The organism is Dyadobacter sp. (genome assembly GCF_017744695.1).
Taxonomy (GTDB): Bacteria; Bacteroidota; Bacteroidia; order Cytophagales; family Spirosomataceae; genus Dyadobacter.
On sequence record NZ_JAGIAS010000006.1, the window covers coordinates 173,015 to 228,609 of the forward strand.

General features: G+C 47.4%; 67 protein-coding genes (2 of these 67 running past the window's edge). 52 read left to right on the plus strand and 15 right to left on the minus strand.

The genetic code is table 11. The features are described from left to right. The 4 genes from J7619_RS21385 to J7619_RS21400 form a co-directional block, all read right to left on the minus strand. Positions 1-114: the 5' end (the start) of a TPM domain-containing protein gene (locus tag J7619_RS21385; RefSeq protein WP_291203461.1), read on the minus strand. Its footprint begins 330 nt before the window's first position; 114 of the gene's 444 nt are visible here — the first part of the coding sequence; its start codon is at positions 112-114; its stop codon lies off the left edge, out of view. Positions 115-179: 65 nt separating this feature from the next. Beyond that, the gene (locus tag J7619_RS21390) at positions 180-761 is read right to left on the minus strand and encodes a LemA family protein (protein ID WP_291203464.1); all 582 of its coding nucleotides are present in this window, start codon (positions 759-761) and stop codon (positions 180-182) included. Between the two features lie 147 nt (positions 762-908). Then, a complete protein-coding gene (locus tag J7619_RS21395) occupies positions 909-2,099 on the minus strand; it encodes a deoxyribodipyrimidine photo-lyase (protein ID WP_291203467.1) in 1,191 nt (396 codons plus the stop codon). Between the two features lie 135 nt (positions 2,100-2,234). Continuing rightward, complete coding sequence (locus J7619_RS21400) at positions 2,235-4,178, minus strand: OmpA family protein (RefSeq protein ID WP_291203470.1); 1,944 nt, start codon at positions 4,176-4,178, stop codon at positions 2,235-2,237. A 515-nt stretch (positions 4,179-4,693) separates the two neighbouring features. Between J7619_RS21400 and rpsL the strand changes: the two genes are divergently transcribed. The 34 genes from rpsL to carA all read left to right on the plus strand — a co-directional run bounded on the left by rpsL (position 4,694) and on the right by carA (position 25,144). After that, positions 4,694-5,107, plus strand: a complete 414-nt coding sequence (gene rpsL, locus J7619_RS21405; RefSeq protein WP_026350530.1) for a 30S ribosomal protein S12 — start codon at positions 4,694-4,696, stop codon at positions 5,105-5,107. 120 nt (positions 5,108-5,227) lie between these two features. Further along, on the plus strand, positions 5,228-5,695 hold the full coding sequence (gene rpsG, locus J7619_RS21410; protein WP_090152008.1) for a 30S ribosomal protein S7: 468 nt from the start codon (positions 5,228-5,230) through the stop codon (positions 5,693-5,695). 228 nt (positions 5,696-5,923) lie between these two features. Next, positions 5,924-8,044 (plus strand): elongation factor G, encoded by a 2,121-nt coding sequence (fusA, locus tag J7619_RS21415; protein WP_291203475.1) that lies wholly within the window; start codon positions 5,924-5,926, stop codon positions 8,042-8,044. A 134-nt stretch (positions 8,045-8,178) separates the two neighbouring features. After that, complete coding sequence (gene rpsJ, locus J7619_RS21420; protein WP_015813787.1) at positions 8,179-8,484, plus strand: 30S ribosomal protein S10; 306 nt, start codon at positions 8,179-8,181, stop codon at positions 8,482-8,484. A gap of 282 nt (positions 8,485-8,766) precedes the next feature. Then, complete coding sequence (rplC, locus tag J7619_RS21425; protein ID WP_015813788.1) at positions 8,767-9,387, plus strand: 50S ribosomal protein L3; 621 nt, start codon at positions 8,767-8,769, stop codon at positions 9,385-9,387. 5 nt (positions 9,388-9,392) lie between these two features. Further along, positions 9,393-10,022: a 50S ribosomal protein L4 gene (gene rplD / locus J7619_RS21430; protein ID WP_106594289.1), complete on the plus strand. Its 630-nt coding sequence runs from the start codon at positions 9,393-9,395 to the stop codon at positions 10,020-10,022. 2 nt (positions 10,023-10,024) lie between these two features. Continuing rightward, the gene (rplW, locus tag J7619_RS21435) at positions 10,025-10,312 is read left to right on the plus strand and encodes a 50S ribosomal protein L23 (RefSeq protein WP_015813790.1); all 288 of its coding nucleotides are present in this window, start codon (positions 10,025-10,027) and stop codon (positions 10,310-10,312) included. 37 nt (positions 10,313-10,349) lie between these two features. Beyond that, a complete protein-coding gene (rplB, locus tag J7619_RS21440) occupies positions 10,350-11,177 on the plus strand; it encodes a 50S ribosomal protein L2 (protein ID WP_090152019.1) in 828 nt (275 codons plus the stop codon). 7 nt (positions 11,178-11,184) lie between these two features. After that, complete coding sequence (rpsS, locus tag J7619_RS21445; protein WP_015813792.1) at positions 11,185-11,463, plus strand: 30S ribosomal protein S19; 279 nt, start codon at positions 11,185-11,187, stop codon at positions 11,461-11,463. Between the two features lie 50 nt (positions 11,464-11,513). Next, positions 11,514-11,888 carry a 50S ribosomal protein L22 gene (gene rplV, locus J7619_RS21450; protein ID WP_015813793.1) on the plus strand — a complete coding sequence of 125 codons (375 nt, stop codon included), beginning with the start codon at positions 11,514-11,516 and terminating at the stop codon, positions 11,886-11,888. 19 nt (positions 11,889-11,907) lie between these two features. Beyond that, positions 11,908-12,732, plus strand: coding sequence for a 30S ribosomal protein S3 (gene rpsC, locus J7619_RS21455; protein WP_019941739.1), 825 nt, complete (start codon positions 11,908-11,910; stop codon positions 12,730-12,732). Positions 12,733-12,776: 44 nt separating this feature from the next. Further along, positions 12,777-13,205, plus strand: a complete 429-nt coding sequence (gene rplP / locus J7619_RS21460; protein WP_019941740.1) for a 50S ribosomal protein L16 — start codon at positions 12,777-12,779, stop codon at positions 13,203-13,205. Positions 13,206-13,244: 39 nt separating this feature from the next. Further along, positions 13,245-13,439 carry a 50S ribosomal protein L29 gene (gene rpmC, locus J7619_RS21465; RefSeq protein ID WP_015813796.1) on the plus strand — a complete coding sequence of 65 codons (195 nt, stop codon included), beginning with the start codon at positions 13,245-13,247 and terminating at the stop codon, positions 13,437-13,439. 14 nt (positions 13,440-13,453) lie between these two features. Continuing rightward, positions 13,454-13,717: a 30S ribosomal protein S17 gene (gene rpsQ, locus J7619_RS21470; protein WP_015813797.1), complete on the plus strand. Its 264-nt coding sequence runs from the start codon at positions 13,454-13,456 to the stop codon at positions 13,715-13,717. Between the two features lie 2 nt (positions 13,718-13,719). Beyond that, entirely contained in the window at positions 13,720-14,088 is a 369-nt protein-coding gene (rplN, locus tag J7619_RS21475) for a 50S ribosomal protein L14 (protein WP_015813798.1), read from the plus strand. Between the two features lie 42 nt (positions 14,089-14,130). Then, positions 14,131-14,472, plus strand: a complete 342-nt coding sequence (gene rplX, locus J7619_RS21480; protein ID WP_223401956.1) for a 50S ribosomal protein L24 — start codon at positions 14,131-14,133, stop codon at positions 14,470-14,472. Between the two features lie 74 nt (positions 14,473-14,546). Beyond that, a complete protein-coding gene (gene rplE, locus J7619_RS21485; protein ID WP_019941743.1) occupies positions 14,547-15,101 on the plus strand; it encodes a 50S ribosomal protein L5 in 555 nt (184 codons plus the stop codon). 29 nt (positions 15,102-15,130) lie between these two features. Beyond that, positions 15,131-15,400: a 30S ribosomal protein S14 gene (gene rpsN, locus J7619_RS21490; protein ID WP_015813801.1), complete on the plus strand. Its 270-nt coding sequence runs from the start codon at positions 15,131-15,133 to the stop codon at positions 15,398-15,400. A gap of 77 nt (positions 15,401-15,477) precedes the next feature. Then, the gene (gene rpsH / locus J7619_RS21495; protein WP_026350532.1) at positions 15,478-15,876 is read left to right on the plus strand and encodes a 30S ribosomal protein S8; all 399 of its coding nucleotides are present in this window, start codon (positions 15,478-15,480) and stop codon (positions 15,874-15,876) included. A gap of 21 nt (positions 15,877-15,897) precedes the next feature. Then, complete coding sequence (gene rplF, locus J7619_RS21500) at positions 15,898-16,455, plus strand: 50S ribosomal protein L6 (protein WP_015813803.1); 558 nt, start codon at positions 15,898-15,900, stop codon at positions 16,453-16,455. A gap of 47 nt (positions 16,456-16,502) precedes the next feature. Next, positions 16,503-16,856 (plus strand): 50S ribosomal protein L18, encoded by a 354-nt coding sequence (gene rplR, locus J7619_RS21505; protein ID WP_291203486.1) that lies wholly within the window; start codon positions 16,503-16,505, stop codon positions 16,854-16,856. Positions 16,857-16,870: 14 nt separating this feature from the next. Further along, a complete protein-coding gene (rpsE, locus tag J7619_RS21510; RefSeq protein ID WP_015813805.1) occupies positions 16,871-17,386 on the plus strand; it encodes a 30S ribosomal protein S5 in 516 nt (171 codons plus the stop codon). Between the two features lie 33 nt (positions 17,387-17,419). After that, complete coding sequence (rpmD, locus tag J7619_RS21515; protein WP_015813806.1) at positions 17,420-17,599, plus strand: 50S ribosomal protein L30; 180 nt, start codon at positions 17,420-17,422, stop codon at positions 17,597-17,599. Positions 17,600-17,611: 12 nt separating this feature from the next. Further along, positions 17,612-18,058: a 50S ribosomal protein L15 gene (rplO, locus tag J7619_RS21520; RefSeq protein WP_291203491.1), complete on the plus strand. Its 447-nt coding sequence runs from the start codon at positions 17,612-17,614 to the stop codon at positions 18,056-18,058. Positions 18,059-18,118: 60 nt separating this feature from the next. Beyond that, entirely contained in the window at positions 18,119-19,432 is a 1,314-nt protein-coding gene (gene secY, locus J7619_RS21525) for a preprotein translocase subunit SecY (protein WP_291203494.1), read from the plus strand. A 1-nt stretch (position 19,433) separates the two neighbouring features. Further along, complete coding sequence (gene map, locus J7619_RS21530; RefSeq protein ID WP_291203497.1) at positions 19,434-20,231, plus strand: type I methionyl aminopeptidase; 798 nt, start codon at positions 19,434-19,436, stop codon at positions 20,229-20,231. A gap of 12 nt (positions 20,232-20,243) precedes the next feature. Next, the gene (gene infA, locus J7619_RS21535) at positions 20,244-20,462 is read left to right on the plus strand and encodes a translation initiation factor IF-1 (RefSeq protein ID WP_015813810.1); all 219 of its coding nucleotides are present in this window, start codon (positions 20,244-20,246) and stop codon (positions 20,460-20,462) included. Between the two features lie 39 nt (positions 20,463-20,501). Then, entirely contained in the window at positions 20,502-20,618 is a 117-nt protein-coding gene (ykgO, locus tag J7619_RS21540) for a type B 50S ribosomal protein L36 (RefSeq protein ID WP_015813811.1), read from the plus strand. 5 nt (positions 20,619-20,623) lie between these two features. Continuing rightward, on the plus strand, positions 20,624-21,001 hold the full coding sequence (gene rpsM / locus J7619_RS21545) for a 30S ribosomal protein S13 (RefSeq protein WP_090152054.1): 378 nt from the start codon (positions 20,624-20,626) through the stop codon (positions 20,999-21,001). A 42-nt stretch (positions 21,002-21,043) separates the two neighbouring features. After that, a complete protein-coding gene (rpsK, locus tag J7619_RS21550; RefSeq protein WP_015813813.1) occupies positions 21,044-21,439 on the plus strand; it encodes a 30S ribosomal protein S11 in 396 nt (131 codons plus the stop codon). 90 nt (positions 21,440-21,529) lie between these two features. After that, a complete protein-coding gene (rpsD, locus tag J7619_RS21555) occupies positions 21,530-22,135 on the plus strand; it encodes a 30S ribosomal protein S4 (protein WP_106594295.1) in 606 nt (201 codons plus the stop codon). A gap of 134 nt (positions 22,136-22,269) precedes the next feature. Beyond that, positions 22,270-23,259 (plus strand): DNA-directed RNA polymerase subunit alpha, encoded by a 990-nt coding sequence (locus J7619_RS21560; RefSeq protein ID WP_019941751.1) that lies wholly within the window; start codon positions 22,270-22,272, stop codon positions 23,257-23,259. A 72-nt stretch (positions 23,260-23,331) separates the two neighbouring features. Beyond that, a complete protein-coding gene (rplQ, locus tag J7619_RS21565; protein ID WP_291203503.1) occupies positions 23,332-23,883 on the plus strand; it encodes a 50S ribosomal protein L17 in 552 nt (183 codons plus the stop codon). A gap of 151 nt (positions 23,884-24,034) precedes the next feature. After that, complete coding sequence (gene carA, locus J7619_RS21570) at positions 24,035-25,144, plus strand: glutamine-hydrolyzing carbamoyl-phosphate synthase small subunit (RefSeq protein ID WP_291203506.1); 1,110 nt, start codon at positions 24,035-24,037, stop codon at positions 25,142-25,144. Between the two features lie 54 nt (positions 25,145-25,198). On the opposite strand, the gene J7619_RS21575 is transcribed toward carA, so the two are convergent. Further along, a complete protein-coding gene (locus tag J7619_RS21575) occupies positions 25,199-25,900 on the minus strand; it encodes a rhodanese-like domain-containing protein (protein ID WP_291203509.1) in 702 nt (233 codons plus the stop codon). Between the two features lie 128 nt (positions 25,901-26,028). On the opposite strand from J7619_RS21575, the gene eno reads away from it, so the two are divergent. The 5 genes from eno (at position 26,029) to J7619_RS21600 (ending at position 31,203) form a co-directional block, all read left to right on the plus strand. Beyond that, positions 26,029-27,300, plus strand: coding sequence for a phosphopyruvate hydratase (gene eno / locus J7619_RS21580; protein WP_223401970.1), 1,272 nt, complete (start codon positions 26,029-26,031; stop codon positions 27,298-27,300). 60 nt (positions 27,301-27,360) lie between these two features. Continuing rightward, a complete protein-coding gene (locus tag J7619_RS21585; protein ID WP_291203514.1) occupies positions 27,361-27,693 on the plus strand; it encodes a septum formation initiator family protein in 333 nt (110 codons plus the stop codon). Positions 27,694-27,733: 40 nt separating this feature from the next. Then, positions 27,734-29,266 carry a 2,3-bisphosphoglycerate-independent phosphoglycerate mutase gene (gene gpmI / locus J7619_RS21590; RefSeq protein ID WP_291203517.1) on the plus strand — a complete coding sequence of 511 codons (1,533 nt, stop codon included), beginning with the start codon at positions 27,734-27,736 and terminating at the stop codon, positions 29,264-29,266. 77 nt (positions 29,267-29,343) lie between these two features. Further along, positions 29,344-29,919: a hypothetical protein gene (locus J7619_RS21595; protein ID WP_291203520.1), complete on the plus strand. Its 576-nt coding sequence runs from the start codon at positions 29,344-29,346 to the stop codon at positions 29,917-29,919. Between the two features lie 330 nt (positions 29,920-30,249). Next, complete coding sequence (locus J7619_RS21600; RefSeq protein ID WP_223401977.1) at positions 30,250-31,203, plus strand: hypothetical protein; 954 nt, start codon at positions 30,250-30,252, stop codon at positions 31,201-31,203. Between the two features lie 63 nt (positions 31,204-31,266). On the opposite strand, the gene J7619_RS21605 is transcribed toward J7619_RS21600, so the two are convergent. The 4 genes from J7619_RS21605 to J7619_RS21620 all read right to left on the minus strand — a co-directional run bounded on the left by J7619_RS21605 (position 31,267) and on the right by J7619_RS21620 (position 34,905). Then, positions 31,267-32,160, minus strand: a complete 894-nt coding sequence (locus J7619_RS21605; RefSeq protein ID WP_291203525.1) for a polyphosphate kinase 2 family protein — start codon at positions 32,158-32,160, stop codon at positions 31,267-31,269. A gap of 31 nt (positions 32,161-32,191) precedes the next feature. Next, positions 32,192-32,767, minus strand: a complete 576-nt coding sequence (gene rdgB / locus J7619_RS21610) for an RdgB/HAM1 family non-canonical purine NTP pyrophosphatase (RefSeq protein WP_291203527.1) — start codon at positions 32,765-32,767, stop codon at positions 32,192-32,194. Positions 32,768-32,911: 144 nt separating this feature from the next. Beyond that, complete coding sequence (locus J7619_RS21615; RefSeq protein ID WP_291203529.1) at positions 32,912-33,823, minus strand: FKBP-type peptidyl-prolyl cis-trans isomerase; 912 nt, start codon at positions 33,821-33,823, stop codon at positions 32,912-32,914. Positions 33,824-33,870: 47 nt separating this feature from the next. Then, on the minus strand, positions 33,871-34,905 hold the full coding sequence (locus J7619_RS21620) for a bifunctional oligoribonuclease/PAP phosphatase NrnA (RefSeq protein WP_291203531.1): 1,035 nt from the start codon (positions 34,903-34,905) through the stop codon (positions 33,871-33,873). A gap of 205 nt (positions 34,906-35,110) precedes the next feature. On the opposite strand from J7619_RS21620, the gene J7619_RS21625 reads away from it, so the two are divergent. Further along, positions 35,111-35,530: a nucleoside-diphosphate kinase gene (locus tag J7619_RS21625; protein WP_291203533.1), complete on the plus strand. Its 420-nt coding sequence runs from the start codon at positions 35,111-35,113 to the stop codon at positions 35,528-35,530. A gap of 77 nt (positions 35,531-35,607) precedes the next feature. On the opposite strand, the gene J7619_RS21630 is transcribed toward J7619_RS21625, so the two are convergent. Further along, entirely contained in the window at positions 35,608-36,117 is a 510-nt protein-coding gene (locus J7619_RS21630; RefSeq protein WP_291203536.1) for a fasciclin domain-containing protein, read from the minus strand. A gap of 95 nt (positions 36,118-36,212) precedes the next feature. On the opposite strand from J7619_RS21630, the gene J7619_RS21635 reads away from it, so the two are divergent. The 10 genes from J7619_RS21635 (at position 36,213) to J7619_RS21680 (ending at position 48,989) form a co-directional block, all read left to right on the plus strand. Then, complete coding sequence (locus J7619_RS21635) at positions 36,213-36,848, plus strand: DUF1080 domain-containing protein (protein ID WP_291203539.1); 636 nt, start codon at positions 36,213-36,215, stop codon at positions 36,846-36,848. 129 nt (positions 36,849-36,977) lie between these two features. Further along, complete coding sequence (locus tag J7619_RS21640; RefSeq protein WP_291203542.1) at positions 36,978-39,137, plus strand: TonB-dependent receptor; 2,160 nt, start codon at positions 36,978-36,980, stop codon at positions 39,135-39,137. A 37-nt stretch (positions 39,138-39,174) separates the two neighbouring features. Continuing rightward, positions 39,175-39,831, plus strand: coding sequence for a hypothetical protein (locus tag J7619_RS21645; RefSeq protein WP_291203545.1), 657 nt, complete (start codon positions 39,175-39,177; stop codon positions 39,829-39,831). A 25-nt stretch (positions 39,832-39,856) separates the two neighbouring features. Then, positions 39,857-41,305 carry a histidine kinase gene (locus J7619_RS21650; protein WP_291203548.1) on the plus strand — a complete coding sequence of 483 codons (1,449 nt, stop codon included), beginning with the start codon at positions 39,857-39,859 and terminating at the stop codon, positions 41,303-41,305. After that, positions 41,289-42,071, plus strand: coding sequence for a LytTR family DNA-binding domain-containing protein (locus J7619_RS21655; RefSeq protein WP_291203551.1), 783 nt, complete (start codon positions 41,289-41,291; stop codon positions 42,069-42,071). Before J7619_RS21650 ends, J7619_RS21655 begins: the two co-directional genes overlap by 17 nt. 317 nt (positions 42,072-42,388) lie before the next feature. Continuing rightward, positions 42,389-43,141 (plus strand): isoprenyl transferase, encoded by a 753-nt coding sequence (locus J7619_RS21660; RefSeq protein WP_291203553.1) that lies wholly within the window; start codon positions 42,389-42,391, stop codon positions 43,139-43,141. A 6-nt stretch (positions 43,142-43,147) separates the two neighbouring features. After that, positions 43,148-45,745 (plus strand): outer membrane protein assembly factor BamA, encoded by a 2,598-nt coding sequence (bamA, locus tag J7619_RS21665; RefSeq protein WP_291203556.1) that lies wholly within the window; start codon positions 43,148-43,150, stop codon positions 45,743-45,745. A 54-nt stretch (positions 45,746-45,799) separates the two neighbouring features. Further along, a complete protein-coding gene (locus J7619_RS21670) occupies positions 45,800-46,453 on the plus strand; it encodes an OmpH family outer membrane protein (RefSeq protein ID WP_291203559.1) in 654 nt (217 codons plus the stop codon). An 11-nt stretch (positions 46,454-46,464) separates the two neighbouring features. After that, complete coding sequence (locus tag J7619_RS21675) at positions 46,465-47,109, plus strand: OmpH family outer membrane protein (protein ID WP_291203562.1); 645 nt, start codon at positions 46,465-46,467, stop codon at positions 47,107-47,109. Positions 47,110-47,387: 278 nt separating this feature from the next. After that, complete coding sequence (locus tag J7619_RS21680) at positions 47,388-48,989, plus strand: hypothetical protein (RefSeq protein ID WP_291203565.1); 1,602 nt, start codon at positions 47,388-47,390, stop codon at positions 48,987-48,989. 76 nt (positions 48,990-49,065) lie between these two features. Here the strand turns inward: J7619_RS21680 and J7619_RS21685 are convergent, their stop codons facing one another. Next, positions 49,066-49,827, minus strand: coding sequence for a lipoprotein signal peptidase (locus J7619_RS21685; protein ID WP_291203568.1), 762 nt, complete (start codon positions 49,825-49,827; stop codon positions 49,066-49,068). Between the two features lie 51 nt (positions 49,828-49,878). After that, positions 49,879-51,081, minus strand: a complete 1,203-nt coding sequence (locus tag J7619_RS21690) for a proline dehydrogenase family protein (protein WP_291203570.1) — start codon at positions 51,079-51,081, stop codon at positions 49,879-49,881. Between the two features lie 188 nt (positions 51,082-51,269). On the opposite strand from J7619_RS21690, the gene J7619_RS21695 reads away from it, so the two are divergent. Next, complete coding sequence (locus tag J7619_RS21695; RefSeq protein WP_291203573.1) at positions 51,270-52,364, plus strand: chorismate mutase; 1,095 nt, start codon at positions 51,270-51,272, stop codon at positions 52,362-52,364. 71 nt (positions 52,365-52,435) lie between these two features. On the opposite strand, the gene J7619_RS21700 is transcribed toward J7619_RS21695, so the two are convergent. Both J7619_RS21700 and J7619_RS21705 read right to left on the minus strand, forming a co-directional pair. Next, on the minus strand, positions 52,436-53,077 hold the full coding sequence (locus J7619_RS21700; RefSeq protein WP_291203576.1) for a GDSL-type esterase/lipase family protein: 642 nt from the start codon (positions 53,075-53,077) through the stop codon (positions 52,436-52,438). Continuing rightward, entirely contained in the window at positions 53,074-53,679 is a 606-nt protein-coding gene (locus J7619_RS21705; protein ID WP_291203579.1) for a thymidine kinase, read from the minus strand. The genes J7619_RS21700 and J7619_RS21705 overlap by 4 nt, the downstream gene beginning before the upstream one ends. A 103-nt stretch (positions 53,680-53,782) precedes the next feature. On the opposite strand from J7619_RS21705, the gene J7619_RS21710 reads away from it, so the two are divergent. Beyond that, positions 53,783-54,907: a hypothetical protein gene (locus J7619_RS21710; protein WP_291203582.1), complete on the plus strand. Its 1,125-nt coding sequence runs from the start codon at positions 53,783-53,785 to the stop codon at positions 54,905-54,907. A 58-nt stretch (positions 54,908-54,965) separates the two neighbouring features. Here the strand turns inward: J7619_RS21710 and J7619_RS21715 are convergent, their stop codons facing one another. After that, positions 54,966-55,595, minus strand: the 3' portion of a protein-coding gene (locus J7619_RS21715; RefSeq protein ID WP_291203585.1) for a hydroxymethylglutaryl-CoA lyase. The gene runs 216 nt beyond the window's last position; only the last 630 of its 846 coding nucleotides appear in the window; its start codon lies beyond the right edge, outside the window; the stop codon is at positions 54,966-54,968.

Sequence of the window (55,595 nt, forward strand, 5' to 3'; positions counted from 1 at the left end):
TTTCTTCTCGATATGCACTTTCACTTCCCCGGAAGTCTGTTTTTCTGCTTCCTGAATTGCCTCAATAATGTATTGCTGCTCCTCGTCGGTGAAAAATAGGGATTCGGTTGCCATGGGGCGGGTTGATACGGATGGAAGAAAAACATTGCGCCGGACTTGAAATGGCCCGGCGCTAAAAATTAGAATTGTACGGTAGGCGCTTTTTCTGAACCCGGTGCGGCTGTGAAGTAGCCTTTCTGGGAGAAACCGAACACCCCGGCGAAGAGGTTGGTCGGGAAGGTGCGCACTTCCTGGTTATAGTCCTTCACCACCGTGTTGAACTTGCCACGTTCCACGGTAATGCGGTTTTCGGTGCCTTCGAGCTGGGCTTGCAGTTCGAGGAAGTTCTGGTTGGCTTTCAGTTGCGGATATTGTTCAACCGAAACAAGCAGGCGGGACAACGAACCGCTCAACTGATCCTGTGCCGCCTGGAACTTGGCGATGTTTTCAGGGGTAAGCTGATCGGCATTGATCGTGGTTTGCGTCGCTTTGCTACGCGCTTCGATCACGGCTGTCAATGTGCTTTTTTCGAAATCGGCAGCACCTTTAACGGTGTTCACCAGGTTAGGAATAAGGTCGGCGCGGCGCTGGTACTGGCTTTCCACTCCGGCCCACGATTCCTTCACGACCTCATCTTTCTGTACGAGGCCATTATATTTACCGCAGCCAACAAATCCTAGAATCAGAACAACGACGATAACTGCAATGAGTCCTTTTGACATTTTAATATTCAGTTTAGAGTTATTGAATGTGGTTCAAAGTTGACCAAAGCTAGCAAAATCTTTAAGAAAAACTACATAACCGGTTCCCTGAGCCAATATTGCCCTCATAGAGCGGGATGGCGGGTTTTTAAGTAAAAATCAAGTAAATTAACCTTCTCCGACACCTGCTATGTTATTCCAGCGGCCCCAGTTGACGGACGCTTCGTAGTCCAGCAGCAGGCTTTCAAAGAACATCGCACCCCACGTCCAGTTAATGTCCAGACCATCGACGAGGTATCTCGCGGCCGACTCGCGTTCCGAGGCCGTAATGAAACCGGTAGTATTTAGCTTCCGGATAATATCATTTATTGTCTGGTCTTCGGTTTCTCCTTTCGTCCATTTTTCAAATGCAGCATTGTCATTCTTCCAGCGGCGATTGAAATGATGTTTTACACCACTCGGTTTGAACATCCGCGGGCCGAACCGGAGCAATGTCCAATGCAGGAACTCTCTTCTGAGCAAGTTAGTGATAATGGCATCTTCCGTTACGGCGTGCGACTGGGCTGTTTTTACGCTACGATAAATATAGGATGCCGATATGCAGCCCAGCGATAACCAGTCGGAAAGCCGGGTGTCGGTAAGGGGCTCTGCGGATGTGTAGGTAATGTCCTTTTTAACATATTGCTCCACATATTCTTTCAAAACAGCCAATGCATGCGTTTCTCCGCCAGTTGACACACCGGAGGCTTTCGAGGGTATTTCATTTGGGTCGATCCCGAGTTCCGGCAAGCCGGGAATGGCGCCTGCTTCGAAATCGGCCGGCAATGTGATCGTTTCCGGCGTCGGAAACTGGTCTTTTATTTTCAGATCGTTGCTTAGCAGCCGTTCAAATTCGGGAAAGCCGGACGGTAGCTTGGATACGGGAAATGGCAAGTCGGTTGCACTGATTATCGTATCCATCCAAAAGAGCTTAATGTCTACGTTCGCCGTTTTGAGATTTTTACTTAATGAAGATTCAATGCGGGTTTCCTGGGGTGCTATTTCCTTACTTGTGTAGACGTAATCGGCATTGTAATCTTCGGCCAGTTTGGCAACGATCTCTTCGGGCTTACCTGTGCGGATGAGCAGGTCGCCGCCTTTTTGCCGGATATTTTCGCGAAGTTCGGCAACGGATTCAATCAGAAACCTAGCTCGTAATGCGCCCGTTCTGCGGAAGCCGAGTTTTGTTTTTTCGAATTGACGGGGATCAAAAACATATACGGGGATAATTTCGTCGGCGGAACCGGCGGCAGCGGAAAGTGCCTGGTTGTCCTTTAACCTCAAATCATTCCTGAACCAATAGATGATGCGACGGGCCATTAATACAAACTGATAAGTACTCTTTGGGAAATATTAAGATATGCAAGTATACGAAAAATGAATCGGGCAAATAATAGGAAAAAGCCCGCTGCGAAATCGATCGGTTCGCAGCGGGCTTTCCTATGGCTGGTTAAATCAATAGCTCAGGATTGTGAATTCAGTACGACGGTTGCGTTGGTGTTCTTCCTCTGTTTTGGCATTAGGGATAATAAGCTCCCGTTCGCCGTATCCCTTGGCTTCCATTCGCTCCGCTGCGATGCCTTTGGAGTTCAGATACGCCACGGCCGACTCCGCGCGGTTTTGCGAGAGGGTCATGTTATAGGCGTCGGTTGCGCGCGCATCCGTATGTGAGCTCAGTTCGATTGTCATCGTCGGGTTGTCTTTCAGGATTTGAACAAGCTTGTCGAGCTCCACTGCGGCATCCGGGCGGATATTGTATTTGTTCAAATCATAGTAGATGTTTTCGAGAACGAAGGTTTTGTTCAGTTCCAGCTTGTCGAGCTTGATGGTCACATTGAATGTCGTATCCGTTAATTCTTTGGTCAGGAATATCGGTGGAATGTTGCGGCCCGACATCGAGAATGGCTCGCGTTTGCTGATATAGCCTTTACGCTGAACGAGTAGTTGATAGGATTGACCTTCTTCCACCGGCTGTCTGCCAAACTTGCCATCTTTGGCAGTCGGGAATTCGGCGATTTGGGTATCCGAAGTATCAGGTAGAATGTGCACCACCGCCGAATCGATCGGGGTAGGGGTTTCGCCATTTGCCAGAACAGTTCCGCCAAGGAAGTAGCGTACTACTTTTCGCTTACCGTTAATGAAGTTGGGGTTATTCGGATTAAGCGGGTCGTTCGGGTCGGTATGTTTCGCAATTTTTGTTGTGTCCTCTTCTTCCGGTCCGGCGAAGTAATAAATGTCGTCGTCACCCTTGCCGCCGTCGCGGTTCGATGCGAAAAAGCCCTTGTTCAGATTTTGATAAAATACTAATCCAAAATCGTCCTGCGGGCTATTGAAAGGCAGCCCCATGTTTTCGATGGTGATAACTCCCTGTGTTCTGGTCGCTGAAAACAGGTCGAGCTTCCCGAGGCCGGGGTGGCCGTCCGATGCAAAATAGAGCTTTCCGCCTTCTGCCACATAAGGGAACATGTCGTCACCGGGGGTATTAATATCTCTCCCCATATTCACCGGGCGGCTGAACCGGCCCGACGCATCCATGTTAGTGCGGTAAATGTCGATGCCGCCTACGCCGCCGGCTCGGTTAGATGCGAAGTAAAGCGTTTTGCCGTCACGCGAGAAGGCGGGCGAGCCATCCCAGGCGAGGGAGTCGTTGATAGGCAGGATTGCGGGAGGCGTCCATTGGCCATTGATATTGCGGCTCATATACAAGTCCACATCCACACCGCCGTTCTTTTTGCCGGTGTTACCTCTTGCGAAAACCAGCGTTTTGCCGTCGGGCGAGAATGCAGGTGAGCCTTCGTTGGCGTCGGGCGAGAAAATGTCCTGGCTAAAAACAACCGGGTTGCCCTGTGTATTGCCTGCGTCGGACGCGATATTGATTTTATAAAGACCCAGCATTGGCTGGCCGTTGTTCTTGTAGATTTTTTCTTTTTTGGAAGAAGAGAAAACCAGTTCGTTACCGACCACAGTGGGTGAAAACTCGGAGCCGGCTGTGTTCAGCGGAAGGTCTTTCAACTCTACTTCCATTTTGGTGGTTTTCAACCGGTCGGCGATTTTAAGGATCTCCACCTCGCGCAATGCACGTTCCTGTAAGTTCTGCGGGACGCCCTGGCTTTTCGCGAATTCAGAAAACTGGGCGGAAGCGCCGGCATAGTCCCCAGTTGTTTTCAATGCATAAGCATATTGAAAACGGGCGTCGGCATTGGTAATACCTCCGTCTAGCGCTTTTTTATAGTAGGGGACTGCCTCCTTGAAGCGGTTGGAGAGGCGGTACGACTCGGCGATCATATAGCTGGTCTGTACCGGTTCTATATCGGCTTCGGCAGCCTTCTGGAAACCTTTGATGGCGAGGTCATATTCTCCGTTTGCAAATTTCTTTTGGCCGTCTTTATATGCCTGCATCGCCGAGTTGCAGCCGGACAAGTATACACAAATGGCAAAACAAACTATGAGAGTAAAGTAACTCCGGATAAGTTTCATAATGTAAAGTATAAAATCAAACGATTCGACGCGCACTGGGTTTCTGAAAACAATACTAATAAACAACGATTGGAAATAAAATTCAGGATACTATATAGGAAGAATTTTATTCGAAAAATGAGCATTTCACGATTTTCTGCTGCATTTACCGCCCGAACCCGCCATTTCTCCAAAACCCAACGGTTACATAACCAACTATTCTCCGACCATTTCCCGACAACAACCTGACTATTTTCGACTACTTCTTGACAACTCCTGACTATTTCCTGACCACTTCCTGACAACCTCTGACGCGGAATGGTAGAAAATGGATAAAAAAAGTTGTTAACGGTTTGTAAATCAAGGATGGTTTATTACTTTTGCAGTCCGATTTTTCGGGAAAAGTGTTTATATAACAAACGACCGGTTTGCTAACCGGATCAAAATCAAATTGTTAAATGCCTACTATTTCACAATTAGTCCGTAAAGGTAGAGAGACCATTACATGGAAATCCAAGTCTCCGGCTTTGGATTCATGCCCTCAGCGCAGGGGCGTGTGCACCCGGGTGTACACTACTACGCCTAAGAAGCCAAACTCGGCGCTTCGTAAAGTAGCCCGTGTTCGTCTGTCGAACAACAAGGAGGTGAATGCCTACATCCCAGGTGAAGGCCACAACCTGCAAGAGCACTCGATCGTATTGATCCGCGGTGGTCGTGTGAAGGATTTGCCAGGTGTTCGTTACCACATCATCCGTGGTGCATTGGATACCGCAGGTGTTAACGGACGTAAACAACGTCGTTCTAAATACGGTGCTAAGCGCCCGAAACCAGGACAAGCTCCGGCAGCACCAGTAAAAGGTAAGAAAAAATAAAAAGTAACTCTCTCTGCTTTTATTAAGTAATTCAATTCTTATAAAAGGGAAGTAATCCTGATCATTACCTCAGGGTGAATAAGTTGCAAAACGAAACCTCGTTAAAAACATTAAGACAAAATGAGAAAGTCGAAACCTAAAAAGAGATATATCCTTCCTGATCCGAAGTTCCGGGACGTACAGGTTACCAAATTCGTTAACAACCTGATGTACGAAGGAAAGAAGAGTATCGCATTCACTATTTTCTACGACGCATTGGAGTTGGTTGAGAAAAAAACCAGCGAAAGCGGCCTGGAAACTTGGAGAAAAGCATTGAACAATGTGACTCCTTCTGTTGAGGTTAAAAGCCGCCGTGTAGGTGGTGCTACCTTCCAGGTTCCTACCGAAGTTCGTCCTGAGCGTAAGCAGTCACTGGGCATGAAATGGTTGATCAACTACGCACGTAAGCGTGGTGAGAAAACCATGGTTGACCGTCTGGCTGGCGAAATCATCGCTGCTGCGAAAGGTGAAGGTGCCGCTGTGAAGAAGAAAGACGATACGCACCGTATGGCAGATGCCAACAAGGCGTTCTCGCACTTCCGTTTCTAAGCAGAAGCGCAGACATAAATTATGGTCGGGAGCCCGGTTTATCCGGGTTCCCGATTTTTATTTTAGTGGTTTTGAGAAAAATAACTTTTCCTTAATTGTTTTTATAATCAACAATTTATACTTTTGCGCTCTGAATTTTCAAAACCAGCACTTTACGCTAAGAGGAAAGTTCGAACAGCTTCGCATTGAATTGCACTTTGAATATAAAAAAACACATCACCATCTGTCATGGCACGTGATTTAAGATTAACAAGAAACATAGGTATTGCTGCGCACATTGATGCCGGTAAAACAACGACAACGGAGCGTATCCTTTACTACGCAGGGGTTAGCCACAAAATCGGAGAGGTGCACGATGGTGCTGCTACGATGGACTGGATGGAGCAGGAGCAGGAGCGTGGTATCACTATTACATCCGCTGCTACGACTGTTAACTGGAACTACCGCAACGAAAAATACCACATCAACATCATCGATACTCCGGGACACGTTGACTTCACCGTTGAAGTAAACCGTTCTCTTCGTGTATTGGATGGTCTTGTGTTCCTTTTCAGTGCAGTAGATGGTGTTGAGCCTCAGTCTGAAACAAACTGGCGCCTTGCTAACAACTATAATGTAGCACGTATCGGTTTCGTGAACAAAATGGACCGTTCAGGTGCTGACTTCCTGAAAGTTTGCAACCAGGTGAAAGAAATGTTGGGCAGCTACGCTGTACCTCTTCAATTGCCTATCGGTGCAGAAGATACTTTCCGCGGCGTGGTCGACCTGGTTAACTTCCGCGGTATCGAGTGGAACGAAGCTGATAAAGGTATGACTTTCACCGAGGTGCCTATTCCTGACGATATGTTGGAAGAAGCTACCGAATGGAGAGAGAAATTGCTCGAAGCGGTTGCTGAGTTCGACGAGACTTTGATGGAGAAATATTTCGAAGATCCTAACTCGATCACAGAAGACGAAATCCTTGCTGCATTGCGCGCTGCGACGATCAGCATGAAGATCGTTCCGATGGTTTGCGGTTCTTCTTTCAAAAACAAAGGCGTTCAAACGATGCTGGATTACGTGATGGCTATCCTGCCTTCACCTTTGGATCGCGAAAACATCGTTGGTACAGATCCACGCACAGGTAACGAAATCAGCCGTAAGCCATCCGAAACAGATCCATTCTGTGCATTGGCATTCAAAATTGCAACTGACCCTTACGTAGGTCGCCTTTGCTTCATCCGTTCTTACTCGGGTGTACTTGAGTCAGGTTCTTATGTATTGAACAACCGTTCAGGTAACAAAGAGCGTATCTCCCGTATTTTCCAAATGCACGCTAACAAGCAAAATCAAATCGACAAGCTGGAAGCAGGTGACATTGGTGCGGTAGTAGGTTTCAAAGATATCAAGACAGGAGATACCCTTTCAGAAGAAAAATCACCGATCATCCTCGAATCAATGGTGTTCCCAGAGCCGGTAATCGGTTATGCGATCGAGCCTAAGAAAGCGGCTGACAGCGATAACTTCTCGAAAGCAATCACCAAGCTGATTGAAGAAGATCCAACCCTCCAGGTTGAATCTAACGAAGAGACTGGTCAGACGATCATCAAAGGGATGGGTGAGCTTCACCTTGAAATCATCATCGACCGTATGCGTCGTGAGTTCAAAGTGGAAGTAAACCAGGGTGCTCCTCAGGTTGCTTACAAAGAGATCCTTACCAAGAACTACGAACACCGCGAGGTTTACAAGAAACAAACGGGTGGTCGCGGTAAATTCGCCGATATCGTATTCGAAATCGGACCACGTGACGACAACGAAGAAGGCAAAGAGCCGAAACAAGGTTTGCAGTTTGTGAACGAAGTGGTAGGTGGTGCTATCCCTCGCGAATTCATCGCTCCTGTACAGAAAGGTTTCGAAGCTGCGATGATCAACGGCGCGCTTGCAGGATATCCATTGGATTCGATGAAAGTGCGTTTGTTCCACGGTTCATTCCACGATGTCGATTCAGATTCACTCTCTTTCGAATTGGCTGCTAAGCTTGGTTTTAAAGAAGCTGCTCGTCACGCCGGATCGAAATTGATGGAGCCTATCATGCACGTGGAAGTTCTGACTCCGGACGAATACACAGGTCCTATCACAGGTGACTTGAACCGTCGCCGTGGTATCATGCGCGGTATGGACACCCGTAACGGTGCGCAGGTGATCAAGGCTGATGTGCCTTTGTCAGAATTGTTCGGTTATGTAACTGATCTTCGTACAATGTCATCAGGCCGTGCTACTGCTTCTTTGACATTCGCTTACTACGAAATCGTTCCGAATAACATCGCTGAGGGTGTTATCGAGAAGGCGAAAGGTCTCGTTAAAGCTTAATAAAACGAATGCGTTGCAGGAGCCATTCTGCAACGCATTTCTGATGATATAGCCTGTGAAGTAAATGGTTCTTTTGCAGGTGTAATTGCCGGGGTCACCGGCGAGATTTTCTGAACCGGAAACAAACCAATACAATGAATCAAAAGATCCGTATCAAACTTCGGTCATTCGACCACAACTTGGTTGACAAGTCAGCTGAGAAAATTGTTAAGGCAGTAAAGGCAACAGGCGCGGTAGTAAGCGGTCCTATTCCTTTGCCTACAAAGACAGAGAAATTCACTGTTCTTCGTTCGCCGCACGTTAACAAGAAATCAAGAGAGCAGTTCCAGCTTTGTACTTACAAGCGTTTGGTGGACATCTTCTCTACAAGTGCAAAAACGGTAGACGCCCTGATGAAGCTCGAATTGCCAAGCGGCGTTGACGTAGAGATCAAAGTTTAGCAATACCGGCTTATTCATTTAAGTCATCACATAAATTGGATGAAGGTCCGGGTTCCTCTGGAAACCACATCTGAACTCAGAAAAGCCTGACAGGCACGTAGTTAGATGCGGTATCAGTCAGCTTCTCGAAAAATGAGGTCAGATGTTCGTTCATCTGACCTTTTTTGCTGATTATCAGCGAGAAATATTTTTAGGCTGCTAGGATATAAAAATCGTTTTTTCTACCTTTGCAGTCCGTTTTAAAGATTAAGGGGTTTTACCTGCTAAATTTAAATTTCAAACATGTCTGGTTTAATTGGTAAAAAAATCGGAATGACTAGTTTGTACAATGCTGACGGGCAGGCTCTGGCATGTACTGTGATCCAAGCTGGTCCTTGTGTTGTAACACAAGTTAGGTCCGAAGAAAAGGATGGCTATAAGGCTATCCAGTTAGGTTTTGGTGAGAAGAAAGAAAAGAACACCTCCCAGCCTCTGATTGGCCACTTCAAGAAAGCCAACACGACTCCCAAACAAAAATTGGTTGAGTTCAAGGAATTCGAAGTGGAACATGAACTTGGAACTTCATTGTCCGTACAGGACATCTTTGAAGAAGGCGAGTTTGTTGACGTAGTAGGATCTGCCAAAGGTCGTGGTTTCCAAGGTGTTGTAAAACGTCACGGATTCGGCGGGGTAGGTGGTCAGACGCACGGTCAGCACAACAGGGCCCGTCACCCAGGTTCGATTGGTGCTTGTTCATTCCCATCACGCGTATTCAAAGGTATCCGTATGGGTGGACGCATGGGTAACAATCGTGTAAAGATTCAGAATTTGCGTATTCTGAAAGTGATACCTGAGCAGAACATTCTTGTTGTGAGTGGCTCGGTACCTGGTTCAAAGAATTCATTTCTAATCATTGAGAAGTAGTACCAATGGAACTGTCCGTATTAAATATAAAAGGAGAAGATACCGGCAAGAAGGTAAACGTGTCCGAGGAAGTATTCGGCATCGAGCCTAACACGCACGCTATCTATCTCGATGTAAAGCTTTACCTGGCCAACCAGCGTCAGGGAACGCACAAATCAAAGGAGCGTGCAGAGGTTAGCCTCTCAACACGCAAGCTGAAACGCCAGAAGGGAACCGGCGGTGCTCGTGCGGGTAGCATGAAGTCACCAGTGTTCGTAGGTGGTGGTCGTATTTTCGGTCCACGCCCACGTACTTATGGTTTCAAGCTGAACAAGAAAGTAAAAGCGCTGGCGCGCAAATCTGCGCTTTCAGTGAAAGCTGCTTCTTCCGCTATCTCTGTTTTGGAAGCCTTCACTTTCGATGCTCCTAAAACAAAGTCTTACTTGAATGTTTTGAATTCCCTTTCTCTGGTGAACACCAAAACATTATTGATCCTTCCTGAGATCGATAACAATGTATACCTGTCAAGCCGTAACATTCCAAAAGCGAAAGTTACTACTGTTGACTCGGTAAATACATATGACCTGATGAATGCAGACCGTCTTCTGATTAGTGAATCTGCTATTTCTATTTTGGAAACCCAATTGAACAAATAACAATGAGTGTACTGAAACGTCCGATTATAACCGAAAAGGTAACGGCTCAGGGTGGTCAAGGTAAATACGCTTTCGAAGTCTCCCTTACTGCAAACAAGGTAGAGATCAAGAAAGCTGTTGAGAAACTGTTCGGGGTTACCGTAGAAAGCGTTCACACCATGCGTAGCATTGGTAAAAGCAAATCCCGCACATCGGGAGGTAAGTTTGTCACTGGAAAAACGTCAACGATCAAAAAGGCGATCATCACAGTAGCCGAAGGCGAAGCCATCGATATCTACGGTGAAGCCTAGTTGAACGATTTCAAATCATTAGACGAGTTAATAGCAAATGGCAGTTAAAAAATTAAAACCTACAAGTGCTGGTCAGCGTTTCCGCTCGGCTCCTACATTCGAGGAGATCACCGCGTCGAAACCTGAGAAGAGTCTTCTGGAACCCATCAAGAGAACAGGTGGTCGTAACAGCCAGGGACATCGTACCATGCGATATATTGGTGGCGGTCACAAGAAAAAATACCGCGTTATCGACTTCAAAAGAAATCGTTTTGATGCTCCCGCTACTGTCCTTACGATCGAATACGATCCAAACCGTTCAGCGCGTATCGCCCTGATCCAGTTTGAGGACCAAGAAAAACGTTACATCATCGCTCCGAACGGCCTGAAAGTTGGACAAGTTATCGTGTCAGGCAATTCAGTAGCTCCTGAGGTTGGAAATGCCCTACCATTGGGATCTATGCCTGTCGGTACGATTGTACACAACATTGAATTGACTCCCGGTAAAGGTGGTCAGTTTGCAAGAAGCGCCGGTGCTTACGCGCAGCTGGTAGCGAGAGAAGGTGGTAAATATGCCGTATTGAAAATGCCTTCTGGCGAAATGCGTATGGTATTGGCTACTTGTATCGCAACAGTTGGAGTTGTTTCAAACGCCAGCCACATGAACGTTTCGCTTGGAAAAGCGGGCCGCAGAAGATGGTTGGGACGTCGTCCACGCGTACGTGGTGTTGCTATGAACCCTGTTGATCACCCGATGGGTGGTGGTGAAGGCCGTTCGTCAGGAGGTCAGCCTCGTTCTAGAAATGGTCAGTTCGCGAAAGGTCTCAAGACACGTAACCGCAACAAGCATTCTGAGAAATTGATTATCAGCCGTCGTAAAAAATAAGTAGAACATGGCACGCTCATTAAAAAAAGGACCATATATCGACTTTCGTCTCGAAGCCAAAGTTGAAACGATGAACAACTCGTCGCGTAAATCTGTCATCAAGACCTGGTCGCGGCGCTCAATGATTTCGCCTGATTTTATCGGGCACACATTTGCAGTTCACAACGGAAACAAGTTTATCCCGGTTTACGTGACTGAAAACATGGTAGGACACAAACTGGGCGAGTTCTCTCCAACCCGTAACTTCCGTGGCCACACCGCAAAAAAAGATAAAGGAAGAAAATAATTTGTCGACGTAGCTGGTCCTAACGGACGAGCCGATATCTGAAAAGAAACATGGAAGCAAGAGCTATATTAAAAGACGTGCCTACCTCTCCTCGCAAGATGAGATTGGTGGCCGACATGATTCGCGGACAGAAGGTCAGCAAAGCGTTGGCACTTTTGAAATTCCAACCGAGAGCTTCATCGCCGGTTTTGCACAAAGTTCTTCTTTCTGCCGTTGCCAACTGGCAGCAACAGAATGAGGGATCGAAACTGGAAGACGCTGACCTGATCGTTAAAACCGTTTTCATCGACGGTGGACGTATGTTGAAGCGTTTGCGCCCTGCACCCCAGGGACGGGCACACAGAATCCGTAAGCGTTCCAACCACATCACAATCGTGGTAGACGACGCATCGGTGTCAGTAAATGAAGCATCAATCGAATCATAAGTAAAACGATCTATTTCGAATGGGACAAAAGGTTAATCCGATAGGTCTAAGACTAGGAATTGTTAGAGGATGGGAATCTAGCTGGTACGGAGGAAAAGACTTCTCTGACAAACTGGTTGAAGACGAGAAAATCCGTAACTACATCAAAGCACGTATCCCGAAAGGATCGATTTCAAAAGTAGTTATCGAACGTACATTGAAGCGCATCACATTGACGATCCACACTGCCCGTCCGGGTATCGTGATCGGAAAAGGTGGTAGCGAAGTTGATAAAATCAAAGAAGAGCTTAAAAAGATTACAGGAAAAGATGTTCAGATCAACATCTACGAAATCAAACGTCCTGAAATCGATGCGAAACTGGTAGGCGAGGCAATCGCTCAGCAATTGCAGGCTCGTATCTCTTACCGTCGTGCAATGAAGCAATCGATCGCTTCTGCAATGCGTGTAGGAACACAAGGAATCAAAATTCGTTTGGCAGGTCGTCTGGGTGGTGCTGAAATGGCCCGTACAGAAGAATACAAAGAAGGGCGTATTCCTTTGCATACATTGAGAGCGGACATCGATTACGCTATCTCCGAAGCACAAACTATCTACGGTAAGATCGGTATTAAAGTATGGATCTTCAAAGGTGAATTGTACGGAAAGCGTGACTTGACTCCAAGCGCAGCTACTGCGGCATCCGACAGAGCTGAAAGAAGCGCACAAGGCGGCGAGCGTGGCAACGATCGCGGCGGACGTGGCGACAGAAGAGGCGGTCGTGACAGAAACGACGGCGCTCCACGTGGCGAAGGAGGAGGCGGTGATGCAGATCGTCGCAAACGCAACAAGAACAAGAAGAAGTAATCAGATACTTTCCGGTATCAAACCGGTTCAAATAGATTAGAATCATGTTACAGCCGAAAAGGACAAAATTTCGCAAACAACAAAAGAACAAAGGTTCGCACAACGGTCTCGCGACCCGCGGACATGAGATCGCTTTTGGATCGTTTGCAATAAAGGCACTGGAACCAGGTTGGTTGACTGCTCGTCAGATCGAAGCAGCTCGTATCTCGGTAACACGTGCGATGAAACGCGAAGGTCAGGTTTGGATCCGTGTATTCCCTGACAAACCGATTACCAAGAAACCTGCAGAGGTTCGTATGGGTAAAGGTAAAGGTGCACCTGAGTATTGGGTAGCTCCTGTTAAGCCTGGAACTATCATTTTCGAAGCGACTGGTGTAGCGCTGGATACTGCAAACGAAGCATTGCGTTTGGCTGCACAAAAGTTGCCAATTAAGACAAGGTTCGTCGTACGCCGGGATTATCAGGAATCATAGTAGTCCGAACGTATTTAGAACCGCTAATTATCAAAAGCAATGACTAGTAAAGAAATAAAGAATCTGTCGCAGGATCAGCTTAAAGAGCAGATCGCCCAAGAGAGAGAGCGCTTACTCCGGTTGAAATTTGCGCATGCTATTTCTCCAATTGAGAACCCTCTGCGTATTCGCGCCTCACGTAAGGAAATTGCAAGACTCTTAACCGAGCTGTCGGCTAAATCTAACCAACAGTAAACAGTTTAGAAATTATGGAGGCAACAGTAAGAAATTTACGTAAAGAGAGAATTGGCAAAGTGGTGAGCAACAAAATGGACAAGTCCTGTGTGATCACCGTAGTGCGTAAAGTGAAGCACGAGAAGTATGGTAAGTTTATGACTAAAACTACCAAACTGATGGTTCACGACGAAACAAACCAGGTTGGTATCGGCGATACTATCCGTGTAATGGAAACTCGTCCGCTTAGCAAAAACAAGCGTTGGAGATTAGTAGAAATCCTTGAAAGAGCGAAGTAATCATGGTACAACAAGAATCAAGACTGTCAGTAGCCGATAACAGTGGCGCGAAAGAAGTACTCGTAATCCGGGTATTGGGCGGAACTGGAAAGCGTTACGCTTCGGTGGGCGATAAGATCGTCGTGACAGTGAAATCCGCTCTGTCTTCGAGCAACATGAAAAAAGGAACGGTTTCCAAAGCCGTGGTTGTACGTACTAAAAAAGAGGTACGTCGCAAAGATGGAACTTACATCCGGTTTGAAGATAATGCGGCAGTTTTATTGAACAACAATGACGAACCACGTGGTTCACGTATTTTCGGACCAGTTGCCCGCGAGTTGCGCGAGAAGCAGTTCATGAAAATCGTATCACTGGCACCAGAAGTGTTGTAAGAAACATCAGTATTTCTTTAAACTGTTAAGAAGAATACCTCAATGGAAAGTACAAATAAAAAAGCACCGGCAAAATTGCACGTTCGCAAAGGTGATACCGTGAAAGTGATTTCAGGTAACGCAAAAGGCGAAACAGGCGTAATCACCAAGGTGCTTGTAGAAAAACAGAGAGCTACTGTGGAAGGTGTGAACATGATCACCAAGCACGTTAAGCCAAACGCGCAGAACCCACAAGGAAGCATCGAAAAACGCGAAGGCGCAATTCACATCAGTAACCTGATGGTAGTGGATCCTAAGACAGGTGAAGCTTCAAGAACCGGCCGTAAAGCGAACGACAAAGGAAAACTCCAACGCTATTCGAAAAAATCCGGAAACTTATTGTAATCCGGATTTGCCGAAAGCAGTTGATTTTTATAACCAAGCGCGTGGGTCGGCAATCCACATAATCACTTTCAAACATGGCGACGCCTAGATTAAAAGAGAAATACGTTAGCGAAATCGTTTCGCAATTGAAGGGGAAATTCCAGTACAAATCAAGCATGCAGGTTCCCCGCTTGACAAAGATTGTTATCAACAAAGGTATCGGAGCTGCTGTGGCAGATAAGAAACTTGTTGACACCGGTGTGGAAGAGTTGAGCCTGATCACAGGACAGAAAGCGATAGCTACTATCTCCAAAAAGGCTGTTTCTAACTTCAAGTTGCGTGAAAACATGCCTATCGGAGCGAAAGTAACGCTTCGTGGTGACAAGATGTACGAATTCCTTGACCGCCTTACTACCATTGCAATGCCACGTGTACGTGACTTCAAAGGTATCAGCGACAAAGGGTTCGATGGACGTGGAAATTATACGTTCGGTGTGAAGGAGCAAATTATTTTCCCTGAAATCAGCATCGAAAAAGTGGCGAAAATCACTGGTATGGATATCACATTCGTGACCTCTACCAACTCTGACGAAGAGAGCTACGAATTGCTGAAAGCATTGGGAATGCCTTTCACCAACGCGAATAAATAAGAAAATACTACTAAGATTATTTACCGACAATGGCAAAAGAATCAGTAAAAGCACGGGAGAGAAAAAGACAAGCGCTAGTAGAGCGCTACGCTGAAAAACGTAGCAAGTTGAAAGCTGCCGGTGACTGGGTTGGTCTTGACAAGTTACCACGTAACTCTTCTCCTGTACGCCTGCACAACCGGTGCAAAATCACCGGAAGACCTCGCGGTTATATGCGTAAATTCGGAATTTCCCGGGTACTCTTCCGCGATATGGCGTCAGATGGAAAAATTCCAGGAGTTACAAAATCAAGTTGGTAAGAATACTTTCAATTCTGATTTCAATTACTTAACTTTGCACTCCCGTTCAAAAGGGGGTGTTTAAACTTGGCATAAACATGTTAACGGATCCCATAGCAGACTATCTGACGAGACTCAGAAACGCTATCAAAGCGAAGCACCGGGTTGTTGAGATACCTGCATCCAACATAAAAAAAGAGATTACAAAGGTACTTTTTGACAAGGGGTACATTCAAAGCTATAAATTCGACGAGGTTGGTCCTCAGGGAGTTATCAAGATAGCTTTGAAATACAATCCTGTGACAAAGCAATCTGCAATTGTGAAATTGGAGAGGGTTAGTAAGCCTGGACTACGTAAATATTCAGGTTCATCAACACTGCCACGTGTATTGGGCGGCTTAGGAACAGTGATCATCTCTACATCGAAAGGTGTAATGACAGATAAAGAAGCTAAGACACTGAATGTGGGTGGTGAAGTGTTATGTTTCGTGTATTAATATTTAAAAGTTATTCAGGAAATGTCACGAATAGGAAATAAAGTTATCACGTTGCCTGCGGGAGTATCCGTATCGGTTGCAGACGATAACGTAGTATCTGTAAAAGGCCCTAAAGGCACACTTACCCAGGCTGTTGACAGCGACATCACTGTTGAGGTTGAAGGTAGCGAGCTGAAAGTGAAGCGCCCTACAGAGCAGAAGCGTCACAAAGCATTGCACGGCCTTTACCGTTCCCTGTTGAACAACATGGTAATTGGTGTGGGCGAAGGTTACAAGCGCGAGCTTGAAATTATCGGGGTAGGTTACAAAGCGAGCTCGGCGAACAATGTTCTCGAACTTCAATTGGGTTACTCGCACAACATTTTCATGGCGATCCCTGAGGAGATCAAAGTGGTTACGACTTCGGAAAAAGGTCAGAACCCTAAGGTTATCCTGGAAGGTATCGACAAAGAACTGATTGGTGCAGTAGCAGCGAAAATCAAATCCCTTCGCAAAGTTGAGCCTTACAAAGGAAAAGGTATCCGTTTTGTTGGTGAAGTGGTCCGTCGTAAGGCAGGTAAGTCTGCTTCTAAGAAATAGTGCGTAGCCACCGATCAATGTTATAAACAAGTAAGATAAGATTAAAGATGGCTAACGTAAAAGCAGATAGAAGACAACGCCTGAAACTTCACATCCGTAAGCGGGTGAAGGGAAGCGCGGAGCGCCCAAGACTTTCGGTCTTCCGTTCCAACACAAGCATATACGCTCAGATTATCGATGATATCAAAGGGGTTACCCTTGCGAGTGCATCATCGGTAGAACTGGGAGGCAGAAAAGAAAACGCAAACGTTGAAGTTGCTGCCCAGGTAGGTAAAAAGATCGCTGAGAAAGCGCAGGAAGCAGGTATCCAGGCAGTGGTTTTCGACCGTAACGGATATTTGTACCACGGTAAGGTAAAAGCATTGGCCGACGGAGCTCGTGAGGGTGGCCTGAAATTCTAAGTATAACAAAGACTATGTCTACAAATACAAGACCTTCAAAGGTTAACGAATCAGACCTGAAAGAGCGCGTTGTAGCGATCAACCGGGTAGCAAAAGTAGTAAAAGGTGGTCGTCGTTTCTCCTTCTCTGCCATCGTGGTAGTTGGAGACGGAAACGGAGTTGTAGGTTACGGATTGGGCAAAGCCAATGAAGTAACTGACGCGATCGCCAAAGGAATTGACGATGCTAAGAAAAACCTGATCCAAATTCCTATGCTTAAACATACCGTTCCTCACGAAATGGAAGGTAAGTTCAGCGGCGGTTTCGTTCTGATCAAGCCGGCTGCTCCTGGTACAGGGGTACTGGCAGGTGGCCCGATGCGTGCAGTGCTGGAAAGTGCAGGTATTAAAGACGTACTTGCGAAATCCAAAGGTTCATCGAACCCGCACAACGTAATCAAGGCTACAATTGACGCTCTTTTGAAAATGAGAGCTCCGCATCAGGTTGCTTTCCAACGCAGCGTTAAATTGGAAAAAGTATTCAACGGATAATCCTTCGGGGTTATCCTCAATCTGAGAGTAATCATGTCAAAAGTACGTATTACACAAGTTAAGAGCACAATTGACCGCCCTGAGAAGCAAAAGCTGACGATCAAAGCGTTGGGTCTTGGTAAACTGAACCGGTCTGTTGAGAAAGAAAACAGCGATGCCATCGCGGGAATGATCCGCAAGGTAAGCCACTTGGTTAAAGTTGAAGAAATTTAATATACGAATAGTATGAATTTAAGTTCATTAAAACCGGCTGCTGGTTCCGTTAAGGTAGGAAAGCGGGTTGGACGTGGTCAGGGTTCCGGTAAAGGAGGCACTGCTGCACGTGGACACAAAGGAGCGCAGTCGCGTTCAGGTTACAGCCGCAAGCTGGGCTTCGAAGGTGGTCAGATGCCTCTTCAAAGACGTTTGCCGAAATTCGGTTTCAACAACATCAACCGCGTTGAGTACAAGGCGTTGAACCTGGATGCAATCCAGGCATTGGTTGAAAAAACCGGAGCCTCGGTGGTAACTTTGGATCTGATTCGTGAAAATGGTCTCAGCGCAAAGAATGACCTGGTTAAGATCCTTAGCCGTGGTGAAATTACTTCTGCGGTTGAAGTTCAGGCTCATGGGTTTTCTGCATCGGCTATCGAGGCAATCGAGAAGGCGGGAGGTAAAGCAGTTAAATTGTAATTTAGCTGCGATACCCGACAGAATTTGTTTACTTTGAACAGAGCGTTGTAAGCCCAGAAGATGAAACGATTTTTAGAGACTATAAAACACATATTTGCGATTGAGGAGTTGAGAACACGTATTCTCAACACTCTTTTGTTTATAACGATCTTCCGGTTGGGGTCTTACGTTGCGTTGCCAGGTGTTGAACCTGATCAAATGAATGTATCCTCTCAGGGATTGTTGGGGTTGCTGGATACTTTCTTAGGTGGCGCTTTTAGCAAAGCGTCCATTTTTGCGTTGGGTATCATGCCTTACATCTCCGCTTCCATTGCAATCCAGCTTTTGACTATGGCGTTGCCATATTTCCAGAAGATGCAGAAGGAGGGAGAATCAGGTCGTAAAAAGCTGAACCAAATTACCCGGGTTCTGACTATCGTTGTTACACTTGTTCAAGGTACTGCTTATTTGAATACCACTGTACCTGACGAGGCTCTTCTGGTTTCCAGAAGTATGTTCACCGTTTCGTCGGTATTCGTACTGACAGCGGGTACAATGTTCTGTATGTGGCTCGGTGAAAGGATCACAGACAAGGGTATCGGTAATGGTATTTCGATGCTGATCATGATCGGTATCGTTTCGCGTTTCCCAGGTGCGATCTACAAAGAGTTCGTATCAAGAGGTAGCGGCCAGGTCCTTGTTTTTGTATTGGAAATCGTTGCCCTGTATTTTGTAATTATGGGGGCGGTAATGTTGACCCAGGCTGTTCGTCGTATTCCTATCCAATATGCTAAGCAGGTTGTAGGAAATCGCGTAATGGGTGGCCAGCGCCAATATCTTCCATTGAAATTGAATGCAGCAGGTGTAATGCCTATCATTTTCGCTCAGGCTTTGATGTTCATTCCTTCACTGGGTGCATCATATTTCGCTGAGAAAAGTGATTTCGCCAGCAATGTAGCTACGATCTTCGCTAACTATACAACCTGGCAGTACAACCTCCTGTTCGCAGTATTGATTATTGTTTTTACGTTCTTCTATACCGCGATTTCGGTAAACCCTCAGCAGATTGCTGATGATATGAAGCGTGGAGGCGGGTTTATCCCGGGTGTTAAACCAGGTCAGCAGACATCTGAGTACATCAGCTCTGTCCTTGACCGTATCACTTTCCCTGGTGCATTGATGCTGGCGGTCGTTGCTACCTTGCCTGCATTCGCAAGTCTTCTGGGAATCTCAACGGACTTTGCTCACTTCTTCGGAGGAACTTCATTGTTGATCATGGTAGGTGTGGTTCTGGATACCTTGCAACAGGTGGAAAGCTACTTGCTAATGCGTCGCTACGAAGGTTTGATGAAGTCGGGACGTGTAAAAGGGCGCACCGAGAGCGTAGCAATCTGAAATGATTTATCTTAAAACAGAAGAGGAAATCAACCTGATAAAGGTTAGTGCTCAGATCCTCGGCAAAGCACATGCGGAAGTAGCTACCTGGGTAAAACCGGGCGTTACAACCGGAAAGTTGGATGCGGTAGCCGAGGAATATATCAGAGACAACGGTGGGATCCCGTCATTCAAGGGGTTCAACAAATTTCCGGCTTCTCTTTGTATATCGGTCAATGAAGTAGTAGTCCACGGGATTCCCGGGGGCTACGTGCTAAAAGAAGGTGACATCGTTTCGATCGATTGCGGTGTTAAACTGAACGGATACCACAGCGATAGTGCCTACACTTATCCGGTTGGAGAAGTTTCCAAGGAGGTGATGAACCTTCTGACCGCAACCAAGAAGTCCTTGTACAAAGGAATCGAGCAAGCGGTGGATGGCCTTCGGATTGGTGATATCGGCCACGCGGTTCAAAGTTATGTAGAAGACCGTGGCTATACAGTGGTGAGGGAGTTGGTAGGACATGGAGTTGGCAGGGATCTGCATGAAGCTCCGGAAGTACCAAACTACGGTAAGCGAGGCAAAGGAATACGGTTGAGAGAAGGTATGGTTTTGGCTATCGAGCCGATGATCAACCTGGGAGCGAAAGCAGTTGTGCAGGAGCGCGACGGCTGGACAATCCGGACCAACGACAGAAAGTACTCCGCGCATTTCGAACATACCGTGGTAGTGAGAAAGGGAAAGGCAGAAATTCTGACAACATTCGATTACATTGAAAAAGTGACGGCCAACACCAGCCTTATGGTTGAAGTACAGTAACAAACGCTACGAATGGCAAAACAAGCATCAATCGAACAAGACGGAGTAATTCTCGAAGCATTGTCAAACGCAATGTTTCGTGTTGTATTAGAGAATAAGCATGAAGTGATAGCGCATATCTCAGGTAAAATGAGAATGCACTATATCAAAATATTGCCGGGTGACAGAGTAAAGCTGGAAATGTCTCCTTACGACCTATCGAAAGCCCGGATTACATATCGGTACAAGTAAGGGGATCGATTACCTTAAATTAACACTTAGTTTAATCAGATGAAAGTCAAAGCATCAGTAAAGAAACGCAGCGAGGACTGCAAGGTTATCCGCCGGAAGGGTAAAGTGTACGTTATTAACAAGAAGAACCCACGGTATAAACAAAGACAAGGATAATAATTATGGCACGTATTGCAGGAGTAGACATTCCAGATCGCAAAAGAGGCGAAATCTCATTGACTTATATTTTCGGGATCGGCCGTAGCTCGGCTAAGAAAATCCTCGAAAAGGCAGGTGTTGATTTGAACAAAAAAGTGATCGACTGGACCGACGAAGAGTCTGGTGCGATCCGTGGGGTTATTGCTGGGGAATTTAAAGTTGAAGGCGCTCTTAAGTCTGAAGTTCAGTTGAGCATTAAGCGTCTTATGGATATCGCTTGTTATCGTGGTCTCCGTCACCGTAAAGGATTGCCTTTGCGTGGTCAGAGAACGAAAAACAACTCACGTACTCGTAAGGGTAAACGCAAAACTATCGCGAACAAGAAAAAGGCTACTAAATAATAAAGTGAGCGGTGGAGCGATCCACAACTTATTCCAAGAGCAATGGCACAGAATAAAAGAAAAGATAAAGCAAAAAAGAGAGTGGTTGTTGTGGAGCCTGTTGGTCAGGTTCACATCAAAGCTTCTTTCAATAATATCATCATCTCAATTACCAACAGCAACGGACAAGTTATCTCTTGGGGTTCTGCCGGTAAGATGGGATTCCGTGGTTCTAAGAAGAACACTCCATACGCAGCACAAACTGCTGCACAGAGCGCTGCACAAGTTGCGTTCGACCTCGGAATGCGTAAAGCTGAGGTTTTCGTAAAAGGACCAGGATCAGGCCGTGAGTCGGCTATCCGTACGATCCAGAATGCAGGTATCGAAGTGACCACTATCCGTGACATCACTCCGCTTCCGCACAACGGATGCCGTCCTCCAAAACGTCGTAGAGTATAGTAATTAGTTAGTACCGCGAGGTACCCATTCGTAATTTGGACACTGGGGTTACAGAATGGTTTTTATCAATTTAGTAAACAAATAGTTTTAATGGCACGTTATACAGGTCCCAAAACCAAAGTCGCAAGACGTTACGGAGAGCCCATCATGGGCCCAAGCAAAGCGCTTGCGAAGAAAAATTACCCTCCCGGAATGCACGGAAAGGGTCGTCGGTCAAAGAAGTCGGAGTACGCTCTGCAATTGGCTGAGAAACAAAAAGTGAAATTCATCTACGGTATCCTCGAAAGACAATTCCGTAGCTTGTTTGAAAAAGCTTCTGTTAAAGCAGGTCTTACAGGTGAGAACCTTTTGAGATATTGTGAAGCTCGTTTGGATAATACAGTTTACCGTTTGGGTATTGCTCCTACTCGTCGCGCTGCTCGTCAGCTCGTTTCGCACAAGCACATCCTTGTTGACGGTGAGATCGTAAACATTCCTTCTTATTCATTGCGTCCAGGACAGGTTGTTACCGTTCGCGAGAAATCAAAATCTCTTGAAGCAGTAACTGATAGCCTTGCAGGACATAGCGCAAAAGGTTTCAACTGGTTGGAATGGGACGCTCAGCAACTGTCTGGCAAGTTCGTTACATTCCCCGACCGTGAGTCAATTCCGGAAAACATCAACGAACAGCTGATCGTTGAGTTGTATTCTAAATAATAATCTTCATATTACATGCACTCCCCGGATATCCGGGGTAGTGCTTTTTTTGCTGGCAACAGCACAATTTTGCGATCGCAAAGGTAAGGTAGCGTGATCAACTATCATTTACTACTATAAAAGGAGCAAGGACTATGTCAATATTAGCTTTCCAAATGCCTGATAAGGTCGTCATGGAGAAAGCAGACGACTTTCACGGGTTGTTTGAGTTTAAGCCTTTAGAGAAAGGATACGGCGTAACCATTGGTAATGCGTTGCGTAGGATTCTCCTTTCGTCTTTGGAAGGTTACGCCATCACGAGTGTGAAGTTCCCAGGCGTGCTTCACGAATTTTCTTCTATCGAAGGTATAGTTGAGGATGTTACGGAAATCATCCTGAACCTGAAAATGGTTCGTTTTAAAAAAGTTTCTGACCTGAGTGAGAGCAGGATCGTTGTAAACCTCAAAAATGTATCGGTAATCACTGCCGGCGACATTGGCAAGTTTACAAGCGCATTTGAGGTCCTCAATCCGGATCTGGTCATTTGCCATATAGATGATCAAAAGGAGTTCGAAATGGAACTTCTCTTGGATAAAGGTAGAGGTTACGTACCGGCAGACGAGCCACGGGCCAATGAGCTTCCGTTCGGCTACATCGCGGTAGACTCCATTTATACGCCTATCAAAAATGTGAAATACAGCGTTGAAAACACGCGTGTTGAACAGCGTACCGACTACGAACGTCTTTTGATCGACATTCAGACCGATGGTTCAATCCACCCGGAAGATGCATTGAAAGGCGCTGCCAATATTCTGATCCAACACTTCATGCTGTTCTCTGATCAAACTATGACGTTTGAGAAGCAGAAAGCTGAGGAAGACAATCAGGTTGATGAGGAAATGCTGCGTATGAGAAAACTGTTGAAGACTTCATTGTCTGAACTGGATCTTTCAGTACGCGCTTACAACTGTTTGAAATCTGCGGATGTGAAAACTTTGGGTGACCTGGTAAGACTCGAAATTTCTGATATGATGAAATTCCGGAACTTCGGTAAGAAATCACTCACTGAGTTGGAGCAACTTGTAGCAGACAAACAGCTCACATTTGGAATGGACGTGTCGAAGTACCGTCTGGACGAGGATTAATTAAATTCCATCATAAGTATGTATTCTGTAGCGCGCTAACCGCGCCGCTCGAAGCAACTAAACAACAAAACAATGAGACACGGTAAAAAGGACAATCACTTAGGAAGAACCGCATCACACCGCAAGGCGATGCTTTCAAACATGGCTTCCTCTTTGATCCTTCACAAAAGAATTGAAACAACCCTGGCTAAGGCAAAAGAACTTCGCAAGTTCGTTGAGCCTTTGCTGACTCGTGCGAAAGAAGATACTACCCATAACAGAAGGGTAGCATTCTCTTACCTGAACGACAAAGAATCTACGAAAGAACTTTTCGGTGTCGTTTCGGACAAAATCGCGTCTCGTCCGGGTGGTTACACTCGTATCATCAAACTGGGTAACCGTTTGGGTGACGCGGCTGAAACTGCATTGATCGAGCTGGTTGATTTCAACGATGCACTGTTGCTTGCCAATGCCGACAAACCTGCTAAGACTCGTCGTAGCAGAAGAGGTGGCAAGAAAGAAGGAGCTGTTGAAGCTGCTCCTGTTAAGAAGGAAGATCATCCGATCGTAGCGGAAATTGAGGCTCCTGCCGAAGAAGAAGCTCCGAAAACAGAAGAAACACCAGGCGAAACTGAAAAAGAATAGTTTGGAAATCGGATATTGAAATATAGGAAAAGGGTTGAACGGTTCTCGTTTAACCCTTTTTTTTGAGTGAAAAATTGTATTTTTGCACCAAAATTGATCCGGTAGTCTCAAAAACATATAAAATAGCCGGGAAATAGATTTAAACCATAATATGAATCAGAAAAAGGAAGCTCTGTTGTTGCTAGAAGACGGAACAGCATACAAAGGACTCGCTTTGGGTAAAAGTGGAACCACCGGTGGCGAAATTTGCTTTAATACGGGCATGACCGGCTACCAGGAGATTTACACGGACCCTTCCTATTACGGTCAGATCATCGTGAATACCAACTCGCATATCGGTAACTACGGCGTGCAGCTGGAAGACGAGGAGGAATCTGGCTCGGTTAAGATCCGCGGGATGGTTTGTAACACATTCTCACAGATCTACTCGCGCGACACTGCTGATTTCTCTCTGCAAGAGTATTTCGAAAGAGCAAACATCGTTGGTATCAGCAATGTGGACACACGTCACCTCGTGCGCCACGTACGCGAGAAGGGTGTAATGAACGCGATTATCTCTTCCGAGATCCTTGACGAAGTGGAGCTGATGAAGGAATTGAAGAAAATCCCTTCGATGGACGGATTGGAGCTTTCTTCGGAAGTAACAACTGAGGAGCCCTACTTCATGGGCGACGGGGCTACCGCGAAATTCCGCGTGGCCGTCATGGATTATGGTATCAAGAAAAGCATTTTGCTGAACATGACTTCAAGAGGTTGCTACTGCAAGGTTTTCCCCGCGGAAACGCCTTATGAAGAGGTAATGAAATGGAATCCCGACGGCTTCTTCATCTCGAACGGCCCCGGCGATCCGTCTGCAATGCCATATGCGGTGGAAAACGTTGGACAAATGGTGGAAACTGCCAAGCCGCTTTTCGGAATTTGCCTTGGCCACCAGTTGCTGGCGCTTTCTAGTGGTATTACTACCTATAAAATGCACCACGGCCACCGCGGTTTGAACCACCCGGTGAAAAACCTGATCACCGGCCTTTGCGAGATTACTTCACAAAACCATGGTTTCGCGGTGAAGCCGGATGAAATCGAAAGCCACCCGGATATCGAGGTTACGCACATTAACCTGAACGATAAGACGATCGAAGGTATCCGCAGAAAGGATTACCCGGCATTCTCGGTGCAGTACCACCCGGAAGCTTCGCCAGGCCCGCACGACTCACGTTACTTGTTCGATGAATTCATCAAATTGCTCGAAGCAAGCAAAGCATAAAGCAAAAAAATCCCTCCACGATATGCGGAGGGATTTTTTGTGGAGTTGCGCCGTTTATAGCTGGGCATCCAGCAAAGCGCGGAATTCCTTTTCTTCCATAAAGCCATTCTTGCGGGCAATGAGCTTCCCGTTTTTGTATAACAGAAATGCGGGAATTTCTTCAACGCCAAGTTCTTTCACCAGTGTCTTGTTGGGATCGTAAGCGATGGTTTCGATCCGGGCCTTCCCAGCATATTCCTTTTGCAATTTCGTCACGGTTGGAAGCATTTTCACGCAAGGCGGGCACCATTTGGCATGAATATCGACCAGAACGACTTTTTCGGAGTTTATGATTTTGTTAAATTCCGTGGAACTCATGCCCTTTACGCCGGCTTTATTGGCGCCCTCGACGGCCTTGCCCGAAGTATTCCACTTCAGGTAACCGCCTTTCATATCATATACCTCCTTGAAGCCGTGCTCATGCAATGCAGCAGCGGCTGCGGCGCTCCTTCCGCCGGAAAGGCAGTACACATATACAGGCTTGTTCTTGTCCAGTTTCGCGATTTTCGTGTTGAAATCGGGGCTTTTGTAATCGACATTCGCTGCTTTTGCCAAATGGCCTTCGCCGTACTCGTCGGGTGTGCGCACGTCCAGGAGCTGTGCGTCGCCGGATTTGGCAAGCTGTTTTTCAAATTCGTCCGTAGTAAGCTGTTTCTGAGCTTGTAATGCAAGGGGGAGGCTAAGTAATGCGGTGGTCAGAATGTGGGTTAATCTCATAGTAAATGCTGTGGTTGACTAGCCTGTAAATTTAGCCTAAAATGAATTCGAGTTTATGGATAACGATTTTTTTGCGTTATTTTGTACCGTTAACCATATTCCAAATTTAATTAAACCACAAGCTGCAAATGAGTACGATTCAGTCAGTACATGCAAGACAAATTCTGGATTCAAGAGGAAACCCCACAATAGAAGTTGATATTCGTACCGAGAATGGTTATCTGGGCCGCGCTGCTGTTCCTTCCGGAGCTTCTACCGGTAAGCACGAGGCAGTTGAGCTTCGCGACGACGACAAGAGCGTTTACGTTGGAAAAGGAGTTTTGAAAGCGGTTGAGAATGTAAACGACATCATTTTCCCTGAACTGATCGGTTGCTCTGTATTCGAGCAGAACCTTATTGATAAAATTATGCTGGAACTGGATGGCACGCCTAACAAAGCGAAGTTGGGCGCGAATGCTATCCTGGGTGTTTCCCTCGCTGCTGCGAAAGCTGCTGCGCAGGAAGCTAACCTTCCATTGTACCGTTACGTAGGTGGTACCAACGCCAATACCTTGCCGGTACCTATGATGAACATCCTGAACGGCGGTAGCCACGCGGATAACTCTATCGATTTCCAGGAGTTCATGATCATGCCGGCAAAAGCTGATACATTCTCGCAAGCATTGCGCATGGGTGTTGAGGTCTTCCATACTCTGAAAACCGTTTTGAAGAGCAAAGGATATTCAACCAACGTAGGTGACGAAGGTGGTTTTGCTCCAAACATCAAATCCAACGAAGAGGCTATTGAAGTTGTACTTCAGGCCATCGAAAAAGCAGGTTACAAGCCAGGCGAAGAAATCTTCATCGCTATGGATGCTGCTGTTTCCGAATTCTACGAGAACGGTCTTTACCACTTCAAAAAATCAGACGGCCGCAAGCTGACTTCTGATGAAATGGCTGACTACTGGACCCAGTGGGTTGCTAAATACCCTATCATCTCAATCGAAGATGGTATGGACGAGGATGACTGGGCTGGCTGGAAAACGCTTACAGACTCTATCGGCAAGAAAACTCAGCTGGTGGGTGACGATTTGTTCGTAACCAACGTAACCCGTCTGCAACAGGGTATCGAATCACAAATCGCTAATGCGGTATTGGTGAAAGTAAACCAGATCGGTTCTTTGACTGAAACCATCGATACTGTAAACCTCGCAAAACGCAACAGCTATAAGAGCATTATGTCGCACCGTTCAGGTGAGACAGAAGATGCAACTATCGCTGACCTTGCGGTTGCATTGAACACAGGCCAGATCAAAACCGGTTCGGCTTCGCGTTCTGACCGTATGGCGAAATACAACCAGCTTCTCCGTATCGAAGAAGAACTGGGCGAAAGCGCATACTTCCCAGGATTGAAATTCTAATTCAAACCATATAAGAGCCGGAGCCCAGTGCTCCGGTTCTTGTTTAAGGGTATTTCAAATATGAAAAACCACTCATTCTGGTCTCTGCACACATTAAAGAACTTCTATATTGCCACATTCGTCGTGTGGCTGATATGGATATTGTTCCTCGACAATAACAATATCCGGGTCGTGATGTCGAACCGGATGAAAATGAAAGATCTCGAAAAGGAAAAAGCGATTCTCGAAACGAAGATCAAAGAGGTCAAAAAGGAGCGGAATGAGGTTTTCGGAAATCCCAGGATGCTTGAAAAATGGGCGCGCGAAAAATTTATGATGCGCAAACCCAACGAAGAAGTATATGTGATTGTGGACGAAAACAATCAGCCTGTCGAAAGCAAAAAGGAAGAGTAAGCTGTTACTCTTTTAAATATCATCTTAATTTCAGAATACATTGAGCAAGAAAGTCATCCTCATTATCATGGACGGCTGGGGGATCGCCAAAGTCGGCGAGGAAAACCGTTCCGCTATTCTGGCGGCAAATACCCCATTCTACGATTCCATTCTTCAAAAATACCCGCATAGCAAACTCGAAGCGAGTGGTCTGGCAGTAGGCTTACCCGACGGACAAATGGGTAACTCCGAAGTAGGCCACACCAACCTTGGGGCCGGTCGCGTGGTTTACCAGGATCTGGTGAAAATCAACCTCGCGGTATCCGAAGGCACCCTCGCACACGAGCCCGCGCTCGCACAAGCGCTCGACTACGCGAAGGAGCATGGCAAAAAGCTGCATTTCATTGGGCTAGTCTCGGACGGCGGTGTACACTCGCATATCGACCATTTGAAAGGCCTTTGCCAAATCGCTGCGGACCGTGGTCTAAGCGATGTGTTCGTTCATGCTTTCACCGATGGTCGCGATACGGATCCGAAGAGCGGGCTCGGCTTCCTGACCGAGCTGACCGAATCAATGGCGCAAAGCACAGGACGTATCGCCAGCATTACCGGCCGTTACTACGCAATGGACCGCGATAAGCGCTGGGAGCGCGTGAAATTGGCGTACGACGCCATGGTTCACGGCGAAGGCAAGCACGTACCTGCGGCCGAGGTTTTGAAAGCGGTACAGGCTTCGTATGAAGAAGGTGTTACCGACGAGTTCATTACGCCGATCATCGCTACCAACGCTGATGGTTCGCCGCTCGCATTGATCCAGGACGGCGACGTGGTACTATGCTTCAACTTCCGCACCGACCGCGGTCGTGAAATCACCCAGGTGCTTACCCAGCAGGATTTTCACGAGCAGAATATGCACAAGCTCAATTTGAAATACATCACCATGACTAACTATGATGATACTTTCAAAGGTGTGGATGTGATTTTTGATAAGGACAATCTGAACAATACCCTTGGCGAAGTGCTCGAATCGGCTGGTAAGAAGCAGATCCGCATTGCTGAAACCGAGAAATACCCGCACGTGACATTCTTCTTCTCGGGAGGTCGCGAAAAGCCTTTCGAAGGTGAAAGCCGCCTGCTTTGTCCTTCCCCGAAAGTAGCGACTTACGATTTGCAGCCTGAAATGTCGGCATTCGATATTCGTGATGCGATCGTTCCTGAGTTGGTGAAAGAAGAAGTTGATTTTGTGTGTCTCAATTTCGCTAACCCTGATATGGTAGGGCATACCGGTGTTTTTGAAGCAGCGGTGAAGGCGTGCGAGACGGTTGACCAATGCGTACAAGCTGTGGTAACGACCGGTTTGGAGCACGGTTATTCATCGATCATCATCGCCGACCACGGTAACTCGGATTACATGTCGAATGACGATGGCTCGCCAAACACTGCCCATTCATTGAACCTTGTGCCATGCATTCTCGTCGATAACGAGTATCAAAAGCCAATTCATAATGGAAAGCTGGCCGATATCGCGCCGACCATTCTGGCATTGATGGGCATTCCGCAACCGGCAGAAATGACGGGGACCAGCATTCTCTAAAACTTTCAGGCATCGATTGATGTTAACCAGCAGAGAGTCCGTCGGGCTCTCTGTTTTTTTAGCCACATCTTCAACCCATGCATTACCGCTTCCCTACCATCGTTGCAACAGTTCTGTTCTTTTCATTGGTTTCCTGTCGACAAGAAGAGACCCGCGACGACGCCCCCAAGGCCTATTACGATTTAAAAGGTTTCATTGAAAATCAGATCGTGTATTTGAATGAAAAGAAGCCGGAAGTGAGCAAGACGGCGATTTTGGGAAGCAAACGCGAAACTTCAAAAACGCGTGAAGTAGATTGGAAAAAGGAGCTCGAACTGTTTGTACAGGCCGATATTAACAAACCATCTTATCGCCAGAGTTACGAAATGGTCCAAAATGGCCCGTCGCATTATGAATACCGCATTAAGCCGGGCAATGACCTGCCCGTGGCATATCTGAAAATTGATACGGATTCTGTGTTAAAGCAGCCATTGCGTATTGAGGCGTTGATCCGCGCGTCAAATAAGGTCTACAACTCCGAAAAGAAAGTAGTGCTGAATGCCATGAAACGGAATAACCTCCTGGAAATAAACACCTACGATGTAACCGGTTACCAGAAGCTTATCTTCGTCGAGAGGAAAGTATTCAGCATTCACGGCGAAATAGGACTTTAACAGGGCAATTGCATTATTTTCTATGTACCTCTACACCATATTTTGTGGTAACATTACCCAATTTTCCAACTGTAAATTTGAGATAGCCAGCGGTTTGTAGGAATTTTCTTAATTGAAAAATATCATTTTAAAAGAGCCAAATTCATGATAATGAGGCTCTTTTTTGCATTTCAGGAGGATTTATGGATTTCGATCATATGGACTGTGTGAGTAGCCGGCATTGAGCGGCACAGAATTGTTTGATGTGAAGGCAGAACAACATGTAGACCCGGATTTAATTTTTAACCTGTCTCCATGAGAAACTAAATCACACAAGTAAACTTAATATCAATGCAACAAGAACAGAAAAATAAGCAGAGCATCGCCTGGGCAATGGTAGTTGTCCTTGGGCTTGCAACAGCCATGTTCGGCTACTTGTTCACAACTCAAAAACAAGAGTTGACCCAGCAAGAGTCAATGGTGGTCGAAAAGGCAAGAGAGTTGGCTGTAACCAAAACTAAACTGGATTCTATTTCGACTGTATTGGATGCGAAAATTGCGGAAGTTGAGAAATTGGGCGGGGACGTTACTGAACTGACCAAAATGAAGGAGAAACTCGAAGCTGACAAGGTAGCATTCAGCCGCAGCAGAAGGGTTGAAACCAACAAATATCTCGGCAAAATTAAGGAATACGAAAAATTCCTGGCTGAGAAAGACGAGATGATCGCACAGCTGAAAGCTGAAAACGAGCAACTGGTAGCAAGCAATGATTCCCTGCACACACACGTGGGAACGCTTACAAGCGAGCGCGAGCGACTGGTACAACGGCAGGCTGAGCTAACCGACTCTGTGACTACTTTCACCGCGCAGAACAAAGAGTTGAGCGCGAAAGTGAGCAAAGCCGCTGCACTGAAAGCACAAAACCTGAAAGTATTGGCTGTGAACTCACGCGGTAAAACCAAAGACAAAGACGAGTACAAAGCCAGCCGTGTTGACAAGCTGAAACTGGTTTTCAACCTTCCGGAAAACGAGTTGACTGCTCAGGAGCCAAAAGATATTTATGTGCGTGTGTTGGATCCCGACGGAGCGGTTGTAGCTGACGATGCTACCGGCTCAGGTGAGTTTGAAATTGATGGCGCACCATCCAAATTTACAACCCGCGAGTCGATCGCTTATCAGAACAACAACCAGAAAGTGGAGATGTTGTACGATAATGCCAACAAGTTCCGCCCAGGAAAATATAATGTGGAGCTGTATGCGGAAGGATACAAAATTGGTGGCGGTAATTTCACCATCAAGAAATAAGATATAACTTCACACCATGCATAGCTATAAGGCCGTTGATCATCGATCAACGGCCTTCCTTTTTTACGGTTGTTTCGTCTGTTGGTTTATGATTTCGATGAAATGGCGCAGCTCCTCAGTTCGTTTCGGCCCTGATTCGGGATAGGTCATTTTCATCTTCTTCAATTCTTCGGCGACGATTTTAGCGACAGTAAGGCGCAAATTCTTTTTATCGTCAGCCGGGATTACGTACCAGGGGGCCTTTTTGGAGGCGGTGGCGTTAATCGCATCTTCGTAAGCCTGCATGTATTCCGCCCATTGGTCTCGCACTTTTACGTCCTGCTCCTCAAATTTCCAGTTTTTGGAAGGGTCTTCAATGCGTTCGATCAGTCGTTCGGCCTGTTCTTCTTTTGAAACATTCAGAAAAAACTTGATGACGCGGATACCGTTGCGGTAAAGGTACTTTTCGAGATTACGGATGTCGGAATAGCGATGTTTCCAGACTTTATCCAAATCCGCCGTCAATTCCTCGGGAAGGCGCTGTGATTGCGTCAGGATTTCGGGTTGTACTTTCACGACCAGCACTTCTTCATAATAACTACGGTTAAAGATCGTGATTGTGCCGCGCTGAGGCAGCACCAGGTTGGTCCGCCAGAGAAAATCGTGGCCCAGTTCCGTTTCGGTAGGCCGTTTGAAAGAATGGATCTTAACACCCACCGGGTTTACGCCCGACAGAACGTGCTTGATGGTACCGTCTTTCCCAGCCGCATCCATAGCCTGAAAAATCACCAGAAGGCCATACCGGTTGTGCGCGTACATCATGCTTTGCAGTTCATCCAGCTCCTTCGCCGATTCCTCCTGCATCGCTTCATATTCGGCCTTGTCGGCATAAATATCCTTGAAACGTGTTTTGGCCTTACTGATGTCAAATTTTTTGCTACCGTCGTAGCGATAATCATCCGAATTGAAGTCCGACATGTCCGTACGATTTAATGTGAATTTAAAAAGCTCAGTGGTGATCGAGGAAATCGACCAGGGCTGCAAATGCAATGGAGCGATGGCTTATCTGTGATTTCTCGGCCAGGGTCATTTCTGCAAAGGTCCGGTTTTGTCCTTCCGGCACAAATACCGGGTCATAACCAAAGCCGCCGGTACCGCGTTTCTCATCGATAATCGTCCCGTGGGCACGGCCTTCGAATGCATAATAGTCATTTCCTAAACTCAGTGAAATCACGGTGAGAAAGTAGGCGTTACGATCCGTTTCACCTGAAAGGTTCTTTAATAGCAGACTGATATTATCATCATGGCTGCGTTGCGGACCCGCATAATAGGCTGAATGCACCCCTGGCTCTCCATTCAGCGAAGGAACTACCAGACCGCTGTCGTCCGCGAAACAGTCGATGCCGTATTTTTCACGTATGTAGCTGGATTTGGCCTTTGCATTCTCCTGGATTGTTTCAAAAGGTTCCGGTATTTCTTCGAAACAGCCGATGTCCGCCAACGTCACGAGTTCGAACCTGTCGCCTAGCAAGGCCTGTATTTCTCTTAGCTTGTTTTGATTGTTTGTTGCAAAGCAAAGTCTCATAGGTAAGTTGTGTTAATGGGATGCATTTTACGAAAAAATGGGAAGGGTTTAAATGCCACGAAGGCACGAATATTCACGAAAACCATTCGTGTCAATTCGTGCCTTCGCGGTCCGCTAGCGGTGGCAAAAATAAAATCTGAGTTCTTACTTAGCCGGAGCAGGAGTAGGAAGCGCAGGGGCAGCCGCAGGTTTTGCACCTTTGGTAAAATCGATGAGTTCCATTTCGAACTGCAATACCGAGTTGCCTGGGATGGGTCCGTAAGTCTCAGGTCCGTAGGCAAGGCCCGATGGAATCAGCAACAAGCCTTTTTCGCCTTTTTTCATCAGGGTAAGGCCTTCGTCCCAGCCCTGGATCACCATTCCGGCGCCTACTTGCAGGTCAAGTGGTTTGCCCTGGTTTTTAGAGCTGTCGAATTCTTTACCATCGAGGAATTTACCGGTGTAATGTACTTTCACATTGTCGCCGGCAGCAGGGCTTGCGCCTGTTCCTTCTGTTTGCGGTACATAAACAAGGCCGGAAGCGGTTTTTCTCGCTTTCGCTTTCAGGTTGTTTTTAACCAGATATTCGTCGATGATTTTCGCATCGATATCTTTTTGCTTTTTACCAGCCTCGGCTTGTTGCTTCTGGAATTCTTCGGAGCTGAGAACGCTTACTACTTTCACGGTAAAGCTCAGTTCGGAACCTTTTTTGATCATCGGAGGCATAGGCTGACCGATTTTCGCGAACAATGTATCCGCATTGACCAGAAATTTCGCACTGTCGCCGGTAGCAAGCATGGTGAGGCCTTCTTCAAAGCTGCCTTTGTAAGGAGGTGCCTGCAATACCATTTTCACGGGATTTTTCTCTTTATATGTATCGCGGAGTGTAGAGTCGGTACCATTCTTCAACACCAGGTGGAATGTCATGATATCCCCTAGTTTAGACTTTCTTGCATCGTCGTCGTGATCGAAAAGCGTGTATTTGAGGCCGCTTTCGGTAACCTGCTGGCGATGTTGATTGCAAGCGGCTGCGAGAATAGTTATGCCCATCGCATAACCGATTGTTTTTAAATTCATTGGGACGTGTTAATTAGAAGATATTTTGGTGAATGTGGAATTTAAGTTTAGTCAACGCTTAAAAGTTCTTCCTGGTATGACGGAAGGATACTTAAAAATCTTGCAACTGTTTCATTTACTGATTGTTCGGATCTTCCTCCCGACGCATTCTTATGCCCGCCACCGCTGAAATGCGTACTGGCAAGGTCGCGTACCGAGAATGAGCCCACCGAGCGGAACGAGATCTTGACCTCACCTTTGCGTTCGATGAACATAGCCGACATTACGACATTTTCGACCTGCAAACCATAGTTTACGATCCCTTCCGTTTCGCCCGACGCCGAATTGAATTTTTGCAATTCCGCTTCGGTGAGGACCATATATGCCGTGCGGAATTCAGGAAGCACGGTGAGTTTGTTGCAAAGCACATAACCCAGGAATTGCAGGCGCGAAAGCGGCGCATTATCGTAGATCAGCCGGTGCACACGGCTCGAATCGAAACCTGTGCGCATCAGATCGGCTACTGCGAGGTGCACGGCAGGCGTTACATTCCCGTGCCGGAACGAGCCGGTATCGGTCATTATGCCCGCATAAAGGCATTCGGCCATTGGAATGTCGAAGATTTGGTCAGCGGGAAGGCCGCCTTCCATTTCTTTTACCAGCTCATATACGAGCTGCGCCGTAGCGGCTGCGGTGGTATCCCAAACCATCCATTTCGCAAAATGTTCCGGTTCGAGGTGATGGTCGATCATCATTTTGGGCGCTGCTGCGTCTTGCACCACCTTACCGAGATCTTTCAACCGCGATAAGGCCGAAAAGTCGAGGCAGCAGATCAGCGTCGCCTGCTCGATTTTTTTCTTGCATTTACCCTGCTCCGAAGCCTTTTCGTACACGAGCACATGCTCCATACCCGAAAGCCAGCGCAGGTTCGCGGCATAGTCCGTAGGGCTTATAACCGTCACTTCATGTCCTTTTTTGAGCAAATAACTGGCCCAGCCCAGAGATGAACCCAATGCATCCGCATCCGGGTCGCGGTGCGTTGTGATAACAATTTTTTGGGGTTGGGATAAAAAAGAGCGAAGCTCTTCAATGATTTGATTCACAGTGCCTTAGTTCAAAAGAGGTATTTCCTGTTTGCTTAGAGCCCACAAAATTAACAAAACTGTTGGGATTTGCTTCATGATAGGCGGTAAAGGCTGGCAATCAGGCAGTGATTTAATATTAGGAGGGCGTTTACGGACGAAAGGTTCGGTATTTTAAAACGAAATATAGTAGCTTGCAGTCAGTATCAATAATAGCCAAGTACGTATGCCAACGAATAAGACATTTACCATGATCAAGCCTGATGCTGTACGGGATGGTCATTCAGGTTCAATCATCAAAATGATCGAAGCAGCAGGATTCCGGATTGTGGCCCTGAAAAAAACACTCCTTACTCCCGAGCGTGCCGGAGAGTTTTACGCGGTGCACAAGGAACGTCCTTTCTATCATGATCTTTGCAAGTATATGTCATCCGGCGCGATTGTTCCGATGATCCTGGAAAAGGAGAATGCAGTGGCGGACTTCCGCACGCTGATCGGCGCTACCAACCCTGCCAATGCGGAAGAAGGCACGATCCGTAAATTGTATGCCAAATCAATCGAGGCGAATGCGATCCACGGATCGGATTCCGACGAAAACGCAGAAATCGAAGGGAACTTCTTCTTCTCACATGTAGAGCAGTTCTGAGAAGAGTATCATATTAAAATGGAAAACCCCGGAGTTTTTGAAGCTTCGGGGTTTTCCATTTTATAACACCTTCATTGCTATTTCACTCTCACGTATACGCTGTCGATTACCTGAATGAGACCATTAGCGGCTACGACATTCCTTTTGGTGATCTCGGAGTTGTTTACAGTCACCACCTTGTCTTGTTTGACAAATTTGATTTTTTTCCCGACGGCGGCAGTCTTTAAACTGTCTGCCGGAAGGTCGTTGTCCACATTGTATATGCCCTGGATAATGAGAGAATTTAAAAAAGGCAGTGCCGCGTTTTTAGAAATCGCTGCCGAACTAGCAATGTTTGCTTTCTGAAAAGCAGCATTGTCAGGCAGGAAAAAAGTCGCGTCTTGTGTTCTAAACGCATCTGGTGATCCACCATTATCCAGGATTTCTTTGAGTATACTGAACTCTGGATTTTCATGGATAATATCCGTCACGGTACGTTGCCCTACGAGATCGCCTTTGTCTTCCTTACACGAGATCAAAATCGTTGAAAATAGCCCTGCTGCCAAAAAAAATGTCGCCCAACGCCCTCCAAAACGGTTTTTTTTCATAGCTTTCCAAGTGGTTAATTTTCGTAAAACTAATGCAAAATCTAGTTTGGTAGAATTTGTAACCATAAATTTTTAATCCTAATCCTATAACCACCATGTTAAAATTGAGACGATTGATCGTCGCCGGAGCAGCTGTGCTGATGCTTAATTCGGCGTTTTTTGCGCTGAAAGGCCCTTCCACCGATCCATTGAAAAAGCCAATCAAATTATTCAACGGAAAAGACCTCAAAGGCTGGACCGTGCACGGTACCGAGAAATGGTACGTCGAAGGCGGTGAGCTGATTTGCGAAAGCGGCCCCGACAAGAAGTACGGCTACCTCACCACTGACAAGTTTTACAAGAACTTCGACCTTACCCTCAAATTCAAGCAGGAAGCGAATGGTAACAGCGGGGTATTCTTCCGCTCGACGGTAACCGGTACCAAAGTTTCGGGCTGGCAGGTCGAAGTGGCGCCGCCAAACCACGATACCGGCGGTATTTACGAGTCATACGGTCGCAACTGGCTCGTGCAGATTCCGGAAGAGAAAGAAGGCTTCCTGAAAATGGGTGAATGGAATACGCTGCGTATCCGCGCGGAAGGCGACCGCACGCAAACCTGGCTCAACGGTCACGAAATGGTAGACCTTACCGACGCTAAAATCGGTGCGGGTGAAGGTTCGATTGCATTGCAGATCCACGACGGCGGCGGCATTAAAGTGCGCTGGAAGGATATCCTGTTGGAAGAGCTCTAACCCGGCGGTTTTTCATTCGGTCAGCGGGCAAATTCATCCGCCCGAAACCGGCACTTCGTCGGAAATCACTTACTAAACGGCTTCATGGCCAATAGATTTGTGTCAGCAGTTACACATAATCTATTAGCCATGAAGCTTTTTTATTGTTTGTTGCTATTCGTTACGCCAGCTGTTTTTGCCCAAAAGAATATCCAGGGCAAGGTGACCGACCATAAGGGAAATGCATTGCCCGGCGCGAATGTATTTCTGAAAGGAACTTATGACGGCGGAACCACCGATGCGAACGGCATTTTCGCATTCCAGACCTCCGAGTCGGATACGGCGACGTTGGCCGCGAGTTATGTAGGATTTGAGGTTTTTGAAAAGAAGATTAATCTGAAAGAAGGCATTCCGGCAATGACGATCAAGCTTGAAGAACTCGCTAACGAACTGAATACGGTAGTGATTACCGCCGGGGCATTCGAGGCATCGGATGAAAAGCGGATGGCGATGCTGAAACCGCTGGATATCGTCACTACGGCGGGCGCGGCGGCGGATATTACCGGGGCCATGCAGTTCCTCCCTGGCGCGCAGCGCGTAGGGGAGCAGGAGGGACTATTCGTACGCGGAGGCTCCGGTCAGGAAACCAAGATTGTGATCGACGGGATGATCGTGCAGAACCCGTTTTTCAGTTCGCTACCCGATGTGCAATCACGCGGGCGGTTCAACCCATTTATGTTTAAAGGCACTTCATTCAGCACCGGCGGATATTCGGCGCAATACGGGCAGGCATTGTCGTCGGTATTGTTGCTGAATACGACGGATAAGATCAGTAACAATGGATTAGGCATTAGTCTGAACCTGGCGAACGCAGGTTTGAACTATGATTATGCCAGCAAAAACCAGTCGGTGTCGGCGGTAGTGTATTATGGTAATCTGCGACCATTGTTTAAGCTGGTGAAGCAGAATGTGGAATGGATTCACGCACCGGAATTCAAAGGATCCTCGCTGACCTATCGCTGGAAACCGACGAAAAACGGCGTGCTGAAAGTCTACGGTATGTATTCCGACAGCCATCTGAGCATGGACAGCAAGGACCCGTTCTCCGACTCGGGGAAAATGCGGCTGGTTTTGAAAAACAACAATGCATTTACTACCAGCACCTACACCGACTCATGGGCCGATGGCCGGTGGACGATCAATTCGGGCCTTTCTTACAGCCGGAATAAGGATAATATGACCTATGATGGCGCTAACTTCGACCGTTTCGACGAGCGCACACAGGCCCGCATTGTGCTCACACGCCTGCTCACGGGGAATAATACTGTCCTGTTTGGTGCCGAGGCACATGCCATTAATATCGGAAATGGTGTGAATGGTACTTTGTATAGATTGAAAGACCGCTATGCCGCCGCATTCGTAGAATCGGAGATTTACATTACCCGTGCACTCGCGGGGAGGGTTGGCATCCGGAGCGAATACTCATCTGTGATCAGTCGTGCTAATGTTGCCCCGAGACTTTCATTCGCCTATAAAACCGGCCGGTACAGTCAGATTTCCCTGGCCGCAGGACAGTTTTACCAAAACCCGGATTACAGGTATTTGTATTTGAATAAATCCCTGAAATACGAACGGGCCGATCATCTGATCCTCAATTACCAGATCATTAAAAACCAGCGCACATTCCGGGTTGAGACATTTTATAAAAACTACGCGCAGCTCGTCCGCGAATTCACCGGCCAGAAATACGATGCCGATCCCTACCGCTTTCCCTGGGGCACCACCACCAATGGCGGCGATGGCTATGCCCGCGGTTTCGACTTCTTCTGGCGCGACCAGAAATCCATCAAAAACCTGGATTACTGGGTTACGTACAGTTTTGTGGATTCCAAACGTCTTTTCCAGCAATTTGAACAATCGGCCACCCCTACATTTATTTCAAACCATAATATCAGCCTGATTACCAAAAAATGGTTTGAAAAGGCCAAAACCAACCTTAGTGCCACTTACGCATTCACCAGCGGCCGGCCTTACTACAACCCCAATAATGAAGAGTTTCTGAAAGACCGTACGCCAGCCGTTCATAATGTGAGCATTCAGGCCAGCAAACTGCAAAGCATTAAAGGAAACCTGGTGATATTCTACGCCACGGTCGATAATATCCTGAACACCCGTAATGTGTTCACCTACCGCTACACACCCGACGGCAAAACGCGCTACGCCGTGGGCCCGCAGAGTTACCGCAGCTTCTTTGTAGGCATGCAGATCATGCTTTCGAAGAAGGCCAAAGTAGAGAAAGACGATTTTTAAACCATTCCATATTCAGCATTTTAAAACAAACAAAACAATGAAAAAGCTATTCACAATCGCACTACTGTTCGTGTTCGCAACCGGAATGGCGTGGGCGCAGAATGAGAAGTACACCCAGGCTATGGGCGACGGTATCAAAGCATTGAACGGCATCGACCGGTCCCAGCCGGACCCCAAAAGCCTGGTGGATATCGCCAACCGCTTCGAGCGTATCGCCGCCGCGGAGCCAAAAGAATGGCTGCCGAAATACTATGCAGCTTATGCCAATGTATTGCTCGGCTTTGTAGCGCCAACACTGAACGAAAAAGATCAGTATCTGGATAAAGCAAATGCCTTATTGAAAGAGGCGGAAGGCATTGCCGGCAAACCGAACGATGAGCTGGAAGTTTTGAAAGCATATCAATCGCAAATTCACCTCGCGGCCGACCCGATGAACCGTTGGCAGGCGGATGGGGAAAAGTTTCAGGGCTTCCTGCAATCGGCGAAGTCGATCAATGCCGAGAACCCGCGGATTTATTACCTGGAAGGTTCGAGCCTGTTTTTCACGCCGGAGGAATATGGCGGCGGGAAAAAGGTAGCCAAGCCGATGCTCGAAAAAGCCCAGCAGAAATTCAGCGCCTTTAAACCGGAAACATCTATTCACCCGGATTGGGGTAAAATGGAGACCGAATGGATGCTTTCTCAGACAAACTGATATTAACGTTTAGGGTTTAAGTAGCATGAACGACAATAAGACGAAGCCGTTGCGCATGACAGCCTCATCGCTGGACGGAAGGGATTTCAGTAACATGGATCTGGAAAATGCAGATTTCAGCTTTTCGAGTTTGAAGGACATAAACTTCGACGGGGCTAATCTGCGCAATGCAAAACTTCGTTTCTCGGCGCTCGACCGAACGACTTTCCGTAACGCCGATCTGCGGAATGCGGATCTGAGTTTCAGCAGTCTTTCGGATGTAGACCTCAGCGGGGCAAAGGTAGAGGGGGCTAATTTCAGTTTTACTTCACAGGAAAGATCATTCAACTGGCAGGATTTCAGCCTGATCGCCATTATTCAGAACCAGGGCTGGGTGGGCACGCTGGTAGCGGCCATCCTCGGGGCGGTGATATTGTATGGCTTTAATGCGATCGCGTATTTCACCGCGGAGCTATCGTTCACCGAAGAGCCTATCCGCCTGGCATTCTACAAATATCTGGTCATACTCAACATCGCCACGGGCGTATGCACGATCCTGGTCACGCAGGGGCTGACTACCTGGTTGGACATGATCATCAAAAGTCTGCTCGCCAAGCACATCATACTCTCGATCATTATCTTTTTGTCCGACAGCCTGCTGGCGATAGCCGTACATTACTTCTTCGCGGCCGATATCGTGAACCAGTATGTCGCGCGTTACCCGTCCGAGCCTTCGCAGAATGCGCCCTGGTACTGGTATGCATGGGCACCTGTCGCGATTGCCAACGTATTTTACTTCCTGAGCCGGGAAGGGCGACAGATTTCCCGAAAGATATCGGATCAGGAGTACCAGCTGCTAAATCTGGAGAAATTGAAGACCCGGGCAGAGCTGGACGCATTGCAGGCCCGCATTAACCCTCATTTTTTGTATAACTCCCTGAACAGTATTGCCAGTCTCGTCCATGAAAATCCGGATAAGGCGGAGGAAATGACGCTTCTGCTTTCCAAGCTGTTCCGCTACACCACCGGCCGTAAGACGAGCGATTACTTCGATACCATCGAAAACGAGCTGGAAATGGTGGAAACCTATTTGCAGGTCGAGAAGGTGCGGTTTGGAGACCGCCTGCGCTTTACCGTAGAAGTTGAGGAGGAGTCATTGAAGAACCTGCAAGTGCCTAAATTCATTTTGCAGCCAATCGTCGAGAATGCCATCAAGCATGGTGTCTCGCGTATGGCCGATCTGGGGAATATCGTGGTGAAGATTTATGAAAAAGACCAATGGCTGCATTTGTGCGTGCACGACAATGGCCCGGCATTTTCCGACACATTGGGTGCGGGCTACGGCATGCGCAGTATTCAGGACAAACTGAAACTGCTTTACGGCGAAAACGCTCGTTTGGAACTGCACAACCAACCCCACAAATCGGTTAATATTGCCATCCAAAAATCTGCTATTGAACAACATCAACAATCCAATCATGCTTTTTCCGCTTAAAACGATCCTGATCGACGACGAACAGCTTGCATTGAGCCGCCTCAGAAGGCTGCTCGAAAAGCATCCCGACACTTTCGATATCGTGTCGGAAGCCAAAAACGGCGCCGAGGGGCTGGTTGAAATAGACAAGCATCATCCCGACGTAATTTTTCTCGATATCGAAATGCCGCTGCTGAACGGCTTCGAAATGCTTTCCAAACTCACCAAAATGCCTTTAGTCGTGTTTTCGACGGCTTATGATCAATATGCGATCCGCGCATTTGAGGAAAATTCGGTGGATTACCTGCTGAAACCGGTGGAGAATGACCGGCTGATGAAAACCATTGAGAAAATTAAGAATATTACCCAGGCGGCGAATGGCCATTCGGGCGGTTATAATCCCTATTCCGAAAATCTGCTGAGGCTGTTGGAAGAAATGAAGCCGAAAAAAGAGATATTCTCGCTGTCGGTGAAATCCGGCGACCGCATCCTGCTGATACCGATGACGGAGATCACGCATTTCGAAGCGGAAGAAAAATACGTTTTCCTGAATACGCTCGACGGGCAGAAATACCTGCTCAACTACACGCTTACTTCACTCGAAGAGAAGCTACCCAAGCATTACCTGCGCGTGAGCCGGGCGGGTATTGTCAACTCTCACCATATCAAGGAAATTCAGAAACACTTCAACGGCAAATACGTAATCGTGATGCGCGATCGCAAGGCTTCGCAAGTCACCAGCGGGAGTACCTACGGTGATGCGATCCGCCATCTTCTTGATAATTAATCGAATTACACCCTGATTGTACCGGAATATTCATTTTGTAGACCTGATTCTTATTCCTAAATTGCGCCCTCGTTTAAATTTCCATTACTATTTTGGAAGTTAATGCGTTGTCCATCAGGGCTTTCTGATAGGCTGGTGATGGGAGCAGGAATGAATTGTGCAGTTTTTCGGCACACATTGACAGGTTGCTGCGTATTGGTTTACTGGCAAAGTGATTCCTGAAATAACCCGGAGCGGCTGAAAATCATTCCCGATGGCCAGCTCTTCGTTCATGTTGTTTTTGTTTTGTTAAAAAAGGTTAAAAGGAGTCAGGAGTAATGAAGGAGCTCATTGATACGGGCAATCTGCCAAAACACATAGCCGTTATCATGGACGGTAACGGAAGATGGGCCCAAAACCAGGGAGCAGCGCGTGTGTTTGGGCATCGCAATGCGATCAAGGCGGTGAGGGAAGTGACGGAAGGATGTGCGGAGCTCGGGGTTTCTTGTCTGACGTTGTATGCTTTTTCAACCGAAAACTGGGCGCGCCCGGAGTTTGAAGTAAGAGCGCTGATGGAACTGCTCGTGCAATCGATCGGTAACGAGCTGCCCACGATGATGAAAAACAATGTGAAGCTCGATACGATCGGAAATACGGCAAGCCTTCCGAAGAGCTGCCAGAACCAATTGGAAAAAGCGATCTGGGAGACACGCAACAATACGGGCCTGAATCTCATCCTGGCATTGGGTTACAGTGGCAAGTGGGACATTACCCAGGCAGCGCGCAAAATCGCCGAGGACGTTCGTAACGGTGTTTTGCTACCCGAAGAAATCAATGAAGAAGTAGTAGCAGGAAATTTGTCGACGGGCAGTCGCCCCGAGGTGGACCTGATGCTGCGGACAGGCGGTGACCACAGGATCAGTAACTTCCTGCTTTGGCAACTGGCATATTCTGAACTATATTTTTATGAGGATCTTTTCTGGCCCGACTTCCGCCGGGAGCATTTGTACGAGGCGATACTTTCGTATCAGAACCGTGAAAGGCGCTTCGGCAAAACGGGAGAACAAATTAAAGCGAATGGTGCTAAGTAGAATTATATGAACCCAGTGAAAAATTTGAATAAATCATTAGCACATCTCAAAGGTCTCTCTGCATTAATCCTGCTGTGCTGCTGTGTTTCGGTACAGGCGCAACGTGTAGGCCTGGGAGGCGCAAAACCCGCCGCCGCTCCAACTAACCTGGGTATCGATCCCGCCAATCCAAAGGAATATACCATCGCAGAAGTGACCGTTTCGGGCACCCAGTTCCTCGACCCGAACTCGATGATCTCTATTTCCGGCTTGAAACCCGGTGATAAAATCCGCATTCCGGGACCGGCTGTGACTTCGTCTATCAAGAAAATGATGGATTTTGGTACGCTGGATGATGTAGAAATCATGGCGACCAAGATCGAAGGCGAAAAGGTTTGGCTGAATATCCACATTAAAGAACGCCCGAGGCTTTACAAAGTTTCCTTCTCGGGTATCCGCAAAGGTGAGCGCGAGACGCTGAACGACAAGGTGAAGCTGATCAAAGGCCGCGTCATCACGCCGACGATCATCAAAAACACCCAGCTGGTCATCAAGAAATACTATATGGATAAGGGTTTTTACTATACCAAAGTAAAGGTCCTCCAAATCCCCGATTCAACCCGCGGCCAGGCTACCCTGAACTTCTCGATCACGAAGGGCAAGAAGGTTAAGATCCAGAAAATCAATATTGAAGGTAATACTGCTATCAGCGATCAAACGCTGAAACGCAAAATGAAAGGCACCAAGCAGCGCCGCATTGGCCGCCTTTTCAACCCATCGAAATACATTCCAAAAAAATACGACGAGGATAAGGAGAAACTCATCGCTTACTACCGCAAAAACGGTTACCGCGATGCGACCATCCAGTTCGATACCATTATCAATGGCGACCAGACGATCAGCATCGACATGAAGATCGATGAAGGTCAGAAATACTATTACCGCAATATCAGCTGGTCGGGTAACTACCTGTACACCTCGCAATATCTGAGCGAGCGCCTGGGTGTGAAAAAGGGTGACGTGTACAATCCGGAAGAACTGGACAAGAAGATCAACGGTATCCCAGGCTCCGACGTTAGTTCGATTTACATGGACGACGGTTACCTCTATTTCCACATCGAACCTACCGAAAGAGCCGTTGAAGGCGACTCGATCGACGTGGAGCTCCGCATGTTCGAAGGTAAGCAGGCGACTATCAACCGCATTCTCCTGAACGGTAACACCAAGACCAGCGATCGCGTGGTATTACGGGAGCTATTTACATTGCCAGGTCAGAAATTCAGCAAAACGGAGATCATCAACACCCAGCGTCAGCTGTCGCAAATGGGTTATTTTGATCCTGAGAAAATCCAGATCAACCCGATCCCTAACCAGGCCGACGGTACTGTGGATATCGAGTACACCGTGGAGGAAAAGCCATCCGACCAGATTGAGCTTTCCGGTGGTTGGGGAGGTTATATCGGTTTCGTAGGGACATTGGGTTTGGTTTTCAATAACTTCTCCATTAAGAACATCCCAAATCGCGAAACGTGGCGCCCATTGCCTTCCGGTGACGGCCAAAAGCTTTCATTGCGCTTCCAGGCCAACGGAAAGCAGTATCAAACCTACTCGCTGTCGTTCAGTGAACCGTGGTTGGGTGGTAAGAAACCGATCAACTTCGGCGTGTCATTCCAGCGTACGGTTTACCGCATGACCGATTTGAGCTCTTACTATGGCTATAATACGGCTTCGAGGACAGGAAAGGTCAACTACCGGGGAGGTTACTATAACAATGGTATCACCTTGTCGCTCGGCCGCCGTCTGAAAGAGCCGGACCGTAACCTCGTGATGACGCACTCGCTGTCATACCAGCGCTACCGTCTCGACAGCCTCGACATTTTCCGCATTGGTTACAGCAAGGGTATCTCGAACAACATTTCATTCAATACCACCATCTCGCGGAACACATTGAGTGATTTCCAATTCCCGAGAAGTGGTAGCAATATCTCTTTGAGTGCTACTTTCACGCCGCCTTATTCGGTATTCCGCAAGAAAGCATTCTCCGACAAAACCGACACTTACCGCTGGGTTGAATACCACAAATGGATGTTCGATGCAAGCTATTATGCCACTATCGTAGGCAAACTCGTGATGAGCACCCGCGCGCACATGGGCTTCCTGGGGGCGTACGGAAACAAGGTTGGTTACAGCCCGTTCGGTCGCTTCATCCTGGGCGGTTCCGGTCTGGCGGGCCAGGGTACATTCTCGCTCGCGGATCAGGATATTATCGGTCTTCGTGGTTACCAGGATCAGAAAGTTGGACCACTGGCTGCTAACGGTTATCCTGCGTCAGGTGGAGGTATTGTTTATAACAAATATGTAATGGAACTTCGCTACCCTGTTTCGCTTAACCCGCAGGCCACGATTTTCGTGCTCGGTTTTGCGGAAGGTGGCAATAACTGGGGTAGTTACAGCGAGTTCAATCCTTTCGACTTGAAACGTTCCGCAGGTATTGGTGCGAGGATTTTCATGCCGGCGTTCGGTTTGCTCGGTATCGACTGGGGGTATGGATTTGACAAAATTCAGGGACAGACCACCCGGAGCGGGCCGCAGTTCCACTTTACAATCGGGCAGCAGATCAGATAATAATCTGACGGGGGGATTCGTTAAGAGGTTTGCAAATTATATTAGCAGCTTGGCATGAAGAAGATCTTTATTTTACTAGTTTTGTCAATTCTATGCAGTTCAGCACTATATGCTCAGAAGATCGGGTATACGGACATGGAATTCATAACCAGTAAAATGCCCGAATACCAGGCCGCACAGGCTGCGATGAAGAAATTCACCGACCAGTGGTCTAAGGAAATTCAGGACAAGTTTGCCGAGATCGACCGCATGCAGCGTGCGTATATGGCAGAAGAAATCCTGTTGACAGACGAGTTGAAGAGGAAGCGGCAGGGTGAAATTAAAGAGAAGGAGCTCGAAGCGGGCGAATACAATAGTAAGATATTCGGTGTGGAGGGGTTGATGTTCCAAAAGAAAAAGGAACTGATGAAGCCCGTACTTGAAAAGGTACAGCGCGCGGTGACCAAGGTATGCAGCCAGCGCAGGCTCGATTTTATGTTCGATAAATCCAGTGACATCGGCATGCTCTATACCAATCCGAAACATGATTATTCGGATTATGTAATGGAGGAACTGGGGATCGATCCGAAAGCCAACAAAGCAGGCGGTAATGACAAGACTGGCGCGAACGATAAGAATGCCAAACCGGAAGAGCCGGCCCAACAACAGCCAGCCACTCCTGCGAAGAACTCACCAAAACAAAAAAGTACAAACAGTAAACTTAAATAAGTAACAAAGCAATGAAACAAAAATTGATGGCAATTCTGGTCGTGATGACCATAATCACCACCCCTCTCTTAGCCCAGACTACCCCGGCAGGCGGGCCTACTAAAATAGGTTACACGAATGTCGACTATATAATCAGCAAATTGCCGGAAGCAAAAGTGATGCAGAACCAGCTGGAAGTAACCAAAGCACAGTTGGATAAAGCGATCGGCGAGACTTACAAAGAGGCTCAAGAGAAATACGAGGCATATCAGAAAAACGGTGCGAACATGACCGACGTTATTCGCGCTGATAAAGAGAAAGAGCTTCAAAACCTTTCTACCCGCATCGAGGAAATGCGTAACAACGCACAGACTTCACTGCAAACAAAACAGCAGCAGTTGCTCGAACCGATCCTGACAAAGGTGAACAACGCGATCCAGGAGGTTGGTAAAGAAAGCGGATTCCTTTATATCCTTAACATGGATGCGGGTGCCGGAACGACACCTATCATCCTTTTCGCAGCATCCGAAGAAAACAATGCGACTAACCTGATTCTTCGCAAACTGGGTGTTGACCCAGACAAGGTAGAAGCAGCTGCGCCAGCAGCAACAACCCCTGCGGCTAAGCCAGCATCAACGCCTGCTACCACTCCGGCAACAACCCCAAAGAAAAAATAATAAGGTAGATATTGAACTTTAAAAACCGGAGCGCAGTCTTAAAAAGGATTGCGCTCCGGTTTTTGTTTGGAGTGTCGGAGAGTGCGGGACTTGCTTTAATTATAAACCTGATCGGAAGGCCTTATTTGAAAAGTGCAAACAGACTTCTCGCGTGGGCGTGTGCTTTCGCGAGTTTCAATTTTACAACTAATCGCAGGGCATTCTATACAGGATTTACTAGTTTTGCGTTAAAATTTAAGTGCTCTCTCACCCATGGAATTAATTATATTTTTGATGTCATGCTAACAAGAAAAATTCATAAAATACTGATCCTTCTCATACCCGTTTTTGTAGTACTGAGGGCGCAGGGGCAGGATAATATGAAGAACAATACCTCAACGGGCCCGTTACAGCTCGTGTTCCCGACGGAAGCAGAGTGGAACGTACTTTATGAGGGAAAAGAGATTAATTTTCATTTGCAGGCCAAAGGGGGAAAGAGCGATTCGGTGAGGTATTCGGTGGCCAGCGGCCTGGTGAAGGATATGAAATTTGACTCTACCGGTCATTTCGTATGGACACCCGGGTTTGATATCGCCGACCGTATTAATACCACCAAATCGTTCCCGGTCGTGTTCGAAGCGCAGAACGCAGCTGGCGAAAATGTATCGCGTGAGATCGTATTCAAAGTAAACCATGTGAACCGCCCGCCTCAGGTCGACGAGTTGCAACCATTCTACGTACAGTACAAAACGCAGAACGTCTACAAGATTGATATGGGGGCCGTTCGCGATCCTGACGGTGACCCGATCGTGTTCGTACCCATACTGGAAGAAATGCCCGAGGCGATGAAACTGTCTGCCGCGGGTGAAATTACCTGGGAACCTTCGAGCGTCCAATTCGGTATTTTGAAAAAAGGGCCGAGGTATATGGAGTTTTGGGTAGAAGACCAGCCTTCAAAAGCACGTACCAAAGGTCGCCTGAAGCTCGATGTTACCCAGATGGACCTTGCGCCGGACTTCACGATTATTCCGCAACAAACAGTTATTCGTAGCGCCGAAAACAACCGCATAAACCTGCGTTTCACATTGTCGGACCCGAACGGAGAGGAAGATATTACGACATTCAATTTTATCTCCGAAAACAAGAAGGTTCCGCAAAGCGCATTGGTGAAGAACACTGCTACCAGCTACGAGTTTATCTGGGAGCCGGGATATGACTTCGTAAAGGATCCGTTCGATACGCTGGCGTTCAATATTATATTCTATGTGCTGGATAAGGCCCAGAATAAAAAAGAGCGTACGATTAAATTTGTCATTAAGAACACCATTGATGAGAGTCTGCGCGATACGTACGTGTATAACCTGTACAGGGGTGCACTCGTGAATGCATGGGGGCTTATCGAACAAATGACCGAAAAAGAGCAGGAGCTTAAAAAGGCTTATACCCGTGCCAAAAAAGGTAAGCGCAGTAGATCGTTGCTCAATGCATCGCTCGGGGCAACCACAGGTCTCGCGCCGGTGATTGCGACGGATAACCAGAAAACGCGCGGCTACATTACGACAATCGGTGGTACCACCGTGGCAACCGTAGGAACGCTGGAAGCCACGGAAGTGATCGGAAAGTCGGTGAATGGGTTGCTCGACAGATTCAACTATGTAATGCAGAAGAAGAACGAATTGCAGAACAAAGGGGATGTCTTTGCGCGCGAATGGGGTCAGAAATCAGCACGCCGCCAGCCGGACTTTATCAGAAAGCTCGACGAGTTTAAGGCGCTGATGAATCTCAGCGGCCTCGTGGCACTGGAACTCGACGCTAACTGGGAGAACAAGAAAGAAGCGACGGATGTAGCGATTAAGAAGACATTCAAGGACTTTGTCCCCTACACCAAAGACGAGAATTGATTCGAAGTTACAGATACAAAAAAAGAGAGCATTTAGCCAGTCATGGTCGGAAGATTTTTCTTCCGACCATGACTGGCTAAATGCTCTCTTTTTTATTTTCATCCTTTTCCTCTGTCGAGGTAGGCGTCGGAATATCCTCTCGTAATCCTGTTCCGGCTGTTGGCGTTTCCGGTGAAGAGGAATCGGGCAGATCACTGGTCGCTTCCTCCTCTTCTCCTTCCTCCCTTTCTTCCTTTAATCCCTCTTCCTCCGGCCCATGCGAGTGGAAACTTCCCTGGAATATCAAAATGCTGCAAACGCCGAGGAAAATGCAGGAGTCGGCGATGTTGAAGATCGGCGTGGAGTAATACTGGCCTCCCCAAACCGGAACCCAGTCGGGGATGAAACCTTCCCAGAAATCGACAAAGATCATGTCGATTACCTGTCCGTGAAACCACGGGGTAGGAGAGCCGTAAGGTGCATTGCCCAGGAGCACACCGTAGAAAGTACTGTCGATTACGTTACCAACTGCCCCGGCGAGGATCATCGCCAATGCCCAAAGCAAGCCCTTGGAAGCGCCCGCACGTGCAAGATGGATCATATATCCGCCGATGGCAACCATGGCGACGAGACGGAATAATGTCAGGAATAGTTTACCGTATTCATGCCCCAGCTGCATGCCGAAGGCCATCCCGGGATTAAGTACATAATGCAATTTCAACCAGTCCCCGATCAGCGCGATCTGTCCTGAAAAGCCGGGTTGCATGTATTGATGAACCAGCAATTTGGAAGCCTGATCAATCCCGATAAGGAGTACGCTGAAGAGTAGGTAAGGGGCTGGATTTCTCGATTGGTTCATTCGGTTTTTAATACAATTGACAAATTTGGGAATGCGAAAGTAATAACTTACTTATAAAGAACCGATTCCTCTTCTCTTCAATTCACTTTTAACTAGCAAAAACTCACGGCTGCTCTGGCCTGCAATGGAAGTGTTTTCTTCGGCTCGGCGGATCAGGTATGGCAATACCGCATCGATAGGGCCGTAAGGAACATATTTGGCCACGTTGTAGCCCGCTTTCGCCAGATTGAAGGAGATATTATCGCTCATGCCCAGAAGCTGCGCAAACCAGATACGGTCGTCTTTGCGTTCAATGCCGAGCTTCTGCATTTTGAGGGCGCAGTATTGGGAGCTGTATTCATTATGCGTTCCCAGGCAGATCGAAATATGTTCGAGGCGGTCAAGGCAGAAATCGATCGCCAGGTTGTAGTCCGTATCAGTTGCCTCCTTCGAAGTGTGGATAGGGTTGAAATATTCCTGCTCACGCGCACGCAACCTTTCTTTTTCCATATAGGCGCCGCGCACGAGTTTGCCGCCAATGTAATAGCCCTTCTGGCGCGCATCGAGAAAAGCCGTTTTGAGTGCTTCGAGCGTTTCGTGGCGGTAGAGCTGGTAAGTGTTATAAACGATGGCACGGTCACGGTTGAACTGCTGCATCATTTCATACGCCAGGTCGTCGATCACGCCCTGGATCCAGCTTTCTTCCGCATCGATGAATATCCTGACATTATGCTCGTACGCGTGTGCGCACAAGCGTTGCACGCGCTGGCGTGCGCGCTCAAAGGCTGCTTTTTCTTCTTCCGAGAGCGAATCTTTTTTCTGAACCTTTTCAAGCAAATCGGATGAGGCTACTCCGGTGACTTTAAAAACCGAAAAAGGAATGGTATCAGAGCCTGTCGCCTTGTCGATCGTTTTCAGGATTTCGGCCGCGGTAGTATCGAAACTGGCCTCTTCATCTTCTCCTTCAACGGAATAATCCAGAATGGTACCAATGCCCGACTGGCGCAGCGATGCGATCGTGGCATCGCAGTCGTTAATCGTCTCACCGCCACAGAATTGTTCAAAAATCGTGACCCGAATGAGATTTTTTATAGGTAAGTTAAGTTTTAGCGCGAGCTTTATAAAAAAAGTGCCTAAATTTACGACTCGAGCCTGATTCATAAGGCTGAATAACCAGTATGTCTTCCTTAGTTTGGCGTCTGATTTGGATGCAAAGGCAACGGAAGTATCTTCAAAAAATACAGGTATTTGGTCGTTTGGTGACGGATATGCCATTTTTGATGTACGTTTTTCCTGAGTAACTGTTTAACAATTCATTATCTGACCACAGGAAGAAAGTAATACGCATTAAGAAGTTGATTGACTTTTATGGGGTCAAATGTACGGGCATTCGAAGAAATACGCATAATACCGGATCAAAATATTACAATTATCAATTTTTTATTAAGGACAAGTTTTTGAGTATGAATGCTTCTTTAGATATCCTACCGCTAAGCAGTTGGATCAATACCGAAGGAAAGCCTTTGGTAATCGCCGGGCCTTGCAGCGCAGAGACCGAGGAACAAATGTTAGAAACCGCAACCCAGATCAAAGAGGAAGGATTTGCGCACGTGATCCGTGCAGGGGTGTGGAAACCGAGAACTCGTCCAGGCAGCTTTGAAGGCATGGGAGAGGCAGCTTTGCCATGGTTGCAAGCGGTGAAACAGCAGACAGGCCTGCCTGTGGCTGTTGAAGTTGCTACGCCTCAGCATATCGAACTGGCATTGAAATACGGCGTTGATATCCTTTGGGTTGGTGCACGTACTACCGTGAACCCGTTCAACGTACAGGAACTTGCTGATGCCCTGAAAGGAATTGATGTACCTGTATTGGTTAAAAACCCTGTAAACCCTGACCTCCAACTTTGGGTTGGAGCCCTGGAACGTCTGAACCAGGCTGGCGTGAAAAAACTCGGTGCCATCCACCGCGGTTTCTCGAACGCACAGGAGCACAAATACCGCAACTCCCCCATGTGGAACATCGCAATCGAACTGAAAACGATTTTCCCTCAATTGCCGGTAATCGGTGACCCTAGCCACATGGCCGGAAAACGTGCATACCTGTACGAAATCGCTCAGCGTGCGCTTGACCTGCATTATGATGGTCTGATCATCGAATCGCACCGTGACCCGGACAAAGCATGGTCCGACGCTGCACAACAGCTGACACCTGCTGCTTTGGGTCAAATGCTGCATGACCTGCATGTTCGTAAAGAATCTTACGGCAGCGACTACGCGTCACAACTGGAAATTATCCGTGGCAAAATCGATAACCTTGACCGCGAATTGCTCGAAACTTTGGCAAATCGCATGGCCCTGGTTGAGAAACTGGCCGAGTACAAACGCGATAACAACGTAGCAGCTTACCAGGTGGATCGTTTCCGCGAAGTATTGGAAACACGCGCTGGTTGGGGCCGCAGCCTGAATCTGTATCCAAACCTGGTGGATGAATTGTTCAAACTCGTTCACATGGAGTCGATCCGCAAGCAAACCGAGGTGATGAACCAGGTGAATGCCTAACCGGAACCGCACATAAACACGAAAGCCGCTCAGCAATGGGCGGCTTTCGTTGTTTTAAGCTAAATGTGTTTTTAAATGCCCTTCTCCTTTAAAACCCGGGTGATTTCTCTCGCCCAGATTTCATAGGCTTTGGTATTTAAATGGATTTTATCAACGGCGTATTCGGCGCGGAGACCCGAGGAATCGGAAATAAAGCGGTTCAAATTAATGTAGGTAATGCTATTTTGAGTGCAAAATGAAATGAGGAACGCATTCAAAGCATCGACTTCCTTTTTGCTCGGCGGGTCATTCTGCTTGTAAACTGTCAGTGTTACCACGGGCGTAATGCGGTTCTGTACCAGCATTTCGAGCATTGTTTTGAAATGACTTTGAATTGAATCCTGCTTCACGCCCAGGGTAATATCATTAATACCTCCTTTAATGAAACAAACCTTCGGGTGTAGATCGATAACGTGCGACTGGATGAGTTGGAGAAAATGAAACGTAGCCTGCCCGGGTAACCCATTATTCATGACATCGGTCCGCCCCAGCAATTCTACCCATTTGCCCTGTGCGGTAATGGAGTTACCGTACATGACGATCGCAGGGTTGCCTTTTATTCTCACAAACTTTTGCGCGATCTTATCACGGTAAATGTAGCCTAATACCAGAAATGTTGCGATCAGGACCGCATTTAACGCAAGCGAAGTGATCAGCAACCTCTGTTTCTTCATCTTGAAAACAATTCGTGCGCCTTTTCGCCCAGGTTGAAGCACCTGCGGCAACGAGCCTCGTACAAATCCGTTTCACCGAGGAGCACCCGCTCATTGGAGGGGGAAAGGCGGTAGGAATGTGAAGCAACCTCCCCGCATACCATGCAAACTGCGTGCACTTTGGTGACATATTCGGCAATGGCCATGAGCTGAGGCATGCAGCCGAAGGGTTTACCTTTATAATCCATATCCAGGCCCGCTACGATCACCCGTTTGCCGGAATTGGCCAATTGGTCGCATACCTCTACAATGCCTTCATCGAAAAATTGGGCCTCGTCGATGCCCACGACCTCGCAATTTTGAGCCAGGTCTGATATTTGTTGCGCCGATTGTACGGGTATTGAGGGAATCGAATTGTCATTATGAGAAACAATGTTCTCTTCGTGGTATCGTTTATCAAGCGCAGGTTTGAAAATCTGAATCTTTTGCCTGGCGATTTTGGCGCGGTTGAGCAGACGGATGAGTTCTTCGGTCTTTCCGGAAAACATGGATCCGCAAATCACTTCGATCCAGCCGGTACGGGGATTTTGAAATTCTCTTCTGTGGGATGGTTCTACAAACATATTTTGGTGCCCAACCGACCCATTGAAAGGTCGATTTTTATTTTATATTTACAAATCAAACATATTTTTCCCAACACTACGTTACCAAAAGCGCTTATTCGTTATGCCGGATAATCTGAATTCAATCGCACTCAACCAGTACTCAGCACGGTTCACAACAACAGTTTTGAACGAAGTGTACAGGTCGCAGGACGTCGTTACCGGTGCCGGATTATTAAAACTGACACCAGTAAGACAGGTCAACCTGGGTATTCTCAACCGCCTGTTCGAAGAATGGAAAAACAACGCCGAAGCCTTCCGCAGCCCTTATTTTGATTTTTCCAATGAAGAAGTAAAAAGTGCACTGGAAGAATTCATGAACACGGCTTCGCAACACATCGCCGTGAAACGCGCCGACCTCGAACCGCTATTGTCCGATTCGGTTAAAGAATCGTTGAAACTCCTCCTGACACCCGCTACGTACTTTGAAGACAAGATCAGGGCCGTTCCCGACGCGGAATTTACGCACGAGAAGGCCGAGCAGCTTGTAAAATATACGCACATCCACCGCGGCGTCGCCGAAGCACTGCTTGGCCGCCTCACCGATAGTGGTTCCGATTCGGTGTACCAGACGCAGGCTGTGAGCTGGTTGTACGAGTTCAAAGACAATGCCGATCTGATCGATGACACCGAACAGCACCTGATTCAATTCGCGGAAATCTTCCCGATCAATATCAGCGAGCTGCAAATCCAGGAAGCCGGTAAGCCGGCTGCTACCCCGCATGCGCAGCCTCACAAGCACGAATCGTTCTTCGATTCGGCGTTTAGTCAGTTGGAGCCTAGTACTGCCCGCCCCGTAGCGCCGCGTGCGGAGCCTGCTTCTGCGGTAATCGGCGAGATCGTCGCTAAATCGAATGCAGTATCGAGCCCGGAAAGGGACTCGCTGAATAACCGTTTTAAGGTAGAGATTCCCAAGCCTTCGGAGGATAAATCATATGGTACCGTACCGCTGAAAGTCGAAAATATTGCGGGCAGTATTCCCCTGGGCCAGCGTTTCATGTTTGTAAACCAGCTTTTTGACCGCAATAGCGAGCATTTCGATAAAGCGATTTATGAGCTCGACCGCGTGAAAAGCTTCGAAGAGGCTGAAAATCTGATCTGGCATCGCTATGCATCCAAATATGCGTGGGATGTGAATGGGGAGGCGGTTACCGCGCTACTCGCGATCGTAAAAAGGAAGTTTGCATAATAAAGCATTTCAATATTGACCTAATGCGCCGGAAGATTGAGCTTTCGGCGCATTTCTTTTATCCGACGATCTGCTGGAACATCGAGCGCGCTTTGATCAGCTCATTGGCATCGAGGCAAAGTAGTTCTTTTTGTTCTTTGGCGAAATCAACCAGCCGCTCGGTGGGCATGTTACCCACGAGATCGTCCTGGGCCATAGGGCAACCGCCATAGCCGAGCAACGCACCATCGAAACGGCGGCAGCCGGCATCGTAAGCAGCCTGTATCTTAATGCGCCAGTCATCTGGACGTGTGTGAAAATGAGCACCGAATTCCAGTTCGGGATAATGCGGAATTAATGCGGTAAAAAGCCATCCGATATCATGCACTTTCGCTACACCAACGGTATCCGCCAGCGAAAAGGTATTGGCACCCAGTTTAGAGAGTTTTTCTACCCATTCCATCACAATTTCGGGCGCCCAGGTATCCCCGTAGGGATTCCCAAAGCCCATTGAAATGTAAATCACCAACTCCTTTTTGTGTTTCGCGCACAAATCAGCAATGCGTTTCAGTCTTTCGAATGATTCCGCAATAGTGGCCTGCGTGTTCCGCATTTGGAATGTCTCCGAAACCGAGAAAGGATAACCCAGGTAACCGATCTGCTCGAATGCGCATGCATCCGCCGCGCCGCGCTCGTTGACGACGATCGC

Excerpts from the sequence above, each read along its gene's own strand:
- J7619_RS21390 (WP_291203464.1), bottom strand. The coding sequence starts at position 761 with ATGTCAAAAGGACTCATTGCAGTTATCGTCGTTGTTCTGATTCTAGGA.
- J7619_RS21395 (WP_291203467.1), bottom strand. The coding sequence starts at position 2,099 with ATGGCCCGTCGCATCATCTATTGGTTCAGGAATGATTTGAGGTTAAAG.
- J7619_RS21400 (WP_291203470.1), bottom strand. The coding sequence starts at position 4,178 with ATGCAGGCATATAAAGACGGCCAAAAGAAATTTGCAAACGGAGAATAT.
- rpsL (WP_026350530.1), top strand. The coding sequence starts at position 4,694 with ATGCCTACTATTTCACAATTAGTCCGTAAAGGTAGAGAGACCATTACA.
- rpsG (WP_090152008.1), top strand. The coding sequence starts at position 5,228 with ATGAGAAAGTCGAAACCTAAAAAGAGATATATCCTTCCTGATCCGAAG.
- fusA (WP_291203475.1), top strand. The coding sequence starts at position 5,924 with ATGGCACGTGATTTAAGATTAACAAGAAACATAGGTATTGCTGCGCAC.
- rpsJ (WP_015813787.1), top strand. The coding sequence starts at position 8,179 with ATGAATCAAAAGATCCGTATCAAACTTCGGTCATTCGACCACAACTTG.
- rplC (WP_015813788.1), top strand. The coding sequence starts at position 8,767 with ATGTCTGGTTTAATTGGTAAAAAAATCGGAATGACTAGTTTGTACAAT.
- rplD (WP_106594289.1), top strand. The coding sequence starts at position 9,393 with ATGGAACTGTCCGTATTAAATATAAAAGGAGAAGATACCGGCAAGAAG.
- rplW (WP_015813790.1), top strand. The coding sequence starts at position 10,025 with ATGAGTGTACTGAAACGTCCGATTATAACCGAAAAGGTAACGGCTCAG.
- rplB (WP_090152019.1), top strand. The coding sequence starts at position 10,350 with ATGGCAGTTAAAAAATTAAAACCTACAAGTGCTGGTCAGCGTTTCCGC.
- rpsS (WP_015813792.1), top strand. The coding sequence starts at position 11,185 with ATGGCACGCTCATTAAAAAAAGGACCATATATCGACTTTCGTCTCGAA.
- rplV (WP_015813793.1), top strand. The coding sequence starts at position 11,514 with ATGGAAGCAAGAGCTATATTAAAAGACGTGCCTACCTCTCCTCGCAAG.
- rpsC (WP_019941739.1), top strand. The coding sequence starts at position 11,908 with ATGGGACAAAAGGTTAATCCGATAGGTCTAAGACTAGGAATTGTTAGA.
- rplP (WP_019941740.1), top strand. The coding sequence starts at position 12,777 with ATGTTACAGCCGAAAAGGACAAAATTTCGCAAACAACAAAAGAACAAA.
- rpmC (WP_015813796.1), top strand. The coding sequence starts at position 13,245 with ATGACTAGTAAAGAAATAAAGAATCTGTCGCAGGATCAGCTTAAAGAG.
- rpsQ (WP_015813797.1), top strand. The coding sequence starts at position 13,454 with ATGGAGGCAACAGTAAGAAATTTACGTAAAGAGAGAATTGGCAAAGTG.
- rplN (WP_015813798.1), top strand. The coding sequence starts at position 13,720 with ATGGTACAACAAGAATCAAGACTGTCAGTAGCCGATAACAGTGGCGCG.
- rplX (WP_223401956.1), top strand. The coding sequence starts at position 14,131 with ATGGAAAGTACAAATAAAAAAGCACCGGCAAAATTGCACGTTCGCAAA.
- rplE (WP_019941743.1), top strand. The coding sequence starts at position 14,547 with ATGGCGACGCCTAGATTAAAAGAGAAATACGTTAGCGAAATCGTTTCG.
- rpsN (WP_015813801.1), top strand. The coding sequence starts at position 15,131 with ATGGCAAAAGAATCAGTAAAAGCACGGGAGAGAAAAAGACAAGCGCTA.
- rpsH (WP_026350532.1), top strand. The coding sequence starts at position 15,478 with ATGTTAACGGATCCCATAGCAGACTATCTGACGAGACTCAGAAACGCT.
- rplF (WP_015813803.1), top strand. The coding sequence starts at position 15,898 with ATGTCACGAATAGGAAATAAAGTTATCACGTTGCCTGCGGGAGTATCC.
- rplR (WP_291203486.1), top strand. The coding sequence starts at position 16,503 with ATGGCTAACGTAAAAGCAGATAGAAGACAACGCCTGAAACTTCACATC.
- rpsE (WP_015813805.1), top strand. The coding sequence starts at position 16,871 with ATGTCTACAAATACAAGACCTTCAAAGGTTAACGAATCAGACCTGAAA.
- rpmD (WP_015813806.1), top strand. The coding sequence starts at position 17,420 with ATGTCAAAAGTACGTATTACACAAGTTAAGAGCACAATTGACCGCCCT.
- rplO (WP_291203491.1), top strand. The coding sequence starts at position 17,612 with ATGAATTTAAGTTCATTAAAACCGGCTGCTGGTTCCGTTAAGGTAGGA.
- secY (WP_291203494.1), top strand. The coding sequence starts at position 18,119 with ATGAAACGATTTTTAGAGACTATAAAACACATATTTGCGATTGAGGAG.
- map (WP_291203497.1), top strand. The coding sequence starts at position 19,434 with ATGATTTATCTTAAAACAGAAGAGGAAATCAACCTGATAAAGGTTAGT.
- infA (WP_015813810.1), top strand. The coding sequence starts at position 20,244 with ATGGCAAAACAAGCATCAATCGAACAAGACGGAGTAATTCTCGAAGCA.
- ykgO (WP_015813811.1), top strand. The coding sequence starts at position 20,502 with ATGAAAGTCAAAGCATCAGTAAAGAAACGCAGCGAGGACTGCAAGGTT.
- rpsM (WP_090152054.1), top strand. The coding sequence starts at position 20,624 with ATGGCACGTATTGCAGGAGTAGACATTCCAGATCGCAAAAGAGGCGAA.
- rpsK (WP_015813813.1), top strand. The coding sequence starts at position 21,044 with ATGGCACAGAATAAAAGAAAAGATAAAGCAAAAAAGAGAGTGGTTGTT.
- rpsD (WP_106594295.1), top strand. The coding sequence starts at position 21,530 with ATGGCACGTTATACAGGTCCCAAAACCAAAGTCGCAAGACGTTACGGA.
- J7619_RS21560 (WP_019941751.1), top strand. The coding sequence starts at position 22,270 with ATGTCAATATTAGCTTTCCAAATGCCTGATAAGGTCGTCATGGAGAAA.
- rplQ (WP_291203503.1), top strand. The coding sequence starts at position 23,332 with ATGAGACACGGTAAAAAGGACAATCACTTAGGAAGAACCGCATCACAC.
- carA (WP_291203506.1), top strand. The coding sequence starts at position 24,035 with ATGAATCAGAAAAAGGAAGCTCTGTTGTTGCTAGAAGACGGAACAGCA.
- J7619_RS21575 (WP_291203509.1), bottom strand. The coding sequence starts at position 25,900 with ATGAGATTAACCCACATTCTGACCACCGCATTACTTAGCCTCCCCCTT.
- eno (WP_223401970.1), top strand. The coding sequence starts at position 26,029 with ATGAGTACGATTCAGTCAGTACATGCAAGACAAATTCTGGATTCAAGA.
- J7619_RS21585 (WP_291203514.1), top strand. The coding sequence starts at position 27,361 with ATGAAAAACCACTCATTCTGGTCTCTGCACACATTAAAGAACTTCTAT.
- J7619_RS21595 (WP_291203520.1), top strand. The coding sequence starts at position 29,344 with ATGCATTACCGCTTCCCTACCATCGTTGCAACAGTTCTGTTCTTTTCA.
- J7619_RS21600 (WP_223401977.1), top strand. The coding sequence starts at position 30,250 with ATGCAACAAGAACAGAAAAATAAGCAGAGCATCGCCTGGGCAATGGTA.
- J7619_RS21605 (WP_291203525.1), bottom strand. The coding sequence starts at position 32,160 with ATGTCGGACTTCAATTCGGATGATTATCGCTACGACGGTAGCAAAAAA.
- rdgB (WP_291203527.1), bottom strand. The coding sequence starts at position 32,767 with ATGAGACTTTGCTTTGCAACAAACAATCAAAACAAGCTAAGAGAAATA.
- J7619_RS21615 (WP_291203529.1), bottom strand. The coding sequence starts at position 33,823 with ATGAATTTAAAAACAATCGGTTATGCGATGGGCATAACTATTCTCGCA.
- J7619_RS21625 (WP_291203533.1), top strand. The coding sequence starts at position 35,111 with ATGCCAACGAATAAGACATTTACCATGATCAAGCCTGATGCTGTACGG.
- J7619_RS21630 (WP_291203536.1), bottom strand. The coding sequence starts at position 36,117 with ATGAAAAAAAACCGTTTTGGAGGGCGTTGGGCGACATTTTTTTTGGCA.
- J7619_RS21635 (WP_291203539.1), top strand. The coding sequence starts at position 36,213 with ATGTTAAAATTGAGACGATTGATCGTCGCCGGAGCAGCTGTGCTGATG.
- J7619_RS21640 (WP_291203542.1), top strand. The coding sequence starts at position 36,978 with ATGAAGCTTTTTTATTGTTTGTTGCTATTCGTTACGCCAGCTGTTTTT.
- J7619_RS21645 (WP_291203545.1), top strand. The coding sequence starts at position 39,175 with ATGAAAAAGCTATTCACAATCGCACTACTGTTCGTGTTCGCAACCGGA.
- J7619_RS21650 (WP_291203548.1), top strand. The coding sequence starts at position 39,857 with ATGAACGACAATAAGACGAAGCCGTTGCGCATGACAGCCTCATCGCTG.
- J7619_RS21655 (WP_291203551.1), top strand. The coding sequence starts at position 41,289 with ATGCTTTTTCCGCTTAAAACGATCCTGATCGACGACGAACAGCTTGCA.
- J7619_RS21660 (WP_291203553.1), top strand. The coding sequence starts at position 42,389 with ATGAAGGAGCTCATTGATACGGGCAATCTGCCAAAACACATAGCCGTT.
- bamA (WP_291203556.1), top strand. The coding sequence starts at position 43,148 with ATGAACCCAGTGAAAAATTTGAATAAATCATTAGCACATCTCAAAGGT.
- J7619_RS21670 (WP_291203559.1), top strand. The coding sequence starts at position 45,800 with ATGAAGAAGATCTTTATTTTACTAGTTTTGTCAATTCTATGCAGTTCA.
- J7619_RS21675 (WP_291203562.1), top strand. The coding sequence starts at position 46,465 with ATGAAACAAAAATTGATGGCAATTCTGGTCGTGATGACCATAATCACC.
- J7619_RS21680 (WP_291203565.1), top strand. The coding sequence starts at position 47,388 with ATGCTAACAAGAAAAATTCATAAAATACTGATCCTTCTCATACCCGTT.
- J7619_RS21685 (WP_291203568.1), bottom strand. The coding sequence starts at position 49,827 with ATGAACCAATCGAGAAATCCAGCCCCTTACCTACTCTTCAGCGTACTC.
- J7619_RS21690 (WP_291203570.1), bottom strand. The coding sequence starts at position 51,081 with ATGGCATATCCGTCACCAAACGACCAAATACCTGTATTTTTTGAAGAT.
- J7619_RS21695 (WP_291203573.1), top strand. The coding sequence starts at position 51,270 with ATGAATGCTTCTTTAGATATCCTACCGCTAAGCAGTTGGATCAATACC.
- J7619_RS21700 (WP_291203576.1), bottom strand. The coding sequence starts at position 53,077 with ATGAAGAAACAGAGGTTGCTGATCACTTCGCTTGCGTTAAATGCGGTC.
- J7619_RS21705 (WP_291203579.1), bottom strand. The coding sequence starts at position 53,679 with ATGTTTGTAGAACCATCCCACAGAAGAGAATTTCAAAATCCCCGTACC.
- J7619_RS21710 (WP_291203582.1), top strand. The coding sequence starts at position 53,783 with ATGCCGGATAATCTGAATTCAATCGCACTCAACCAGTACTCAGCACGG.